At 71.3% G+C, this 57,591-nt stretch carries 27 protein-coding genes and 1 pseudogene; 3 read left to right on the top strand and 25 right to left on the bottom strand.

Going from position 1 to position 57,591, the window contains the following annotated elements; all coding sequences use genetic code 11:
- The 13 genes and pseudogenes from VFV67_RS09055 to VFV67_RS08995 form a co-directional block, all read right to left on the bottom strand.
- Nucleotides 1-14,150: amino acid adenylation domain-containing protein (locus VFV67_RS09055; RefSeq protein WP_414636210.1), on the bottom strand; the 14,150-nt coding region annotated here is incomplete at its 3' end.
- A 98-nt stretch (nucleotides 14,151-14,248) separates the two neighbouring features.
- Nucleotides 14,249-21,730: pseudogene (locus VFV67_RS09050) on the bottom strand (amino acid adenylation domain-containing protein); the annotation flags it as partial.
- Nucleotides 21,731-21,834: 104 nt separating this feature from the next.
- Nucleotides 21,835-23,172, bottom strand: a complete 1,338-nt coding sequence (locus VFV67_RS09045) for a serine hydrolase domain-containing protein (protein WP_326468740.1) — start codon at nucleotides 23,170-23,172, stop codon at nucleotides 21,835-21,837.
- Between the two features lie 368 nt (nucleotides 23,173-23,540).
- Complete coding sequence (locus VFV67_RS09040) at nucleotides 23,541-24,464, bottom strand: hypothetical protein (protein ID WP_326468738.1); 924 nt, start codon at nucleotides 24,462-24,464, stop codon at nucleotides 23,541-23,543.
- 33 nt (nucleotides 24,465-24,497) lie between these two features.
- Nucleotides 24,498-25,286: a PIG-L family deacetylase gene (locus tag VFV67_RS09035; RefSeq protein WP_326468736.1), complete on the bottom strand. Its 789-nt coding sequence runs from the start codon at nucleotides 25,284-25,286 to the stop codon at nucleotides 24,498-24,500.
- 62 nt (nucleotides 25,287-25,348) lie between these two features.
- Nucleotides 25,349-26,182 (bottom strand): patatin-like phospholipase family protein, encoded by an 834-nt coding sequence (locus VFV67_RS09030; protein WP_326468734.1) that lies wholly within the window; start codon nucleotides 26,180-26,182, stop codon nucleotides 25,349-25,351.
- Between the two features lie 8 nt (nucleotides 26,183-26,190).
- The gene (locus tag VFV67_RS09025) at nucleotides 26,191-27,144 is read right to left on the bottom strand and encodes a hypothetical protein (RefSeq protein ID WP_326468732.1); all 954 of its coding nucleotides are present in this window, start codon (nucleotides 27,142-27,144) and stop codon (nucleotides 26,191-26,193) included.
- Nucleotides 27,145-27,154: 10 nt separating this feature from the next.
- A complete protein-coding gene (locus tag VFV67_RS09020) occupies nucleotides 27,155-29,593 on the bottom strand; it encodes an SMC family ATPase (RefSeq protein ID WP_326468731.1) in 2,439 nt (812 codons plus the stop codon).
- Nucleotides 29,593-30,753, bottom strand: coding sequence for an exonuclease SbcCD subunit D (locus VFV67_RS09015; RefSeq protein ID WP_326468729.1), 1,161 nt, complete (start codon nucleotides 30,751-30,753; stop codon nucleotides 29,593-29,595). Before VFV67_RS09015 ends, VFV67_RS09020 begins: the two co-directional genes overlap by 1 nt.
- Nucleotides 30,754-30,762: 9 nt before the next feature.
- Nucleotides 30,763-32,502: an ATP-binding protein gene (locus VFV67_RS09010; RefSeq protein ID WP_326468728.1), complete on the bottom strand. Its 1,740-nt coding sequence runs from the start codon at nucleotides 32,500-32,502 to the stop codon at nucleotides 30,763-30,765.
- A gap of 315 nt (nucleotides 32,503-32,817) precedes the next feature.
- Nucleotides 32,818-34,068 (bottom strand): phenylacetate--CoA ligase, encoded by a 1,251-nt coding sequence (locus VFV67_RS09005; RefSeq protein WP_326468726.1) that lies wholly within the window; start codon nucleotides 34,066-34,068, stop codon nucleotides 32,818-32,820.
- A 48-nt stretch (nucleotides 34,069-34,116) separates the two neighbouring features.
- Nucleotides 34,117-35,151, bottom strand: coding sequence for an alcohol dehydrogenase catalytic domain-containing protein (locus tag VFV67_RS09000; protein ID WP_326468724.1), 1,035 nt, complete (start codon nucleotides 35,149-35,151; stop codon nucleotides 34,117-34,119).
- Between the two features lie 428 nt (nucleotides 35,152-35,579).
- Nucleotides 35,580-36,578 (bottom strand): TauD/TfdA family dioxygenase, encoded by a 999-nt coding sequence (locus VFV67_RS08995; protein ID WP_326468722.1) that lies wholly within the window; start codon nucleotides 36,576-36,578, stop codon nucleotides 35,580-35,582.
- Nucleotides 36,579-36,742: 164 nt separating this feature from the next.
- Between VFV67_RS08995 and VFV67_RS08990 the strand changes: the two genes are divergently transcribed.
- Together VFV67_RS08990 and VFV67_RS08985 are read left to right on the top strand one after the other, a co-directional pair.
- On the top strand, nucleotides 36,743-37,171 hold the full coding sequence (locus tag VFV67_RS08990) for an NUDIX hydrolase (RefSeq protein ID WP_326468720.1): 429 nt from the start codon (nucleotides 36,743-36,745) through the stop codon (nucleotides 37,169-37,171).
- 10 nt (nucleotides 37,172-37,181) lie between these two features.
- Entirely contained in the window at nucleotides 37,182-38,390 is a 1,209-nt protein-coding gene (locus VFV67_RS08985; RefSeq protein WP_326468718.1) for a helix-turn-helix domain-containing protein, read from the top strand.
- Between the two features lie 7 nt (nucleotides 38,391-38,397).
- Here the strand turns inward: VFV67_RS08985 and VFV67_RS08980 are convergent, their stop codons facing one another.
- From VFV67_RS08980 to VFV67_RS08940, 9 genes are all read right to left on the bottom strand, one after another.
- On the bottom strand, nucleotides 38,398-43,275 hold the full coding sequence (locus VFV67_RS08980; protein WP_326468716.1) for a DNA repair ATPase: 4,878 nt from the start codon (nucleotides 43,273-43,275) through the stop codon (nucleotides 38,398-38,400).
- 6 nt (nucleotides 43,276-43,281) lie between these two features.
- Entirely contained in the window at nucleotides 43,282-45,261 is a 1,980-nt protein-coding gene (locus tag VFV67_RS08975; RefSeq protein WP_326468714.1) for an SPFH domain-containing protein, read from the bottom strand.
- On the bottom strand, nucleotides 45,258-45,836 hold the full coding sequence (locus tag VFV67_RS08970) for a hypothetical protein (RefSeq protein WP_326468712.1): 579 nt from the start codon (nucleotides 45,834-45,836) through the stop codon (nucleotides 45,258-45,260). Before VFV67_RS08970 ends, VFV67_RS08975 begins: the two co-directional genes overlap by 4 nt.
- Before the next feature lie 204 nt (nucleotides 45,837-46,040).
- Nucleotides 46,041-47,594 (bottom strand): hypothetical protein, encoded by a 1,554-nt coding sequence (locus VFV67_RS08965; protein ID WP_326468710.1) that lies wholly within the window; start codon nucleotides 47,592-47,594, stop codon nucleotides 46,041-46,043.
- Between the two features lie 125 nt (nucleotides 47,595-47,719).
- A complete protein-coding gene (locus VFV67_RS08960; RefSeq protein WP_326468708.1) occupies nucleotides 47,720-48,844 on the bottom strand; it encodes a glycoside hydrolase family 53 protein in 1,125 nt (374 codons plus the stop codon).
- A 24-nt stretch (nucleotides 48,845-48,868) separates the two neighbouring features.
- Nucleotides 48,869-49,876, bottom strand: coding sequence for a LacI family DNA-binding transcriptional regulator (locus tag VFV67_RS08955; protein WP_326468706.1), 1,008 nt, complete (start codon nucleotides 49,874-49,876; stop codon nucleotides 48,869-48,871).
- Nucleotides 49,873-50,697: a carbohydrate ABC transporter permease gene (locus VFV67_RS08950; RefSeq protein ID WP_326468705.1), complete on the bottom strand. Its 825-nt coding sequence runs from the start codon at nucleotides 50,695-50,697 to the stop codon at nucleotides 49,873-49,875. Before VFV67_RS08950 ends, VFV67_RS08955 begins: the two co-directional genes overlap by 4 nt.
- Nucleotides 50,694-51,587, bottom strand: coding sequence for a sugar ABC transporter permease (locus VFV67_RS08945; protein ID WP_326468704.1), 894 nt, complete (start codon nucleotides 51,585-51,587; stop codon nucleotides 50,694-50,696). The genes VFV67_RS08950 and VFV67_RS08945 overlap by 4 nt, the downstream gene beginning before the upstream one ends.
- On the bottom strand, nucleotides 51,584-52,882 hold the full coding sequence (locus VFV67_RS08940) for a sugar ABC transporter substrate-binding protein (RefSeq protein ID WP_326468702.1): 1,299 nt from the start codon (nucleotides 52,880-52,882) through the stop codon (nucleotides 51,584-51,586). Before VFV67_RS08940 ends, VFV67_RS08945 begins: the two co-directional genes overlap by 4 nt.
- 123 nt (nucleotides 52,883-53,005) lie before the next feature.
- Between VFV67_RS08940 and VFV67_RS08935 the strand changes: the two genes are divergently transcribed.
- Nucleotides 53,006-54,979 carry a beta-galactosidase gene (locus VFV67_RS08935; RefSeq protein ID WP_326468700.1) on the top strand — a complete coding sequence of 658 codons (1,974 nt, stop codon included), beginning with the start codon at nucleotides 53,006-53,008 and terminating at the stop codon, nucleotides 54,977-54,979.
- Here the strand turns inward: VFV67_RS08935 and VFV67_RS08930 are convergent, their stop codons facing one another.
- The 3 genes from VFV67_RS08930 to VFV67_RS08920 form a co-directional block, all read right to left on the bottom strand.
- Nucleotides 54,980-55,462: a hypothetical protein gene (locus VFV67_RS08930; RefSeq protein WP_326468699.1), complete on the bottom strand. Its 483-nt coding sequence runs from the start codon at nucleotides 55,460-55,462 to the stop codon at nucleotides 54,980-54,982.
- Between the two features lie 125 nt (nucleotides 55,463-55,587).
- Entirely contained in the window at nucleotides 55,588-56,895 is a 1,308-nt protein-coding gene (locus VFV67_RS08925; protein WP_326468698.1) for a M28 family peptidase, read from the bottom strand.
- A 108-nt stretch (nucleotides 56,896-57,003) separates the two neighbouring features.
- The coding region (locus VFV67_RS08920) for a dihydroxy-acid dehydratase (protein ID WP_326468696.1) at nucleotides 57,004-57,591 on the bottom strand (588 nt) is incomplete at its 5' end.

Raw genomic sequence — 57,591 nt, 5'->3', positions numbered from 1 at the left:
CCCGGCTCGCCGTAGGGGTTGGCCACGAACCGCTGCGCGGTCAGCCCCGGCCGGTTGAGGTAGCCGCGGGCCAGGCCCAGCCCGGTCACGTACAGCTCACCGGCCACGCCGATCGGCACCGGGCGCAGGTTCGCGTCCAGCACGTGCACCACGGTGTTCCAGATCGGCCGGCCGATCGGCGGCGCCGAGGTGCCCCCGGCCAGCGGCTCGCTCCAGGTGGTGACCACGGTGGACTCGGTCGGGCCGTAGGCGTTGATCATCCGCCGGCCGGCCGACCACCGGCCGACCAGATCCGCCGAGCACGCCTCGCCGCCGACGATCAGCGTGCGGAACGACTCCAGCGGCACCGCCGGCACGGTGGCCATGGCCACCGGCGGGATCAGCGCGTGCGTCACGCCGCGGCTGGTGATCACCTCGGCCAGCTGGTCGCCGAGCAGCGGCCCGGGCGGCGGCACCACGAGCGCGGCACCAGCCGGCAGCGACATGCACAGCTCCAGCACCGAGGCGTCGAAGCTGGGCGAGGAGAACTCCAGCACCCGGTCCCCCGGCCGCACCTGGAAGTGGTGGATCTCCGACGCGGAGAAGCTGGCCAGCCCGAAGTGCGTGACCACGACACCCTTCGGCCGCCCGGTCGAGCCGGACGTGTAGATCACGTAGGCCGGGTTGGTCAACCGCAGCGGGGACAACCGGTCCGCGTCGGTCAGGTCGCCGTCCGGGTACCGGGACACGTCCGGGATCGAGTCGACCACCAGCACGGGTTCGGCGTCGCGCACCATGAACGCGGTCCGGTCGGCCGGGTAGGCCGGGTCCAGCGGCAGGAACGCCCCGCCGGCCTTGGCCACCGCCAGTTCGGTCACGATGATCTCCACCGAGCGGGGCAGCGCGACCGCGACGATCCGCTCCGGGCCGACCCCGCGCTGCACCATCCAGCGGGCGAACCGGTTGGCCCAGGCGTTCAGCTCGGCATAGCTCAGCTCGCCGCCGTCGAAGAACACCGCGGGCGCCTCCGGCGTGCGGATCACCTGCGCCTGCACCAGATCCGCGAACGTCGCGGGCTCGACCGCGGGCCCGGTGCGGTTCCACACGGTGAGCATCCGGTGCAGCTCGGCGCCGGTCAGCACCGGCAGCCGGCCGACCGCGCGGTCCGGATCGGTGGCGATCCCGGCCAGCAGCAGCACCCCGAGATGCCCGGCCATGGCGCGCACGGTGGCCGCGTCGAACTGGTGCGGGTCGTAGGCCAACTCGAGATGCAGCTCGTCGTCGATGTGCGCGCGCAGACACAGCGGGAAGTTGCTGGTGTCCAGGCCGCCGATCTCCTCGACGCCCGGCAGGCCGTCGCCGCCCTCGTCGCCGATCGGATAGTTCTCGAACGCCACCAGGCTGTCGAACAGGTTCGTCCCGGCCGGCAGGTCACTCCAGGCCTGGAGTTGGGCCAGCGACAGGAAGTCGAACCGGCGCGACTCGGTCTGCTCGGCCTGCAGCCGGCGCAGCCACGGCACGACCGGCTCGGCGCCGTCCACCCGGACCCGGGTCGGCACGGTGTTGATGAACATGCCGACCATCGACTCGACCCCGGGCAGCTCGGCCGGCCGGCCGGACACGGTGGTGCCGAACACCACGTCGGACTCGCCGCTGTACCGGGAAAGCAGCAGCGCCCAGGCGCCCTGCACGACGGTGTTGACGGTGAGCCCGTTGTCCCTTGCCACCCGCAGCAGCTCGCCGGCCGGCAGGTCGAGCAGGACCACCTCGCTCGACTCGGCCCGGTGGGCGTCCACCGGCATCCGGTCGTAGGGCAGCGGGGTGGGGGTGTCGAACCCGGCGAGCGTGTCCCGCCAGTGCCGCTCGGCCGCCGCGGTGTCCTGTTCGGACAGCCAGCGCAGGTAGTCCCGGAACGGGCGACGGCTTTCCAGCCGTGGCTTGCGGTTGCGGGTGATCGCGGCGTACTGCTCGCACACCTCGTCGAAGACCTGGGCGGTGCTCCAGCCGTCCAGCAGGATGTGGTGCGAGGTCCAGAGCAGCTCGACGGTGTCGCCGGACACCGGTCCGATGGTGATCCGCATCAGCGGCGCGCCGGTCAGGTCGATGCCGGCTGCCCGGTCCTCGGCCACCAGCTCGGGCGTGATCTCCTGGTACGACAGCGGAAGCGTCACCGCGCGGTGCACCACCTGCACCGGCTCGTCCACGCCGCTCCACACCACGCCGCTGCGCAGGATGGGCGTGCGGTCGACCACGCGCTGCCAGGCCGTGCCGAGCGCGCGCGGATCGGTCACCCCGGTCAGCCGCAGGTGGGTCTGGTTGAAGTAGGCGCCGGACTCGGTGTCCACCAGACCGTGGAACAGCATTCCGGCCTGCAACGGGGTGAGCGGGTAGATGTCCTCGATCTCCGCGCCGGTGCCGGCCAGCAGGTCCACCTGGGACTGGTCGAGCCGGGCCAGCGGGAAGTCGGACGGGGTGCGCCCGCCGGACTCCGGCCGGGCGCAGTGCTCGATGATCTCGCGCAGCGCGGTCAGCACCTGTTCGGCCAGCCGGGCAACGGTTTCCTCGGCGTGCGCCTCGGTGGAGTACTCCCAGTCCATCCGCAGCTCGCCGTCCGCAACGGCGGCGCTGATGTCCAGCAGGTGCGGTCGGACCCGGTCCGGCGCGACGTCCTGCCCGATGCCCTCGAGCCGGTCGCGGAACAGCCCGTCCGCGCCGTCCGATCCGGTCTCCCACTGGCCGAAGTAGTTGAAGCACACCCGGGGCAGCGCGCCGGCCAACCCGGCTTCCGGCCGCAGGTAACGCAGTGCCTCGTAGCTCAGCCCGCGCTGCGGGACGGCCCGCAGTTGCTCCTTGACCGACTTGAGCACGGTGCCCCAGTCGCCGTCCGGGACGGCGAGGGCGACCGGGAACTGGCTGGTGAACCAGCCGACCGTACGGGACAGGTCGACCCCGTCGATGATCTCCTCGCGGCCGTGGCCCTCCAGGGTGATCAGCGCCCGGCCGTCCCGGTCGCCGAGCACCCGGCCGAGCGCCGCAAGCAGCACGTCGTTGATCTGTGTCCGGTACACCTCGGGCACGTCGCGCAGCAGCGCCTCGGTGTCCGCCCGGCTCATCCGGACCGCCACGCTGCGCGCCGAACCGATCGAGGTGCCGGTGGGCTCGTCCATGGCCACCGCGGACCAGTACGGCAGGTCCGGGTCCAGCCCGCCGGACCGGACGTGCTCGTCGAGCCGGTGCGCCCAGGCGGTGAACGGCGTGAGCACCGGCTCCAGGGTCTCGCCCCGGTAGGCCTGCTCCAGGTCCGCCAACACGATCCGCCAGGACACCGCGTCCATCACCAGGTGGTGCGCGGTGACGAACAGTCGCGGCCGGGGCCCGTCGAACAGCACCGCGCGCAGCACCGGACCGCGGGTGATGTCCAGACTGCGTTGCGCGGCAACGGCATGCGACTCGACGGCAGCCTCGGTGGACACGTCGGCGACGACCCGGAAGACCTCGGCGCCCTCCCGGTCGGCCGGCTCCTGCCGCCAGCCGTCCGGGTGCCGGGTGAACCGGGTGCGCAGCGCCGGGTGGTGGTCCACGACGGCGTGCACGGCCGCGCGCAGCCGCTCGACGTCCACATCCGCGTTGAGCTCGAGGAACGTGGACATCAGGAACTGGTCGTTGGGTCCCTCGTGCTCGAAGAACCAGTGCTGGATCGGGGTCAGCGGCGCGGGTCCGGTGACCGGTGCTTCGGCGCCGGTCTCCACCGGCGCGGCCGGGGCGAGGCCGACCGCCAGTTCGCCGACGGTCGGCCGCAGGAAGATGTCCTTGGCGGTCAGCCGAAGTCCGGCGGCCCGGGCCCGGGACACCACCTGCATGCTCATGATGGAATCCCCGCCAAGGGCGAAGAAGTTGTCCGTGGTGCCGACCTGGGACAGGCCGAGTACCTCGGCCCACACCCTGGCCAGCTCGCTCTCCGCGCCGGGGCGCGGGGCCACGAAGTCCTCCTGCTCGGGCAGTTCCGGGGCGGGCAGCGCGCGCCGGTCGGTCTTTCCGCTCGACGTCAGCGGAATCCGGTCCAGCTCGACGAACACGGACGGCACCAGATAGTCCGGCAGGATCTTGCGCAGCCACGGACCCAGATCCCCGGCCGTGGACACGACGTAGGCGACCAGTTGCTTGTGTCCCTGGCCGGTCTCCCTGGCCACCACCGCCGCCTCGGTCACCTCGGGGTGCCGGAGCAGCGCGGCCTCGACCTCGCCCGGCTCCACCCGGTGGCCGCGGATCTTGACCTGGTCGTCGGTGCGGCCGAAGTACTCCAGCCGCCCGTCGGCCAGCCAGCGGACCCGGTCGCCGGTGGCGTACATCCGCGTCCCGGGCGCGCCGAACGGGTTGGCCAGGAACCGTTCCGCGGTCAGCCCGGGCCGGTTGAGGTAACCGCGGGCCACCTGTGCGCCGGCCACGAACAGCTGGCCGGGCACGCCGACCGGGACCGGGCGCAGGTTCGCGTCCAGCACGTAGGCCTGGAGGTTGATCAGCGGCCGGCCGATCACCGCGCGGTCCCCGGTGATCCGGCAGGACACCGCGTCCACCGCGCATTCGGTGGGACCGTAGAAGTCGTAGCTGCGCGTGTGCTCCGCCGCGGCGAGTTGGCTCCACAGCGCGGAGGACAGCGCCTCGCCGCCGATCATCATGACCCGCGGGCGATGCCGCTCGTCGGTGAGCAGTCCGACCGGCAGCAGCTGCGCCAGGTAGGACGGCGACAGGTCCATGAAGTCGATCCGGTTGGCCACCACGTACTCGAGCAGGGTCTCCGGGTCCAGCCGGGTGGTGTCGTCGATCAGGTGCAGCTCGTGCCCGTCGGCCAGCAGCACCAGGCCCTCGAGCGAGGTGTCGAACGAGAACGCCGCGGTCAGCGCCGCGCGCAGGTGCTGCCCGGCGGCGAAGTCGTTGGCGTGGTTGACCAGCAGGTTGACCAGGTGCCGGTGCTCGACCAGCACACCCTTGGGGGTGCCGGTGGAACCCGAGGTGTAGATGACGTAGGCGGCGTTGTCCGGGCCGAGGTCGACGGTCGGGTTGTGCTCCGGGTAGCCGTCCAACCGCGGCAGGTGGTCGAGCACGAGCACCGGGTCGGCGTCGGCCAGCATCAGGTCGATCCGGTCGGTGGGCTGCGCCGGGTCGACCGGCAGGTAGACCGCTCCGGCCTTCCACACCGCGAGCATGGCCACGATCATGTTGGTGGACCGCGGAAGCATCAGAGCGACCAGCCGCTCCGGCCCGGCACCGTGTTCGATCAGGTGGTGCGCCAGCCGGTTGGCCCGGGCGTTCAGCTCGGCGAAGGTCAGCCGGTCCTCGCAGAACACCAGCGCGGTGGCCTCCGGCGTGCGCTCGACCTGTGCCTCGAAGTACCCCGGATAGGTCAGGTCCGGCACCGGGAACGCGGTGTCGTTCCAGTCAAGCAGCATCCGGTCGCGTTCCGCAGCGGTCATCATCGGCAGCTCGGCGATCGGCCCTCGGGCGCCGTGGGCGATCGCCTCGAGCAGCACCAGCAGGTGTCCGGTCAGCCCCTCGATGGTGCCGGCGTCATAGAGGTCGGTGTTGTACTCCATCGCGCCGCGCAGCACGTCGCCGGACTGCTCGAACTCGATGGTCAGGTCGTGGCTCGCGGTCACCACCGGCAGTTGCACCGCGTCGACCTCGATGCCGGCCAGGTCGGGGATCTCGCTCGGCGTGTTCTGCAGCAGCACGATCACGTCGAACAGCGGGTTGCGGCTGGTGTCCCGCTCCGGCTGCAGCGCGTCCACCACCCGTTCGAACGGAATGTCCTGGTGTGCGAAGGCATCCAGCACGGTGGTGCGCACCTGGGTCAGGAACTCGTCGAAGGTCAGCGCATCGTCCACATCGGAGCGAAGAACCAGGGTGTTGACGAAGAACCCGATCAGGCCTTCCAGCTCGGCCCGGTCCCGGCCGGAGGTGATCGTGCCGACCGCGACGTCGCGCTGCCCGCAGAACCTGGCGAGCAACACCTGGCAGGCGGCCACCAGGGTCATGAACAGCGTGCCGTCCCGGCCGCGGCCCAGCTCGATCAGCCGGGCGGTCACCTCGGCCGGCACGGCGAACTCGTGCATGGCGCCGGCGGCGGTGCGCACCGCCGGTCGCGGCCGGTCGGTCGGCAGGTCCAGCGGGGTCAGCCCGTCCAGCCGCCCCGACCAGTAGTCCAGCTGCTCGCCGAGCGGTTGTTCCCGTTGCCACACCGCGAAGTCGACGTAGCACACCGGCAGCTCGGGCAGGTCGGTGGCGCCCGCGTAGAGCGCGCCAAGGTCGTCGGTGAGCACGCTGGTGGACCAGCCGTCGGTGACGATGTGGTGCAGCGTGATCACCAGCACGTGCTCGTCCGGCCCGGACTCGATCAGCACCGTGCGCAGCAGCGGGCCGTGTCGCAGGTCGAACGGCGTGTTGGTCTCGGCAAGCAGGATCTTCTCGACATCGCCCTGCACCACCGGAAGGCGCACCTCGTAGGGCTCGTGCACGATCTGCACGCCGCGCCCGTCAACCTCGTCGAACGTGGTGCGCAGCGACTCGTGCCTGGCCACGAGCGCGGTCAGCGCCCGGTTGAGCGCGTCGACGTCCAACGGGCCACGCAGCCGCAGCGCGGTCGGCGTGATGTAGTCGGTGCCACCGGGCTCGAACTGGTCGAGGAACCACAGCCGCTGCTGGGCGAACGACTGCGGCGCGACCCGGTCGTGCGGGGCCCGGGGAATCGCCGTGGTGCGGGACTCCCCCGCCACCGCCTCGGCCAGGCCGGCCACGGTCGGATGCTGGAACAGCGCGCGCGGGGAGACCTGCACGCCGAACGCGGCCCGCAGCCGGGAGACCACCTTGATGCTGAGGATGGAATCCCCGCCAAGCACGAAGAAGTTGTCGTGCGCGCCGACCCGGTCCACGCCGAGTACGTCGGCCCAGACCCCGGCCACGGTCCGCTCGGTGGCGTCGCGCGGCTCGACGTAGTCCTCGCCGGTGAAGTCCGGCGCCGGCAGTGCCCGCCGGTCCAGCTTGCCGCTCGGCGTGACCGGCAGCCCGTCCATGGTCACGAACGCCGCCGGCACCAGGTAGTCCGGCAGCGTCCGGGACAGCGTCTCGCGCAGGTCCGGAGCCGGATCGCCGACCAGGTAGGCGACCAGCTGCCGGCGGCCCGGCTGATCCTCCCTGGCCACCACCGCGGCCTCCCGGATTCCGGGCTGGGTCAGCAGAATCGCCGCCACCTCGCCGGGCTCGATCCGGAACCCGCGGATCTTGACCTGCTCGTCGGTGCGGCCGAGGTAGTCGAGCAGTCCGTCGGCGGTCCAGCGCACCCGGTCTCCGGTGGCGTACATCCGGGTTCCGGGCTCCCCGAACGGGTCCGGCAGGAACCGTTGCGCGGTCAGGCCGGGACGGTCCAGGTAGCCGCGGGCCAGCTGGACACCGGCCAGGTACAGCTCGCCGGGCACGCCGACCGGAACCGGGCGCAGCTCACGGTCCAGGACATAGCCGCGGACATTGCCGCACAGCCGGCCGATCGCCGGCCGGACCGAGTCGTGCAGCTTGCACCACACCGCGTCGACCGTGACCTCGGTCGGACCGTAGTAGTTGTAACTGGTGATTCCGGGCGCCGCGCTGACCTCGCGCCACAGCGACTCGCCGGTCCCCTCGCCGCCGAGCAGCAGCACCCGGACGCCCGCGGTCAGCAGACCGAGCGGAACCAGTTGCTGCGCATAGGTGGGCGTCAGGTCGAGCACGTCGATGCCGTGCTCGGCCACGTAGTTCAGCAGCGCCGGCGGGTCCAGCCGCAGCTCCTCGTCGATGACGTGCAGCTCGTGCCCGGCGGCCAGGAACAGCGGGCCCTCCCAGGACGTGTCGAACGAGAACGTCGCGGTGAGCGCGAACCGCAGCCGGCCGGTGGCGGCGTGCGGCTCGATCAGGTGGGCGCGGTGCTCGTAGAACAGGTTGGCCAGCGCGCCGTGGCTGATCACGACGCCCTTCGGCCGCCCGGTCGAACCCGAGGTGTAGATCAGGTAGGCGACGTTGTCGTTCGCCACCGGCGCACCCGGGTCGGTGTCCGGATAGTCGGCCAGCTCCGGGATCTCGTCGAGCACGAGTACCGGGTCGGCGTCGGCGCGCATGAACGCGATCCGGTCGGCCGGCAGCGTCGGGTCGATCGGCAGGTAGCCGGCGCCGGCCTTGAGCACGGCCAGCAACGCCACGATCGACTCGGCCGAGCGGGGCAGGGCGACGGCAACCGTCCGCTCCGGGCCGGCTTCGTGCGCGATCAGGTGGTGCGCGAGCCGGTTCGCCATGGCGTTGCACTCGGCGAAGGTCAGCCGCGTGTCCCCGCAGACCAGCGCGGTGGTGGCCGGCGTGCGGGCGGCCTGGCGCTCGAACTCGGTGTGGAACAGCCGACCCGGGGTGGCGAGCTCGGTCCCGTTCCACTCGACCAGGACCCGGTGCGACTCCTCGTCCGTCATCAGCGGCAGCGCGCCGACCGGACCGTCCACACCGGACGCGATGGTACCGAGCAGCAGGATCAGCCGCTCGGCCATGATCTGCGCGGTGGGCGCGTCGAACAGCCGCGGGTCGTAGGCCAGTTCGAGGTGGATCCGGCTGTCCGCGTGCGCGGTCAGGGTGAGCGGCAGGTTGGTGGTGTCCACCGCGCGCACCTGGGCCACCCGGACGCCGGTGGCCGCGGCGTCGTCGAACGGGTAGTTCTCGAACACCACCACGCTGTCGAACAGCGGCGTGCCGGCCGGGACGTCGCTGCCGGTCTGGATCTCCGCCAGGGACACGAAGTCGTGCCGGCGGGACTCACTCTGCGCGGCCTGCAGCGCGCGCAGCCAGTCTCCGGTGGTCCGGTCCGGCTCGACGCGCACCCGGGTCGGCACCGTGTTGATGAACATGCCGACCATGGACTCGACCCCGGCCAGCTCCGGCGGCCGGCCGGAGACCGTGGTGCCGAACACCACGTCGGATTCGCCGCAGTACCGGGACAGCAGCAATCCCCAGGCACCCTGCACCACGGTGCTGATGGTCAGCCCGGTGCGCTGGGCGGCCTGGCGCAGCCGGGCCGAGTCCTCCGCCGGCAGCTCGGTGCGCACCGAGTGGTTCGACTCGGCGCGGTGCGCCTCGAGCGGTTGCCGGTCGTACGGCAGTGGGGTGGGCTCCTCGAAGCCGGCCAGCGTGCTCCGCCAGTACTCCGCGGCCGCCGCACCGTCCTGTTCGGACAGCCAGCGCAGGTAGTCACGGAACGGCCGGCGGCGCTCGGCCGGGCGCGGGCGGTCCTGAGTGATCGCCGCGTACTCCTCGCACACCTCGGTGAACACCTGCCCGGTGCTCCACCCGTCCAGCAGGATGTGGTGCGAGGTCCAGGTCAGTTCGACCCGGTCGGCACTGACCGTGCGGATGTTCATCCGCATCGGCGGCGCGCTGGACAGGTCGATCCACTGCCCGACGACCACGTCCTCGTAGCTCACCGGCAGCGTGGCGTTGCGGTGCACCACCTGAACCGGATCGTCGACGCCCTCCCAGACGATCCGGGTGCGCAGGATCGGGGTGCGCTCGACCACCCGGCGCCAGGCCTCGCCGAGCGCCCGCGGGTCGGACACCCCGTCCAGCACCAGGGTGAGCTGGTCGACGTAGGCACCGGTGCCGGCGTCGACCAAGCTGTGGAACAGCATCCCGGCCTGCAACGGGGTGAGCGGGTAGATGTCCTCGACGTCGGCGCCCGCGCCGGCCAGATCGTCCACTTGGGACTGGGTGAGTCGGGCCAGCGGGAAGTCGGACGGGGTGCGCCCGCCGGCTCCGGGCTGCCGGCAGTGCGCGACGATCTCGCGCAGCGCGGTCATGACCTCCTCGGCCAGCCGGCGCACGGTCGCCTCGTCGTGCACGTTGGCGGAGTACTGCCAGGTCAGCGCCAGCTCGCCGAACTCGACCAGGCCGGAGATGTCCAGCAGGCAGGTGCGCGGCTCGCCGGGCGCGAGGTCGGCACCGATCGGGTCGAGCCGCCGGCGTACCAGGCCGGTGGCCGAGTGGGTGCCGTCCCACTGCCCGTGGTAGTTGAAGCACACCTGGGGCAGCGGTCCGGAAAGCCCGCTGTCCGGGTTCAGGTAGCGCAGCGCCTCGTAGCTCAGCCCGCGACCCGGCACCGCGCGCAGCTGTTCCTTGACCGACTTGAGCACCGCGCCCCAGCCGTCCCTCGGCATGCGCAGCGCCACCGGGTACTGGCTGGTGAACCAGCCGATCGTGCGGGACAGGTCCACCCCGTCGATGATCTCCTCGCGGCCATGGCCCTCCATCGCCACGGTGACCTCGGGGCGGCCGGTCCACCGGGCCAGCACCGAGCCGAGCGCGCTCAGCAGCACGTCGTTGATCTGCGTGCGGTAGGCGTCCGGAACGGCGTGCAGCAGCGCGTCGGTGTCGGCCGGGTCCAGCCGCACGGTGACCGAGCGGGTGGAGTCCGCGGTGTTCGCGCCCTCGTGGTCCACCGGGATGTCGTCGACCGCCGGAAGTGCCTGCCAGTAGGCGAGATCCGCGTCCAGGTGACCGGCCGCGACGTGCCCGCCGAGCCGGTGCGCCCAGGTGGTGAACGGCGTGCCGACCGGGTCGAGGGTCTCGCCACGGTAGGCCTGCTCCAGGTCCTCGAGCAGGATCCGCCAGGACACGCCGTCGATCACCAGGTGGTGCGCGGTCAGGAACAGCCGAGGGGCCTCGCCGGGAAACAGGATCGCGCGCAGCATCGGGCCGTCGCCGATGTCCAGGCAGCGCTGCGCGGCCAGCGCGTGCCGTTCGTAGTCCACATCGGACGCGATGCGGAACACCCCGGCGGTCTCCCGTTCCGCCGGCTCCTGCCACCAGGTCCCGTCCCGCTCGGTGAACCGGGTGCGCAGCGCCGGATGGTGGTCCACCACCGCGTGCACGGCGCGGCGCAGCGCGTCGGCGTCCACGTCCGGGGCCAGTTCCACGAACAGCGACATGCTGAACTGGGGCAGCGCGCCGTGGGTGGCGAAGAACCAGTGCTGGATCGGGGTCAGCGGTGCCGGTCCGGCCGGCACCGGCTCCGTCGCGGTGGCCGGCGCGTCGGCCGTCGTGACCAGTAACGCCAGTTCGGCGATGGTCTGGTGGGTGAAGATGTCCCGGGAGCTGAGCCGCAGCCCGGCCTGCCGGGCCCGGGACACCACCTGCATGCTCAGGATCGAGTCGCCGCCGAGCGCGAAGAAGTTGTCCGTCGAGCCGATCCGCTCGGTGCCGAGGACCTCCGCCCAGATGGTGGCGAGCTCCGTCTCCGGGCCCGGGCGCGGCGCGACGTGGTCGGCGGCGACCTCGGCGGCGGGGACCGGCAGCCTGGACCGGTCCACCTTTCCGGCCGGGGTCAACGGAATCTCGGCCAGGTCGACGAACGCCGAGGGCACCAGGTAGTCCGGCAGGCTCTGCTTGAGCCAGGAACGGAGTTCGGCATGCGGAACGGTGTCGCCGGCCGAGTCGCCGACCAGATAGGCGACCAGCCGCGGGCGACCCTCGTCGGTGCGCGCGATCACGGTCGCCTCGGTGATTCCGGGATGCCGCAGCAGCACCGTCTCGATCTCGCCCGGCTCGATCCGGTAGCCGCGGATCTTGATCTGGTGGTCGGTGCGGCCCAGGTACTCCACCTGGCCGCCCGGCAGCCAGCGGGCCCGGTCGCCGGTGGCGTACATCCGCGATCCAGCCGAAGACCCGCTTGCGGGGTCGAGCGTCGATGTGCCGAACGGGTTGGCCACAAACCTTTGCGCGGTCAGGCCGGGCCGGTTGAGGTAACCGCGGGCCACCTGCACACCGGCCAGGTACAGCTCGCCGGGCACGCCGACCGGCACCGTGCGCAGGTTCGCGTCCAGCACGTAGGCCTGCAGGTTGTGCAGCGGCCGGCCGATCACCGGGCGCTCGCCGGTGACCCGGCAGGACACCGCGTCCACGGTGCACTCGGTGGGACCGTAGAAGTTGTACACGGTGGTGTCCGGCGCCGCGGCCAGCCGTCGCCACAGCGGCTCGGGCAGCGCCTCCCCGCCGAGCATCATCATCCGCGGACGGTGCCGGTCGTTGTCCACCAGCCCGGCGGACAGCAGCGCCGGCAGGTAGGACGGCGGCAGGTCCAGGAAGTCGATCCGGTTGGTGGCCACGTAGTCCACCAGCGCGTCCGGGTCCAGCCGGGTGGCCTCGTCGATCAGGTGCAGCTCGTGCCCGTCGGCCATCAGCACGATGCCCTCGAGCGAGGTGTCGAACGAGAACACCGCGGTCAGCGCCGCGCGCAGCCGGTGCCCGGCGGCAAATCCGTTGCGGTGGCTGCATAACAGGTTCACCAGGTTGCGGTGTTCGACCAGGACGCCCTTCGGCACCCCGGTCGAGCCGGAGGTGTAGATCACGTATGCGGCGCTCTCCGGAAGGATGCTGACCTCCGGTTCGGTGTCCGGCCGGTGGTCGGTGTTGGGCAGCGCGTCGAGCAGCAGCACCGGCGCGGCGTCGCGCAGGAGCAGGCCGACCCGGTCGGCCGGCAGGCCCGGGTCCAGCGGCAGGTAGGCCGCGCCTGCCTTCCACACCGCCATGATCGCGATGACCATGTCGGCGGTGCGCGGCAACATCAGCGCCACCAACCGGTCCGGGCCCGCACCGTTCTCGATCAGGTGGTGCGCCAACCGGTTCGCCCGGGTGTTCAGCTCGGCGAAGGTGTAGCGCTGATCCTGGAAGACCAGCGCGGTGGCATCCGGCCGGCCGGCGGCCCGCGCCGCGAACAGCTCGGGCACGCTGGTCGGGGCGACCTCCAACCCGGTGTCGTTCCACGTCTCGGTGACCAGGCGAAGCTCGTCCTCGGTGACCAGCGGCAGCCGGCTGATCGGCAGCGTGGGAGCGGCGGCGATGCCGTCCAGCAGCACCAGCAGGTGCTCGCCGAGCCGGGCGATGGTGGCCGGGTCGAACAGATCGGTGTCGTACTCCAGCGCGCAGTCGATCTCGTCGTCCCGCTCCCGGAACTCGACGGACAGATCGAATGTGGACTTGGCCCGGGAGATCGACACCTCCTCGGCCGCCAGTCCGGCGAACTCGGGCAGCTCACGCTGGGCGTTCTGCAGCAGCACCATCACGTCGAACAGCGGGTTGCGGCTGGCGTCCCGCTCCACGCCGGCCAGGTCGACCATGGCCTCGAACGGAACCTCGTCCCGGCTGAACGCGTCCAGCACGTCCGCCCGGGCGGCGCCGAGCAACTCGGTGAACGGCAGCTCGGTGTCCACAGTGGATCGAACGACCACGGTGTTGACGAAGAACCCGACCACCCGGTCCAGCTCGGCCCGGCCGCGACCGGTGGTCACCGTGCCGATCGCCACGTCCCGCTGCCCGCTGTACCGGGCGAACAGCACCTGGCAGGCCGCCATCAGGGTGGCGAACAGCGTGGACTCGGTGGCCCTTGCCAGCTCCCGGATGCGGGCGGTCAGCCCGGCCGGGACGATCAGATCGTGGGTGGCGCCGGTCGCGGTGCGCACCGGCGGACGCGGCCGGTCGGTGGGCAGCTCAAGCGGGGTGATCCCGGCGAGCTGGCGCCGCCAGTACTCGGTCTGCTCGGCGACGGCCGGGCTGGCCAGCCGGTCCCGTTGCCACACCGCGTAGTCCGCGTACTGCACGGCCGGGGCCGACGGCTCGCCCCCGGCGTAGAGCGCGGCCAGCTCGTCGGCCAACACGCCGAACGACCATCCGTCGATCACGATGTGGTGCGAGGCGAGCAGCAGCACGTGTTCGTCGGGGCGGACCCGGATCAGCAGCGCCCGGAACAGCGGGCCGGTGCGCAGGTCGAACGCCCGGGAGGTTTCCAGGCGCAGCAACCGGTCCAGCCCGCTGGCCGGGCAGTCGACCACCGGCACCGGCAGCTCCGCAGGCGGGTGCACGATCTGCACCGGCCGGCCGTCCCGCTCGTCGAACGTGGTGCGCAGCGCCTCGTGCCGGCGCGGCAATTCGCGCACCGCGCGCACCAGTGCGGCCTGGTCGAGCGGACCGGACAGGCGCACCGCGATACCGCTGTTGTAGTCGGTCTTCTCCTCGCCGCCGGACTCGAACTGGTTGAGGAACCACAGCCGCCGCTGCGCCGAGGACATCGGCAGCGGGCCGGTGCGCGGCGCGACCGGGATGGTCTCGACCGCCTCCACCGGCTCCGCCCGGCCGGCCAGCCGCTCGGTCAGCTTGGCCCGCAGGTGCTCCGGCAGCGCGGAAATACGGCTCTGCTTCGAGGACATCTGTTTCGTTCCTACCCTTCGTGGTCGGCGCCGCGATCGGCGAGCGCCAACTGCTCCAGCTCGCGAAGGATCAGGTCTTCGACGAGGTCGGCCAGTGACGAGACGGTCCGCGCGGTCAGTACGTCGCGCGGGGACAGCGGAATCCCGAACGAGGAGGTGAGCTTCGAGGTGATGTGCATGCTGACGATCGAGTCGCCGCCGAGCTCGAAGAAGTTGTCCTCGGCGCCCACCCGTTGCACGCCGAGCACGTCGGCCCAGATCCGGGCGACGGCCTGCTCGGTCTCGGTGCGCGGCTCGACGAAGCCGGCGCCCGCGGTGCTGCCCCAGTCCGGGGCCGGCAGCGCCTTGCGGTCGAGCTTTCCGCTGGAGTTCAGCGGAAGCCGGTCCATCGGGATGATCATCGACGGCACCATGTACTCGGGCAGCTCGGCCGCGATGCCGGCGCGCAGGGCGGCGATGTCGACCCCGGCCGGTGCGGCGTAGGCGACCAGATGCCCGTCCCGCTCCACCACGGCCGCCTCCCGGACGCCGGGCTGCCGGCCCAGCACCGCCTCGATCTCGCCCAGCTCCACCCGGAACCCGCGGATCTTGACCTGGTAGTCGGTGCGGCCCAGGTACTCCACCGTGCCGTCATCGGTCCACCGGACCCGGTCTCCGGTGCGGTACATCCGGGCGCCGGGCCGGCCGAACGGGTCGGCGACGAACCGGTCGGCGGTGAGCCCTGGGCGGCGGTGGTAACCGCGAGCCAGTTGCACGCCGGCCAGGTACAGCTCGCCGGGCACCCCGGGCGGGACCGGTTGCAGGTCGGCGTCGAGCACGTACAGCGCGGTGTTCCAGACCGGACGGCCGATCGGGACGCTCGCCGCTCCCGGCGGGCACCACCAGGCGCTGACCTCGACCGAGGCCTCGGTCGGCCCGTAGAGGTTGTGCAGCCCCACGTCCAGCGTGGCGTGCAGCTGCTCGGCCAGGTCCGGCGGCAGCGCCTCGCCACTGCACAGCACCCGGCGCAGCCCGGTGCACCGGCCGGCGTCCGGGTGGGCCAGGAACGCGCGCAGCATCGACGGTACGAAGTGGACCGACGTGATCGCCTCACGCTGGATCAGGTCGGCAAGGTAACCGGGATCGCGGTGCCCGCCGGGCGCGGCCAGCACCAGCGTGGCGCCGGAGATCAGGGTGCCGAAGAACTCCGGGACCGACACGTCGAAGCTCATCGGGGTCTTCTGCAGCAGCCGGTCCCCCGCGCCCAGCCCGTGCTCGCTGCACCCCCACAGCAACCGGTTGACCACGCCGATGTGCGGCACCACGACGCCCTTGGGCCGGCCGGTCGAGCCGGAGGTGTACATCAGGTAGGCCGGGTTGTGCGGGGACAGCGCCACGTCCGGCTCACTGTCCGGGAAGCCGGCCAGGTCCCGCACCGCCGCCGGATCGTCCAGCACCAGCACCGGATCGCTGTCGGCGAGCATGAACTTCACCCGCTCGGCCGGCAGGTCGGGGTCGATCGGCAGGTAGGCGCCGCCGGCCTTGAGCACGGCGATCAGCGCGATCACCAGCTCGGCCGTGCGCGGCAGGGCCACCCCGACGAACCGCTCCGGCCCGACCCCGGCGGCGATCAGCTTGTGCGCCAACCGGTTGGCCCGGGCGTGCAGCTCCGCGTAGGTCAGCGAGGTGCCGTCCGCGCGCAGCGCCACCGCGTCCGGCGTGCGCCGGGCCTGGGCCCAGAGCAACGCCGGGATGGTCGTGACGGCGACCGGTCCGGTGGTGTTGTTCCAGTCGCGCACCACCCGGTTCCGCTCGGCCGGCGTGATCATCGGCAGCCGGCACAGCGGCCGGTCGGGGTCGGCGACCAGCTCGGCCAGCAGCACCCGCAGGTGCTCGCCGAGCCGCCGCGCGGTGGTCGCGTCGAACAGCCCCGGGTCGTAGCCGAGCGCCACGGTCAGCCGCTCGTGCGGGTAAACCGTGGCGCTCAGCGGGAAGTTCGTGGTCTCCACCGCGGACAGGTCGCGCAGCTCGAGGCCGTCCACCGGGTAGTTCTCGAACACCAGGATGCTGTCGAACAGGTTGGCGCCGGCCGGAACCCCGCTCAACGCGCGCAGCCGGGGCAACCCGACGTGCTCGAACCGGCGGGACTCGGCCTGCGCTGCCTGCAGCGCGCGCAGCCAGTCGGCGACCGGCTCGGTGCCGGTCACCCGGACCCGGACCGGCACGGTGTTGATGAAGATGCCGGGTATCCCCTCCACACCGGGCAGCTCGGCCGGCCGGCCGGACACCGTGGCGCCGAAGCACACCTCGCTCGCCCCGCTGTACCGGGACAGCAGCAGCGCCCACGCGCCCTGGACCAGCGCGCTCGGGGTGAGCCGGTTGCGCCGGGCGAACTCGTAGAACCGCTCGGAGTCCACAGTGGACAGCTCGATGCCGTGCCGCTCGGACGACACCGCGTGGTGCGCGTCGGCCGGCGGGCGGTCGAACGGCAGCGGGGTCGGCCCGGACAGGTCGCCGAGCACCGCCCGCCAGTGGTCGTCGGCGAGCCGCTCGTCCTGCTCGCGCAGCCAGTGCACGTAGTCGGCGAACGGGCGCCGGGCCGGCGGTGTCCCGCCGGCGTGGTCGGTGAGCACGTCGGAGAGCACGTGGAAGACGCTCCACCCGTCCAGCAGGACATGGTGGAAGCTCCACACCACCCGCACCTCGGTGGCCGAGAGCCGGACGATGGCCAGCCGCATCAGCGGGGCCGTGCCGAGGTCGAGGCCCACCGCCCGGTCCCGCTCGAGCAGCGCGTCGAGCCGCTCGGCCAGTTCCCCGGCGCCGAGCCCGGTCCAGTCCAGGTGCAGCACCGGCAGCCGGGCATGCCGGTGGACCACCTGCAGCGGCTCGGGAACCCCTTGCCAGACAACGGAACTGCGCAGCACCGGGGTCCGGTCCAGGACCCGTTGCCAGGACGCGGCCAGCGCGGCCGGGTCGGCGACGCCGTCCAGCAGGAAGCTGACCTGCTGGAAGTACACGCCCTGATCGCCCTGGGACAGACCGTGGAAGACCATGCCGGCCTGCATCGGCGTGAGCGGGTAGACGTCCTCGACGTCGGGACCGGTGCTGCCGCCTGCCGCCTGCGCGCAGTGCTCGACGATCTCGCGCAGCGCCACCGCGAGGTCCCCGGCCAGGGTGGTGACCGTGGCCTCGGTGTGCACGTTCGCCGAGTAGTACCAGGTGAGTTCGAGCCGGCCCTCCTCCACCTTGCCGACCACGTCGAGCAGGTGGGCTCGCGGCGCGCCGGGATCGGCGTCCAGGTCGAGGTCGCGGCCGGAGCCGTCGAACTGCCCGAGGTAGTTGAAGCTGACCCGGGGTTGGTGGCAGAGGCCCGGCGCGCCTGCGAGGTAACGCAGCGCGCCGTAGCCGATGCCACGCCGCGGCACGGCACGGAGTTGTTCCTTGACCGACCGCAGGCGTTCACCCCAGTCGCCACCGGAGGTGTCCGGCGCGACGGGGTAGATGGTGGTGAACCAACCGATCGTGCGGGACAGATCCACGCCGTCGAACAACTCCTCGCGGCCATGGCCCTCGAGGTCGATCAGCACGCGGTCCGCACCCGCCCATTTGTGGAGAACCCGACCAAGCGCGGCCAGGAGCACGTCGTTGATCTGCGTCCGGTACACGCCGGGCACGTCGCGCAGCAGCGCCCGGGTGTCCGCCTCGTCCAGCCGCACCCGCACCGCACGCATCGAGGCCACGGTGTTCGCCCCGTCGCGGTCGGTCGGGATGTCGGCTCCGGTCACGGCCGTCCAGTGGTCCAGCTCGTCGGCGAACCCGCCCGACTCCGCGTGCCCGACCAGCCGGTTCGCCCAGTCCTGGAACGAGGTCGTCTTCTGTCCGAGCTGGACGGTCTGCCCGGCGCGGATCTGCCGGTAGGCGGTGTGCAGATCCTCGGCCAGGATCCGCCAGGACACGCCGTCCACCACGAGGTGGTGTGCGACAAGGGACACGGTGCGCGGGTCGACCCGGTGCGCGGTCAGCTGGGTGTGCTCGCCGACCGGCGCGACCTCCTGCCGCCACTGCCCGGAGTCCTCGGAGTAGCGCATCCGCAGCGCGTCGTGGTGCTCGGCCAGCGCGGTCAACGCCGCCCGCAGCGCGTCCGGGTCGATGTCCTCGGCGAACTCGGTGACCAGCGACTGGTGGAACCGCTCGGGGGTGTCCGGGTTGCTGGCGAAGAACCAGCGCTGGATCGGAGTGAGCGGCACCGGCCCGGTGACCGGTCCCTGCTCGGCGGTCACCGCGCTCGCGCTGCCGGCGTGCCGGGCCAGCTCGGCGATGGTCTGGTGGGTGAAGATGTCCCGCGAGGTCAGGGTGATGCCGGCGGTGCGCGCCCGGTTGACCACCTGGATGGCCAGGATCGAGTCGCCGCCAAGTTCGAAGAAGTTGTCCCGCACGCCGACCCGGCCGGCGCCGAGCACGTCGGCGAACACCTCGGCCAGCGCCACCTCGGCCGGGGTGCGCGGCGGCACGTGCCGGGGCCGCCCGGCCGGTGCCGGGCCGGCCGGCGCGGTTTCCCGTTCGGCACCGAGGAAACCGGCCAGGGGCTGGTCCGGGTCGGCGACGACCGCGGCGAGCAGGTGCTCGATCTCCCCGGCGATCAGCTCGATCGTGCCGGCGTCGAACAGGTCGGTGTTGTACTCGAGGGTGAGGTCGAAGGTGTCGTCCTTGGGCCAGAACTCCACCACCAGGTCGAACCGGGCGGCCGGCCGGGGCAGGTCGTGCTCGCCGACCCGCAGCGAACCGATCCGGTCCCGGCGCAGGATCGGCTGGTGCACCGCGACCACCGCCTGCACCAACGGGGTGCGGCTGGGGTCGCGGGCCGGCCGCAGGTCGTCCACCAGCCGGTCGAACGGCACCTCGTTGGCGAACGCCTCGAGCACGGTCTCCCTGACCTCGCCGAGGAAGTCGGCGAACGGCCGGGCACCGTCCACATGGGAGCGTAGGACCAGCGTGTTGACGAAGAACCCGGCCAGGTTCTCCAGCTCGGCGAGGTCCCGGCCGGAGCTGACCGTGCCGAGCGCGATGTCGCGCCGGCCGCTGCGCCCGGCCAGCACCACGGTGACCGCGGCGGCCAGGGTCATGAACAGGGTGGCGCCGTGCGCCTGACCCACCATGCCGAGCCGGCGGATCTGTTCGGCCGGCATCCGGTGGCGCAGCACGGCTCCGGCGGTGCTGCGCACCGGCGGGCGGGGGCGGTCGGTGGGCAGGTCGAGCACCTCGATACCGGCCAGCCGGCGCCGCCAGTACTCCAGCCGGTCCGCCGGAACCTCCTGGTTTCGTTGCCACACCGCGAAGTCGGCGTACTGGATGGGCAGCTCGGGCAGCGTGGCGCCGGTGTAGCACGCGGCCAGCTCGTCGAACAGCAGCGCGACCGAGGCACCGTCGGTGATGATGTGGTGCTGGCAGAGCAGCAGCACGTGGTCGTCGTCGGCCACCCGGGCCAGCAGCAGCCGGGCCAGCGGGCCCTCGGCCAGGTCGAACGGCCGGGTCAGCTCCCGGTGCAGCTCCGCGTCCAGCGTCTCGGGGGTCACCTCGACCACGCGCAGCGGCAGCCCGCCGTCCGGGGCCACCACCTGCACGCCCTGGCCGTCCGCGGTGCCGATCGTGGTGCGCAGCGCCTCGTGCCGGCCGCCGAGGGCGGCCGCGGCTTCGCGCAGCGCGGCCACGTCAAGCGGACCGGACAGGCGCAGCGCCACGCCGGTGTTGTGCGCGATCCCGTCGTCCAGCAGCCACAGCCGGTGCTGGGCGGCGGACAGCGGCAGCGGGCCGGTGCGGGGCGCCCGGGCGATCACCGTTTCGGATCCGACCGCCCGGTCCGGCAGGTGCCCGGCAAGCCCGGCCACGGTCGGCGCGTCGAACAGCGCCCGGATGGACAGCTCGGTGGCGAACGCGGCCCGGATCCGGGCCAGTGCGCGGACCGCCATGATCGAGTCGCCGCCCATGGCGAAGAAGTCGTCGTGCACGCCGACCACCGGCACGCCGAGCACCTCGGCCCAGATCCCGGCCAGCACCCGCTCCCGCTCGTCGCGCGGCGGGGTGTGCCGGTCCGGCTCGGCGACCTCGGCCGCCGGCGCCGGCAGCGCGTCCCGGTCCAGCTTTCCGTTGGGGCTCAACGGGAACCGGTCGAGTACGACGAACGCAGATGGCACCATGAAGTCGGGCAGCGTGCCGGCCACGTGCTCGCGCAGCTCGGCGCCGTCCGGCGCGGTGCCCTCGGCGACCAGGTAGGCCACCAGCCGCTTGTGCCCGGAGGTCTCGGTTCTGGCGATGACGACGGCCTCCCGGACCCCGGCGTGCCGGCACAGCACGGCCTCGATCTCGCCGGGCTCGATCCGGAACCCGCGGATCTTGACCTGGTGGTCGGCGCGGCCGACGAACTCCAGGTCGCCGTCGGGCCGGCGGCGCACCACGTCCCCGGTCCGGTACATCCGGCTGCCCGGCGGGCCGAACGGGTTGGCCGGAAACCGTTCCGCGGTCAGGCCGGGACGGTCCAGGTAACCCCGGGCCAGACCGATCCCACCGACGTAGAGCTCGCCCGCGGTGCCGTCGGGCACCGCCGCCAACTCCTCGTCCAGCACGTGCGCGGTGATGTTCGGCAGCGGGCCGCCGATCGGCGGGGTGCCGCCGGGCAGCAACGGCCGGCTCCAGGTGGACACCACGGTGTTCTCGGTCGGCCCGTAGGCGTTGATCATGCGGCGGCCGGGTGCCCAGCGCCGCACCAGCTCGGCCGAACTGGCCTCGCCGCCGACGATCAGGCAGCCGAAGTCCGGCAGCTCCACCGGCGGCACGGTGCCGAGCGCGACTGGCGGGATCAGGGCGTGCGTGATCCGGCGGGTGGCCAGCACCGTGGCCAGCGCCTCCCCGACCAGCGGGCCTGGCGGCGGGACGACCAGCCCGGCGCCGGCCGGCAGGGACATGCACAGCTCGAGCACCGAGGCGTCGAAACTGGGCGAGGAGAACTGCAGGATCCGGTCCCCGGGCGTCACGGCGAACCGCTCGATCTCGGCGGCCGAGAAGTTGGCCAATCCACGATGTGGGACGACGACCCCCTTCGGGCGGCCGGTCGAGCCCGAGGTGTAGATCACGTAGGCCGCGTTGTCCGGCGCGATCGCCACATCCGGCGCGGTGGACGGGTATTCCCGCAGGTCCGGGCAGTCGTCCGCGGTGATCAGCAGCAGCGGGGCGGCATCGGAGATCATGAAGGCGATCCGGTCGGCCGGGTAGGCCGGGTCGATCGGCAGGTAGGCCGCGCCGGCCTTCATGGCGGCCAGCTGGGCCACCACGATGCGCACCGACCTGGGCAGAACCAGCGCGACGATCCGCTCGGGCGCGGCGCCCCGCTCGATCAGCCAGTGCGCCAGCCGGTTCGCCTCGGCGTCCAGTTCGCGGAACGTCAGGGTGCGCTCGTCGGACAGCACCGCCGGTTCGTCCGGAAAGCGCCGGGCCGCCTGGGCGAACAGCTCCGGAAACGTCATCACCGGCACGTCGGGGCCGGCCTCGGGCAGCCGAAGGCCGTCGTGAATCATGAGCTGAATACCTTTCGGAACATCCGTCAGCGGGCTCGCCGAGACGGGCATCAGGCCACTTCGCGGGCTCGATCGCTACGCCGGGCAAGTCGCCCGCCGACCTGAATCCAACCGATTTCACCACGACGAGAATCACGAATAAAGCGACCCGTCTGGTCAATTGCTCCGGTGTCCAAATCCCGTACCGCGAAAATTAGGTTCTCGTACAGGACCAGTTCACCGTACGACTCGCCGTCAACGGTGAGGTGCAGTTTCTCGCCTGCCCGGTGGACCGAATAGTCCATCTCACCATTGCGGTAGCCGCCGGCACAGCCGGCGTACTCCGCGAGTGGCACCGTAGGGCTTTCCACGCGCCGCGCGCCGTCGTAGTCGCCGATTCGCAGACCCATGCCGCGCAGCACGGTGACCAGCTCGTGCCACATCGGGATGCCGGTGCTGCCGTTGGTGGTCAGCGCCACGACGGTGCCGCTGACCGGCTCGAACCGCAGGTGGCACGAGGTTCCCTCGGCGGTGCCGTCGTGCCCGTACCAGACCTGGTCCCCGTCGCGGAACATGGCCAGACCCAGGCCCCAGCCGTCGGCCACCCCGAACGGCTCGGCGCCCAGAATCGGGGTGCGCATCTCGGCGAGCACGGCCGGGTCGATCAGGTCGGTGTCGGCGCAGCCGGCCAGCAGCCGGCCGAGCGTTACCAGGTCGGCGGCACTGGCCGCGATCGCGCCGGCCGGCGCCTCCACCAGGGCCAACGACTGCCGGACCGGGCGCACCCGGCCGAGCACGGGGTTGACCGAGTGGCCGGCGGCCGAGTGCCGCCGCGGGGTGGGGCCGACGACGAACGCCGGGTTGAGGCCGAGCGGCTTGAGCAGCACCACCTCCATGGCCTCCCACCAGCTCATGCCGGTGACGGCCTCGACCAGGTAGCCGGCCAGCACGTAGCCGATGTTGGAGTAGGAGAACGCGCGGCCGGGGCGGTCCAGCGGGTCCAGCTCGCGCAGGCAGTCCAGCACGTGCCGGCGCAGCGAGGTGGCCCGGGGCTGCTCGTGGTCCGATGGCAGGCCGGAGGTGTGGCTGAGCAGGTGGCGCAGGGTCAGCCGGCCGGCCCGATCGCCCGCGGCCCGGTACAGGTCCGGCAGGTACTCGGTGACCGGGGCGTCCAGCTCCAGATCTCCCTCCGACACCAGCACCATGGCCAGCGCCGCGGTGAACGTCTTGCTGATCGAGCCGATCGGGATCGTGGACTCCCGGGTGACCAGTCGTCCCTCCCCCCGCTCCTCGATACCGAGTTGCACGGTCCAGGTCTCCCCGGACTCGTGAACGGCCAACTGTGCTCCTGGAACGGCGGCATCGTGCGCCAGCCGCGCCAATTCACCTGAAATACAGGCAGTGTCCATCGGTCCTCACGTCTGTGGAGAGCGACAAGAAGTAGGTCTACCCACCGGTAATGGGTCACTCTCCGTTTAACGACGAGAGCCCCGGTGCGTTACGCCTGAACTTGCCACTTTGAGTGGCAGCGAAACCTTGTTTCACCACAACGATCTTCGAGGCCAAATGTAGACGCGGTTTTGGAGCCTGCGCTTCCGCCGAATGGGCCATCCACAGTAGTGACAAACATACGTAGTCACGATCTGTCAAAAAAGAATTTTGGGATTCATTCAGATACGAGGTTTAGACCTGCGGGCGAGTGGGTACACAAGCGCGCTTTCTCCATCTGGTAACCCCGGTTGTTCCACATCGCGGGAAGCCAATGGTAGCGGGCTTCTCACATCCCGGGAAGACGTCGCGGCCCAACGAACGCCGCGACCGCCACGAGTGCGTAGCCCAGCGCCGGGCCATAGGCGCCCAGACTCAGCTCTCCCGATGTCTGTTTCGCCAAATCGGCCACCGCCGCTACATGGATCCCGGCGAAGGTGAGCAGGATGAGCCCGGCGACCCGCCGGAACATGGACACCGCCAGCTTCAATGCGAAGATCACCACGACCAGGGCGGCCGCGGCGATCACCGCCGTGCTGATCTCCTGCCGGGTGAAGTTCAACGACTCGTCGCCGGCCACCGTCTCGGCGAACGGCCCGAAACCGAACCGCAGCACCAGCGCACCCAGCCCGACCACGGTCAGGCCGGCCCAGATCACCTTCAGCGCCACCGAGTTCAGGACCGTGGCCAGGCCGAGCAGGATGCTCAGCACGGCGAGCGGATAGCCGAGCAGCAGGACGTACCAGGCGGCGAAGCCGTGCGCGCCGGATTCGGTGACGGCCTTGAACAGGTCCGGCAGCGAGGCCGAGCCGGTGCCCTCGACCCGCACCCAGGGCAGGACGGTGAGGCAGAGCAGCTGGATGGCCAGGCCGGCGACGGTGAACAGCAGACCGAGGCCGGGCAGCCGCAGCCCCATCCCGCCCCCGGTCTCCGGTGGGGGCGGCGGCGCGGCCGGGCGCCGCGCGACCGGGCGCTCCTGGGCCGGGGCCGGCCGCCGCGGCACCCCCGGCTGCTGCCCGTAACCCGGTCGCGGTTCCGGCTGCCCGTACCGCGGCTGCTGCCCGTAACCCGGCTGCCCGTACTGCGGCTCGCCGTACTGCGGCTCGCCGTACCGGGGCCGCTGCCCGTAGCCCGGCTGCGATCCGTGCGGCTGCGAGTACCCGCCGTAGGGCTGCTGCTGGTGGGGCCGGCGCGGGTCACGTGGCTGAGACATGCGCGGCACGCTACAAGGCCACGCGCCCGGTTTCTACAGTCCGGCGAACAGGTCGGTCTCGGTGATCCCGGGTCCCTGCCCGGCCCGGATGAACCACTCGATGCCGAACGCCGACCGGAACGACTCGTCGTCCATGGTCAGGAAGAAGGACTGCTCGCTGATCTGGCTGGCGTGGGCCCGCATCGCCGCCCGCTTGACGTCCACGTACTTGGTCACGTCCACCGCGGCCGTGATCTCCGACTCGGGCTTGCCGAAGCTGTCCACGTCGATGTCCGGCGACGCGGCGGCCTCGCCCTCGGCCGCCGCCAGCTCGGCCATGCCGCGCCGGATGTGGTCCCGGTTGACCGTGCTCTGGTACACCCGCGGCGTGCCCGCCAGTTCCGCGGCCCGCATGCCCACCCGGTGCACCATGATGTGGTCCGGATGCCCGTACTGTCCGTTGTCGTCGTAGCAGGTCAGCACGTCGGCCCGCTCCTCGCGCAGGATCGCCGCCAGCTTCTCCGCCGCGTCCTCGACCTCGGCGGTCCAGAACGACCCCGGCGCGTCGTTGGTCGGCGTGCCCATCATCCCGGAATCGACATACCCCAGGAACTCCACCCGGTGCGCGCCGAGGATCGCCGCCGCCGACTCGGTCTCGACCACCCGCCGCTCCCACAGCTGCTCCCCCTCGGCGAGGAACCCGTCCTCGACCTCACCCACCTCACCGCGCGTCGCCACCACCAGCACCACCCGGTGCCCCTCGTCCGACGCCTTCCGCATCACCCCTCCGCACGCGATGCTCTCGTCATCTGGATGCGCATGAAACGAAACCAACGTGGCCATGCCGCCGACGCTACTCGATCACCCCGACACTCCCCGGCCCGGAGAATCACGGCGCCGGTCGGCTAGGTCCACAAGGTGGCGATGGTCGCGGCGGCGCGGCGGCCCTGGGCGTGGCCGGCCTTGGCGGCGGGGGTGCGGGTGGCCGGGTCGAGCGGGTCGGTACCGAAGGCGGCGAGGGACTCCTCGTCGGGGGTGAGAACGGTGACCCGGGAACCCGTTGCGGACAGCTCGGCGACCTGGTCGTCCAACGCCGGGTCCGGGATGGCGGCCAGCACGAGCACGACCTCGGACCCACTGGCCAGGTCGGCGTTGGCCAGCGAGCGCAGACCGCCGTCGATGTAGCGGGTTTCGCCGATGGTGACCGGGGGCCAGACGCCGGGCACGGCACAGCTGGCGGCGACCGCGTCGATCAGCGGCACGCCGGAGTCGCGATCGAACACCCGGGGATCGCCGGTGTGCACATCAACGGCGACGATCGACAGCGGGCGGCCGGGCCAGTCGTGCACCGGGAGGCGGGCGGCGATGACCGCGCGCCGGTCGGGTTCGGCGACGGTCTCGGTGGCCAGGGCCATGGTGCCCACCCGGCGGCGCAGCTCGGCGGGGTCGTCGATCTCCTCGGCCCACCGGGCGGTCATCTCGAACAGCTCGGGCAGGGGAATGCCGTTGGGCGGCAGCTCGGGGGTCCACCGGGCCGGGTCGGCCTGCCGGTCGAACAGCGTCGCCAGCGGGACCGCGGTGGCGACCTGGGACGCCACGACCGAGCCGGCCGACGTGCCGATCAACACCTCCGCGCCGGTCACGTCGTGGCCCTCCGCGGCCATGCCGGCGAGCATTCCGGTCTCCCACGCGATGCCCGCCAGTCCGCCGCCGCCCAACACCAGTGCTCGTCCGGCCATGGCCGGAGTCAAGCCGAGCGCAGCGCGGCGCGCAAGGACCGGTACAGCAGCGCCGCGTCGCCGAGCCGGTGCCGCAGCTCCCGTTCGAGGCCGCCGATCGGGACCAGGTTCTGCGGGGCGCGCGGGTCCTTGTACGGCGTGCTGGCCAGTGGCGGCAGCATCCGCCCGGTCGCATCGGCCAGCGCGATCACCTGGTCCACCGGCAGGTCCGGCGCGCACTCCAGCCGCACGGTCGCCGACCACGGCGCGCGCGAGCCGCCGGACAGCCGCAGGTACCAGGACCGCCGCTCCCACGAGGTGCCCATGCCGAACACCGGGCTGCGCTGCCCCGGCGCCAGCGCCGCGACCACCTCGGCCTGCGGCGCCGGCAGGTAGGTCTTGTGGTGGGTCTTGACGTAGCCGACCGTGCGCGCGAGGTGGGTGCGGCCGCGCAACGGCCCGTCCACCACCAGCAGGTCGTCCCCGCCGCTCCCGGCCCGCCACGCCGTCGCCAGCTCCACCTCCAGCTCGGCCAGCCGGTTCTGCACGGCCAGCGACAGCGCGTCCAGACCCGGCCGGGCCGGGCGGTAGCGGTAGACGGCGTGCGGCGTGTCGACGTCGGCGCCGGCCGCGGCGGTGTAGAGGCCGCGGTCCACCCGGACGCCGGCGATGGTGGCCGCGCCGTCGCAGCACACCAGCCCGACGGCCAGCGACGCGGCGACGGCCGGGATGGGTTGCGGCTCCGCGGTGTGCACCCACACCCGGGCGTCGATCCGGCGCACCCCGTCGAGGAACAGCACGGCCGCCGGCAGGGGGACCGCACCGGACGGGTTCAGCGGGCGCCAGCGCGCGGCGGGCAGCTCCAGGTCCAGCTCCAGCCGCGCGGTGGAGTCCCGGCCGTCCAGCTCGTCGCCGACCGCCACCCCGTAGCCGGGGTCCCACGGGTCGACCGTGTACGAGGTCGGGGTCAGCAGCGCCGTCATTGGGTCACCATCACATCCCGAGCCGGGTCAGCCGCGACGACGCGCCGTCCCGGGTGACCGCGAATCGCACCGGCACCCGCTCGGCCAGCGCCGGCACGTGCGTGACGATGCCGACCATCCGGTCGGTCTCCGCCGCCAGCCGCTCGAGCGTGCTCGCCACGATGTCCAAAGTGGACTCGTCGAGGGTGCCGAAACCCTCGTCCAGGAACATGGAGTTCAGATCGCGCCTGCCGCCGGACAGCCCGGCGACCTGATGGGACAGCGCAAGCGCGAGGGCGAGCGAGGCCTGGAACGTCTCCCCGCCGGACAGCGTGTTCACCGGTCGCTGGGTGCCGGCGTCGTTGTGATCGACCACGACCAGCTCGTTGCGGGTGCCGCGGAGCAGCTCGTACTGCCCGCCGGAGAGCTGCATCAGGGTCTGCGAAGCCTCCAGCACCAGCGACTCCAGCGCCTCGGCGCACAGCCACCGCTCGAACCCGTCGGAACGCAGCAGCTGCCCGAGCAGCTCGGCCACCTGGTGCTCGGCCCGGTGCCGGTCGACCTCGGCGGCCAGCCCGGCGGCCCGTTCGGCCCGCTCGCGCGCCTGCGCCAGATCCCGCGCGGCCCGCTCCCGGTGCCGGGCAAGGGCGACCGGCGCCGCCGCGGCGTCGGTGACGTCCACCCCGTTGCGTTCGAGCAGCCCGATCAGCCCGGTGGCCGCCGCGCTGCCGCGGGCCCGCAGCTCCCGTTCGGCCGACTCCAGCTCGGCCACGCCGCCGGACAGTTCGGCGCGCGCCTCGCCGGCCCAGGCCAGCAGGTCACGCCAGGCGCCGGCCGGGTCGGAACCGTCCAGCGCCGGCACGCCGAGCGCGACGAACGTGTCCCGCCGGTCCCGCAGCGCCGACCAGGCCCGCCGTTCCTCCTCGCGCAGCGCCTCCCGGTCCGTCCTGGCCTGATCCACGGCCTTCCGGGCGCCGGCGGCCGCGGTCCGGGCGCGGTCCATCGCGGCCTCGGCGGTCTGCCGGTGCTCCAGCGCGGTGATCACCTCGGCGGCGGGTGGCGCGTCGCGCAGCTCGCCGGCCAGCTCCGCGGCCTGGCGCTGCGCCGAGCCGACCTCGGTCCGGGCGGCCTCGGCGGTCCGGCTGGCCGCGGTGTGCCGGCGGCGGCCATCGGTCACCGCGGCCTTCGCGGCCTTGACCGCGGCCCTGGCCGCGTCGAGATCGGCCGGAACCTCGTGGTGCGGCACGGAATCCACCGTGCGCAGGCACACCGGGCAGGGCGCGCCGGGCGCCAGATCGGTGGCCAGCGCCACCGCCCGGTGCGCGCGATCCGTTGCCGCCTGGGCGGTTTCGGCCTCGGTGAGCGCCCGCTCGGCCGTGGCCAGTTCCTCCGCCGCGGCCGACTCGGCGCCCTCGGCCGCGTCCCGCTCGGCGCACAGCCGGTCCAACCGGTCGCGCACCGCCGCTTCCCTGCGGTGCGCCTCCCGCCAGCCGTGCAGCACGGCGAGGTCGGCGAGCCCGGCCAGCTCCGCCTGGGCCCGTTCCTCGGCCCGCTCCGCCGCCACCGCCTCGGCGACCCGGCGGTCGATCAGCTCGTCGGCCACGGCCAGCCGGGCGGACAGATCGGCGACGTCGCCGGGCACCCGCAGCGCGGCCAGCTCGGCCAGTGCGGTTCGGGCCGACTCGGCCGCGACATTGGCGTCCTTCCACCGGTCCCGCAGGTCCGCGATCTCCGCGACCACCGAGTCCACTTCGGACACCAGGCCGGCCAGCTCGGTCACCCGCCGCTCGCCCGCGGCGATGTCCGCCTCGGTCACCGTGCCCAGTTCGGCCAGCCGCCGCTCGGCCATGGCCAGCCGGTCCCCGGCGAGCTGTGCCCGCTCCCGCGCCCGCCGGCCGATCTCCTCGTAGATCCCGTAGGCCAGCAGCCGGCTCAGCAGATCCTGCCGTTCGCTCGGCTTGGCGTGCAGGAACTCGGCGAACCGGCCCTGCGGCAGCAGGACGCACTGGGTGAAGTGCTCGTAGCTGATCCCGAGCAGGGCGCTGACCCGGGCCGTGACCTGGTCCGGCCCCTCCACGATCGGCTCCACGCACGCCTCGAGGATCTTGGCCAGGTCGCCGTCCGCCGGCACGGCGGGATCAAGCCGATCGAGCCGGGCCTCCTTGGTGTGCACCTGACCCCGCGCGTCCCGCTTGAGCGCCCGGGCGGCGGCATACCGGGCACCGGCCACCTCGAACACCAGGCACACCCGGCACTCCACGGTGGATGGCGCAAGCGCGTTGCGAATCACGTTTCCCTTGCCCCATCGGGGAACCGTGCCGTACAGGGCGAAGCACAGCGCGTCGATCACGGTGCTCTTGCCGGAGCCGGTCGGCCCGGTCAGCACGAAGAACTCCACATCGGACAGATCGATCTCGGTGCGCTCGCGATAGCTGCCGAAACCGTCGAGCATGAGCCGCAGCGGGCGCATCAGGCACCACCGCCGGCCGCGTCCTCGTAGAGCTCGGCGAACATCCCGGCCACCCGCGCGTCCTCGATGTTCTGCTCGGCGAGGAAAGCGCCGAACAACTCGGCCGGCGAACGGCCGAGCCGGCCGGCCACCGAGCCGGTTGCCGGCCGGGCCCGGTACTCCGGATCGATCTGCACCTCGAGCACGTTCGGCAGCTTCTCCCGGACCGCGTCGGCGAGACCGGCCCTGGCCTTCTCGGTGAGCACCACCCGGAGGAAGGCGTCGCCGGCCTGCTCCCCGCCGGCGACCACCTCGTCCAGCGTGCCCCGCAGTGTCCGAAGTGGACGGCCGCCGCGCACCGGAACCGGGCGCACGGTGGCCCGGCTCTGCGGTGTCGCGTGCACGATCAGCGCCACCGATTCGTTGGCCTCCTCGCCGAAGTCCAGCGCCAGCGGCGATCCGGAGTAGGCGATCGGGCACGGACCGTCGATCTCCTGGTAGCGGTGCAGGTGGCCGAGTGCCACATAGTGTGCGCTGGACGGGAACACCGTGGCCGGCAGCTCGTAGCCGAGCAGCGTCTGCACCTCCCGCTCGCCGCCGCCGCGCCGGCCGCCGAGCAGGGTGGCGTGCGTGGTGACGATGTTGACCGTGTCACCGGCGAAGCCCGCGGACAGCGCGCCGACGATCGCCTTGACCTGCCGGGCGTAGTCCATGGTGTGCTCATGGGTGTCGTGCAGCACCACCTCGGCCGCGCGCACCGCGTACCGCACGGAAAGGAAGGGCAGCACGGCGATCCGGGCCACCTCGCCGGACCGCGCGGTGACCGTGACCGTGCCGCCGGAGTCCGGGCGTTTGGGCGAGCCGACCACGTGCATGCCCAGTTCGCCGAGCACCGGCCGGTACACGTCGTCGACCAGTTTCTGGTTGTCGTGGTTACCGGCCAGCGCCACCACCTGCCGGCCGGATCCGCGCAGCGCGAGCAGGGTTCGCATGACCAGTGCCTGCGCGGCCGGACCGGGCGTGCCGGTCTCGAACAGGTCCCCGGCCACGATCACCACGTCGACGTCCTCGGCGTCGGCGATCCGGACCAGGTCGGCGAGCACGGCCCGGTGCTCGTCCAGCCGGGGCTGGTTCTTCAGCACCTTGCCCACGTGCCAGTCGGCGGTATGCAGGATCTTCATGCGCGGCTCTCAGAACGGGGGCGGATCATCGGCTCCTGGGATGGTGGCGAACGGGTCTGCCGGCATGGCCGGACCGGTGTCCACCCCGGTCCACTCCCCCGTCTCGGCGGGCCGGGTCGCCCAGGCCGGGAACGGGAACTCGATGGCAAGCGGGACCGGGATGTCCGGCTGCGCGACGAACATCGTGCCGGGCTTGGCCAGGGTCGCGCGCTGCCGTTGCATCGGCGGCAGGTAGCCGTACTCCGGCCGGGACGCCTCGGCGGGGTCGAGCCGGCCGGCCACCCGGATCGAGCAGTTGGCCACGATCCGCCGCTCCACCTCGCTCGCTGTCTGCTGAGCGCCGATCAGGATCACGCCGAGCGAGCGCCCGCGCTCGGCCACGTCCAGCAGGATCTGCTTGATCGGGCTGTCGCCCTCGCGCGGCGCGTACTTGTTCAGCTCGTCGAGCACGATGAACATCAGCGGCCGCGCGGTGCCCTGCGACTCCTTGCGGCGAAACTCCTGGCGCAGGCTCACGCCGACCACGAACCGCTGCGCCCGGTCCGGCAGATTGTGCAGGTCCACCACGGTCACCTGAGCCCGCGCGGTGGTCAGCGAGCGATCCCCGCGGTCCCGCAGGTCGGCCCGGATGATCGTGGACAGCGGCCGGACCGCCGAGCGCAGCCGGCGCAGGAACGCGTTCACGCTGCCGGTCGAGGTGCTGCCGGCCACCCAGTCCCGGCGGGTGTCGTCCTCGCCGAGCTCGTCCTCGATCAGCCCGACCAGCTGCGCGAAGGTGTGCAGCGGGCCGCCGTTCCTGGCTTCGACGCCGGACACGGTGATCGCGCCGTCGTCGCCCACCCGCTTGGCGTCGCGGCGCAGCCGGGCGGCGACCTGACCGATCAGCATCGTGTACTGGCTGCGCTCGTCCTCGCCGTCGGCGAACACGAACGGCATCAGCTCCTGCTCGCAGAACTCGGCCAGGGTCCAGTAGAACGGGCTGACCGCGCGGTCCCGGGCGCGCACGTCCGGGGTGCCGCTCGGGTCGCCGGGCCGGGGCGGGGCGAACACGGCCACGTTGGCGAACGGGGCCGCCGGCAGGCCGAGCTTCGCGTACCGCTCGCGCTGCCCGGCGCGCAGGCGTGAGTTGGTGTAGTCCAGGAACAGCAGGTCCTCGCCCTTGACGCTGAAGATCAGCGCCTTGGTGTTGTGCGCCTCCCGGTCCAGCACGCCACAGTTGAAGATCGAGTGCAGCAGGAAGGTGGCGAACGAGGTCTTGGTGGCGATCCCGGACACTCCGGAGATCGACACGTGCCCGCCGCGGGTGCCGTCCACGAACTCGAAGTTGAGGAACACCGGCTGCCCGTCGCGCCCGAGGCCGATCGGCACCTTCGCCTCGCCCATCGTGTCGAAGTACAGCGCGCCGTCCCGCTGCTCGCCGCTGGCCCGGTGCACCGGCGTGCCCGGCCGTGGCGGAACGTAGACCTCCGGCTCCACCCGGGTCACCGTGACCTCGGCGACCTCGCTCACCTCGGCCGGCAGCACACCCTGCTCGATGAGGAACACGTCGGAGGCGAACCGCGCCCCCTCGTGCCCCGCCTCCACGTTGGTGACCACGCCTGCGACCCGCACCATGGTGCCGTCCGGCAGCGCCCGCTCGGTCACCACCACGTCGTCCAGCTGCAGAAACTGAGCCGGCGCGATGCCGACGGAGAACCGCAGCGGGCTCGCCGCCTCAGTTCCCACCACCAACCCCACCGGCTCGGTCACGAGCCAGGAGTCTAGGTGCCCGCGCGGCCGCCCCCGGCCACCGCCGCCCCGGCGCGTCATCCGATGCAAGGCACCCGGGGCGGGTGGGTGCCCTGCATCGGGACCAAGCCCCGGCTCAGCCGTCGACGCTGCGTTGATCATGTTGCCGGCCACGATGTTCGTCCCGCCGCCACCGGGTACGGATCGTAGATCAGCGGTGCTCCGGCCAGCCCGTTGCTGTTGTACCGCTCGCCAAGGAATGTCCCGTTGCGGTACGCCTTGCCCCACACCGTAGCCGTCGGCACAGTAGTTGTGCGGGTCCGGTTGTGCGGGACGTCAGAGTTCGCGGTGGTCGAACACGCGCTGGGTCTTGCGCTCGCTGCGCGGCAGGGAGCCCGGGGCGACCAGCTCCACGTCGACCCGCAGGCCGATCTTGTGGTGCAGCCGTCGGGTGAGGTCCTCGGTCAGGCCGGGGCGTTCGTCGGCCTCGATCTTGATGGTGAGCGTGTCCCGGCCGGCGTCGTCCCGGCTGACGTGTGCCTGGAACTCGGGGCCGGCGTCGTCGATCTCGCCGAGCACGGTGTCCACCTGCATCGGCAGGAAGATCACGCCGCGCACCTTGATCTGGTCGTCGGACCGGCCCTGGATCCGGCCGATCCGAGGGTACGGGCTGCCGCACGGGCACGGGTCCGGGTACAGGTAGGTCAGATCCCTTGTGCGGTACCGGATCAGCGGGGTGGCCTCCTTGTTCACGGTGGTCACCACCAGCTCGCCCACCTCGCCCGGCGCGACCGGCCCGAGGGTGTCCGGGTTGACGATCTCCGAGTGGAAGTGGTCGCTCCAGACGTGGATTCCGTCGCGCCGCTCGCACTCCACCCCGGTGCCCGGGCCCCACAGCTCGGTCAGGCCGTACAGGTCATAGCTGCGCACGCCGAGCAGCGACTCGATCCGCCGCCTGGTCGCCTCGCCCCACCGCTCCGAGCCGGTGATCGCCACCCGCAGCGCCAGCTCGGAGCGCAGGTTGCGGGCGTCCACCAGTTCGGCCACCAGCAGCGCGAACGACGAGGTCGCGCACAGCACGGTGGTGCCGAGCTCGCGCATCATCTCCAGCTGCATCTCGGTGTTGCCCGGCCCGGCGGGGATGGTCATCGCCCCGATCCGCTCGACGGCGGCCTGGAACCCGACGCCCGCGGTCCACAACCCGTAGCCCACCGCGAGCTGGACCCGGTCCTCGTCGGTCAGGCCGGCGTAGGTCAGGCAGCGGGCGAACATCTCGGTCCAGTCGGCCACGTCCTTGGCGGTGTAGCCGCAGATCGTGCGGCGGCCGGTGGTTCCGGACGAGGAGTGGATGCGCACGATGTCCCTTGCCGGCACCGCGGCGTAGTCCAGCAACGGTGTCTCGCGCAGCTCCTGCTTGGTGGTGAACGGAAGCCGGGTCAGGTCCTCGGGGCTGGAGATCTGCTCCGGCCGCACTCCGGCCGCGGCGAGCTTGTCGCGCAGGTAGCCGGATCCGGCCGTGACCCGCTCCAGCATGGCGCGCAGTGCTGCGGCGTCCAGCGCGTTCGGGGTTGACTGCAGGGTTGTCATCCACTCACCACCAGTGACGGTTTCCGGACGGCGCCCTTTATACCGCAGCTACGCCGGGTCGACCAGGATCTTCAACGCATCCCGGTCGGTGCGCAGCCGCTCGAAGCCGTGCCCGACGACGTCCCGCAGCGGCACCACGGCCGACCGCAACGGGCCGACGTCCACCCCGTCGCCGGCCAGCAGCGCCACGGCGGCGGCCATGTCGGTGGCCAGGTGCCCGGCGCTGCCGACCAGCCGCCGCTCCTCGAGCACCAGTGGCAGCAACGGAACCATCTCCGCCCCGCCGTGCACCCCGACCAGCACGATCGTCGAGCCGGACCGGGACAGCTCGATCGCCGAGCCCACCCCGCCCGGCACCCCCGCGCACTCGACCACCAGGTCCGCGCCGCGCCCGCCGGTCAGCGCGGCCACCCGCTCGACCGCGTCCTCGGGAGCACACGTGATGGCCCCGAACCGGGCCGCCAGCTCGCGCCGCCTGCGCACCGGATCCACGGCGAGCACCGCCGCACCGGAGCTGCGCGCGAGCTGCACCATGAGCTGGCCGATCACCCCGGCCCCGATCACCGCCGCGACCCCGAACTCACCGGTCACCTTCGCCATCGCCCGCACCGCAACGGCCAACGGCTCGGCGAACACCGCCACGTCGGGATCGATGTGCGCCGGCACCGGCACACACCCGTGCGCCTCGGACACCACGTACTCGGCGAACCCGCCGTCATGCGTCAGCCCGCGCACGCCGACCTTCGGGCACAACACCTTCTCGCTGCGCAGGCAGGCCCAGCACTGCCCGCACCCGACCAGAATGTTGGGCACCACCCGCCCGCCAAGCCCGCTCACCCCCGGCCCGCACTCCACCACGGTGCCCACCATCTCGTGCCCCATGGTCAGCGGCGCCTGCCGCCCCGAGGTCGGATGCGGCCACCCAACCGGAATGTTCACCGGTCCCCGCGTGTACTCCTCGATGTCGGTGCCACAGATACCCGCCCGATCCACCCGGATCAACACCTCACCGGGTCCCGGTCTCGGCCGTGGCACGTCCTCAACCCGCACGTCCAACGCCCCGTGCCACCGCGCCGCCCGCATGATCATCACCTCCTGCCCCCATGATGCCTGGCCGGCACCCCCACCCCCACCCCCCACCAGTAGCCAGTTTCAGCAGGTGAGTCCCCGGTTCAGGCCGGCGAGTCACCGGCCGGAAGACAGCGAATCGACAGGTCCGCTGATTCTGTCGGGCCGGTCGGCGCCACGGATGACGCCGGCTCCACACCGGGATCCGGCCGACGAGCAGCTCGACCGCGCGTCCCCGGTGCCCGACTCGCCACTTGGCAGACGTCCCCGGCGGCGGCGGAACGCCGGGTCGGTCACCCTGGCAGAGCTGGGCCCGGCGTTCCGCGGCACGGTTGTGGACAGGTGCTCAGTGCACACATCCGGGCCGCGGCCCGCCCACAACCGTGCACCGAACACGTCCGGCACCTCACGTCGGGGCCTTCGGACGATCGGGACAGGGCGACTCACCTGCTCCACCGGTTCATCTCACCCTGCGGTCCGGCAAGTTCGTCACCATGCAGGAGCAGGCAGGCGAGGCACTTTCGCCCACCCTCATCGTCGGAGAGTCTGTGGGCTGTGGCGCTGTGCTCGCACAGCGCTTCGGCGACAACGTCGCCGATCTTCTCGTCCGGGAAGGCATGGACGAGGTGGTCCCAGGGTGACAACAGCCAGGTGATGTGGCTGCGCTGGTCACCCGCGGGTTGCAGCTCCAGGGTTGGTGCTGGCGTCGGCTCGAATCCGGGTGTAATTCCCAGATGCGGCAAGGGGTTGCCGGTGACGCGGTACATCACACGCTGGCCGGTAAATGCACGACGCCCGTGCAGCCAACGGTAATTGTCGAGGATATATCCTTGGCCGGCATCGAGGCTGAACGTTTGGGCGTGTCGATCTATCGCCGCACGAAGAGCAGGCAACTGCCGGGTGACGTCCGGCGAAAATTGGACAAGCTCATCGAGCCGTAGGCGAATGGTGAACCGATTCGTCATTCTTGTGAAGATCGAGCCAAGGTGCCCGGCCGCGCCGCCGAACAGGACTGATCGGGGAGCACTCAGTGCGGTGAGCGATTCAGGATTGGACCCCGCCAAGTCTTCATAGACCGCTTTGCCGTCGATAACGACGCATTCGCCACCGCTGCTTGCGGTTTGTCCACAGACCATCATCAACAGAATCGGCGGATCGACCGTACCTGATCGGTCCGTGTGTGGATTGAGCGCACATGCGCTGAATCCGGCGAAGCCGCTCCGGACACGCCCGCCAACATCTGCAATCGTGGTGAGCCCGGACGAGTCGCTGTCGCGGTGCGGCACAACTGTGGCGATCGAGCTCGCGAGCCGGAGTAGGTCATCTGGACCTCTCACTCTATCGAGCAGGACAAGCCCGTGCTTGGCCAACGCAGGGACAAGCCCTGACCACGGATCCTCGGCTTCACTGCTGACGCGGTACCAGGTCCACAAACCGGACATCCCTCTGACCTCCACAACGGTCCAGCACAGGCACGACAAGGAAAAGGCCAGGTCAAGCCCCGTGTCCAGTGACGAACTGTCAACCCGCTGGCCCACCGGTTCGCTAACGGATTGCGCTACGTTGCTGGTAGAGCACCTACGACCTCTTGGCAGGAGGACTCCGCGTGGAACAGGGCAGCCACCGGCCGCAAGCGTTCGCGATCTCGATCAAGGGAGTCGCGATACAAAGCGGCAAAGTGCTCCTGCTTCGCAATGAACGGGAGGAGTGGGAGCTGCCCGGCGGCCGAATCGAGATTGGCGAGACGCCAGAGGAATGTGTCACCAGAGAGATCTACGAAGAAACGCGATGGAAAGTCAAGGCCGGACATATTCTCGACACTTGGATGTACTACATTAATGCCGCCAAGAAGTACGTGTTCATCGTGACGTACGGGTGCTATCCCATCAGCCAAACTCAACCAGTACTTTCCGATGAACACAAGGAAATCGGCCTTTTCCACGAGCACGAAGTGTCCACCCTGGTTATGCCAGACGGCTACAAACGGTCGATCGCCACCTGGTACGCCAAGCTACGTGAGAACACTCAGGACTGACGGATAAGCGATGCACGGCGAACATTACCCCGACCCTTCCGCACCGGTTGTGCCCACTCGCAGTCTCATTCCGGCGGCGTGGATGTGGTCCGCCCGGGAAGCCTCCGCTGCACTGGCCAGCCGTGACCTGGGCACGATCCTACGCACCTACCGCCGTCTCAACGGTTTCAGTCAGCAGCACCTTGCGGATCTCCTGGGCTATGACAAGACGTACGTGTCCATGATGGAAACCGGACGCCGATCGATCAACGACATCGGCACCCGCCGGCACATCGCGCGCACACTTTGCCTGCCCGTGCACATATTCGGCGTGACCGACGTGGGGGACGCGGATTTCGCCGCCATGGTTCAGTTCGGAGACTCCACGATCCGCCTGGCCGAGATCGCCCGGCAGGCCGGCCGGGCGGTGGAAGCTGTGAACGAGCTGTGGCCACTGACCGCTCGGCTGGAAGCACGCGCAGCGAACGGAGACATCGAGCGGCACACCCTGGTCCTACTCGGACGGGCACGGCTGGCGCTTGGCGTGTCGCTGGGTGCCGTTCTGCCAGAGGAACGCTTGGCCGCCGCGGCCCGATGGACCGGAAAAGCGCTGATCATCGCCGAACGCATCGATGATCCGCCGCTTCTGGCCCACACGCTTCGGATGCACGGCAACGAACTCCGCAAAGCGAACCGAATCCCAGCAGCTATCGCACGTCTGCGCCGGGCGGTTGGCTTGTCCGCCGACCGAGTGGGACACGCAACCGCATTGGCGTTCCTCGCTCGCGCCGCCGGAGAGTTCGGCCACCGAGACCTGTTCGACAGCGCGATGGCGCGTTACCGGCACGTGCACGACGGCTGGGACGGGGGCGGCATTCTGGCTCACCCTTTCACCGTTCGCGAGATCCACATGCGTGGACTTGTGTCCACCGGTCGCGCCGCTGCGCCGGCCCAGATCATGCAAACCGCCCCCGCGGACGCCATGCCGAGCGCCCCGGCTTGGCACGTCATCGAGCGGGTCACGGCCGGAGAGGTCCACCTTGCGGCCGGCGATCACGACGCCGCCGATGAGGCCCTGCGAACGGCACTGACCGCCGCCGAGGCGCACCGGTTACCGCATCAGATTCAGCGCGCGATTCGCGTGGCAGCACGGGGTGGTCTCACCGGGATCAGCACCGACGGCCAGGGCGCGCTGGTGCGGGTGAACAGACTCCTCGCTCCACGCGGGTCGGAGTCGTGACGACACCTCAGGTGAGCTGGTCGGCGGCGCGTGTGATGGCGGTCTCGACGTCGGCGACGCGGTCGGCGAGTAGGCCGACGGCGCCGACGGCTCGGGTGATCGGGTCGTCGGTGGCGCTGCCGAGCGCGCGTTCGCGCAGGTAGGCGTCCTTGACCTGGGTCCAGCGGGCGGCCTGGGCGGGGGTGAGGGTGCCGCGCAGTTCGGCGAGCTTGAGCAGGTTCGCCTCGGCGCCGGAGGTGAGGGTTTGGGCCTCGCCGAGGTAGTGGTCGCTGATCACGGCGTCGAGCTCGGTGTCGTTCATGACCGGGACGATCCGCTCGGCGAGCTTGTTCATGTTCCGGTAGGAGCCCTGGAGCAGGAACGGGGGCTCGGTGCGGGAGGCGTCGGACTGGGCGGCGGAGGCGATGTAGGCCTTGTTGTTGGCCAGCACCACTTGCTGCACCCGCAGCAGCTTGCGTAGCACGGAGAGGATGGCGTCCAGCTCGACCGGGCTGTACGGGTGGGCCAGCTTGTCGGTGCGCACCGAGTCGTCACCCTTGGCCAGACGCACCAGCAGTTCGAGGTCCGATCGGTCCCGTGTGGACAGTGGGGCGAGGATCTGGTTGGAGGTCAACGAGTTCTCGATGTAGCTCAGGGCGAACAGCTCGTCCCGGCCGGACAGCACGTCGCCGAGGTTCCACACGTCGGCCCGGTTGGCCAGCATGTCCGGGATCCGGAACCGTTTGCCGGACTCGGTGTAGGGGTTGCCGGCCATGCACACCGCGAACCGCTTGCCGCGCAGGTCGTAGGTCCGGGTGACCTCGTTCCACACGCCCTCCATCCGGCGCTGTGCATCGCACAGCGAGATGAACTTCTGCAGCAGCTCCGGCGAGGTGTGCTGGATGTCGTCCAGGTACAGCAGCGCGTTGTTGCCGAGCTCGAGCGCGAAGGAGATCTTCTCGACCTCCCGCCGGGCGGTGGCGTTGGGCGCCTCGGCCGGGTCGAGCGAGGTCACCGCGTGCCCGAGGGCCGGCCCGTTGACCTTCACGAACACCAGGCCGAGCCGGTTGGCCACGTACTCCATCAGCGTGGTCTTGCCGTAGCCGGGCGGGGAGATGAGCAGCAACAGGCCCATCTGGTCGGTGCGCTTGCCCTCCCCGACGGTGCCAAGCTGTTTGGCCAGGTTGTCGCCGATCAGCGGCAGGTACACCTCGTCCAGCAACCGGTTGCGCACGAACGCGCTCATCACCTTGGGCGCGAACTCGTCCAGCCGCAGCCGGTTCCGCTCGGCCGCGATCAGCTCGTTGCGCAGCCGCTGGTAGGCCCGGTAGCCGGGGACGGCCTCGGCCCGGAACCGCCGGATCCGGGTGAGCAGCTCGTCCAGTCGCAGCTCGAGCCGCCGCCCGGTGATCCGCGGATGGGCGCCGAGCAGACCGTCCACAGTGGACGTCAAGGTCGCCGACGAGTCGTACCGGGGCAGCTCCGGGCACAGCTCGACGGCCACCGCCTCGGCCAGCTCGGCCGCGGACTCCCCGGTGCTGCCGAGGAACGCCTCGAACCAGCCCTCGACCAGCCGCCTGCGGGCCGGCAGGTCACCCGCCAGCGCGCGCAGGTCCTCGTCGAACTCGGCCCGGCTGCCCACCGCCCGGGAAAACCGGTCGACGAGCGCCCGCGCGCCTGCGCTGGTCACGAACCCGGGCGGGGCGCTGCACAGCTCCTCGAACAGGTACTCGCCGGCCAGCGGGTCGCCGGCCGCCTCGGACAACTCGGCGCACAGTTCGTCGATCGCCCGGCTGGGTCCGAACACCCTGCGCGCCCGGCCAAGCGAGACCGCCCGCCGCCGCCAGCCCTCCCGGCGCGCCTCGTCCGCGCCGAACGCCCACAGGAGCTGCGCCGCGGCCCTGGTTTCCGGCGAGTAGCGCAGCACCCCGGCGCCGGCGTGCAGGCGCAGCAGGGCATCCAGGATCCGGGCCGCGTCGTGGTCGTGCACGCCACGCTCGTAGCCCTCGTCGTAGCGTGACTCGGCCGCGCGGCGCACCACATCGAGCAGCCCGCCCTCGGTCACCGCCGCTTCGTGCAGGGCCTCGATCGACGGCGCGTCCAGCAGGATCGACGCGGCCAGGAACTCGGCCCGGTACACCTCGGGCGTCTCGGACACCAGCAGCTGGTCCCAGAACCGTTCGGTGCGCTGGAACTTCTGGTCGCCGACCGGTGAGCGGTAGTCGGATCCGGTGATGGCGAAGGACATCCGGCCGTCCTGCGGCACCATGGTCAGCTCGACCGGGGCCGTGTTCACCGCGAACGCGTGCCGGCCGAGCCGGATCGTCTCGCCGCCGTCGGTGTAGAGGTCGAGCCGGTCGCGCAGCGCCCGCCCGGCCTCCGCCCGTGCCGCCTTGATCCGGCCGAGCAGTTCCTCGGCCCGCACCGCGTCACCGAGGCCGCGCAGCTCCTCGGCGACGCCGCGCACCTTGGCCACCATGGGATCGGAGGCGAAGTAGGTGTTCACCTCGTCCAGCGAGCCGATGCCGGCGATCCGCCGGTGCACGCCGGCCAGGATCCGATCGGCCGACTCGACCAGCCGATCGGCGCGCCGCGCCCGCTCGTCGAGCAGCGCCTGCTTGCGCGCGGAGAACGCCTCGTAGACGTCGGTGCGCGCGTCCGCGAGCCGGGCGAGGAAGTCGTCGAAGTCGCCGAACCTGGACTCCAGGTTCTCCAGGCGCAGCAACAGGTTGGCCAGCTGCTCGTCACAGCGCTGCGGGTTGTCCGCGACCGCGAGCGCGCCGGTGACCGACTGGCCGAACAGCGCGAACTCGGCGGCGAACTCCGCCCTTCCTTCCACGGCAAGCAGTTCCCGGCGCCGGGTGTCCAGGGTGGCCCGGGCCCGGTTGAGGCCGCCGAGCACCTCGCCGATCCGCTCCAGGATCGTGGTGCGCACGGTCGCGTCCCCGATGTCCAGCGACCCGACCACCTCGGTGACCACCTGCAGGCCGTCGGCCTGCTCGGTGAGCGCGTCGGCGACCGGCTTGGCCTCGGCCACGGTCGCGATCTGCTCGGCCGTCGCGATCAGCCGGCCGAGCCGCTCGTGGTAGCCGGCGAACGCGTCCGTGCCCTGCAGGAACCGCACCGCCCGGCCGCCGGCCTCGGTCAGCTCGGCGACCAGTTCCGTTGCCAGCCCGTCGATCCGGTTCAGGTCGGCGTAGCGCTGCTCGCGCAGGCCGACCAGCCTGCCCTGAGCCCGGCGCAGCTCGGCGAGCTGGGAGACCCACGCGTCGGCGGTCTTCGGCGCCTCGCCGCGCACCCGGCGGACCAGAGCGGCGTTGTGCTCGGCGGCCTCCGCCACCGCGGCCGCCGCCTGCGCCGTGAGCGCCTCGACGTTCTCGAACTCGTCGAGCACCTGCTCGGCGGTGGCCCGTACCGCGGACAGCGGCGTGCGCAGGTCGCCGAGCTCGGCGTCGCCCAGCCAGTGGTAGCTGTCGAACACCCGCTCGCAGGCGGCGATCAGGCCCTCGAACACGGCGGTGGACGGCGCCATCTCGTCGATCATCCTGGCCACCGACAGGCAGTCGGAGATGCCGCGGACCAGGTCGGCGTTACCCACCCGGTCCAGCGGACCGGTGCCGACCGGGGCCGCGGCGGCGTGGCTGTCCGAGGCGAACGGGGTCTGCCACACCTGCATCGGGTGCACCCTGGTCGGCTCGTCCGAGGTGGCCCGGAACACCACCATCGTGCCGTCGTCGAACAGCGAGTAGCCGTGGCACGGGATCGGGGTGCCGACCTCCTTGCGGATCACGTTGTACGGCAACAGCAGCGACCGGCCCTCGCCCCTGGCGTGGAACACGTACAACACGTCTTCGCCGTTGGCCGAGCGCACCACCCGCTCGAACTCCAGGTCCGTGACGTCGGTGTCGAACGTCTTGCTCACCCCGGTGGCGAGGTAGTAGCCGCCCGGGAAGATCAGGCCCTGATCCTCGGGCAGCCGCTGGCAGGCCTGGCCGATCCCGTCCAGCCGGACCACCGACCGGGTCCGGGTGTTGAACACCAGGTGCCGCCACGCGGTCTCCTTGTACGGCCGGATCCGCAGCAGGATCAGCGGACCGACCTTGGCGAACTGCACGTCGGCGTCGGCCAGGCTCTGCAGCGGCTCGTCCACCGGCTCGCTGTAGATCCCCTCGCCGGTCTCGGTGTTGTTCTCCACCTTGATGGTGAGCGTGCCGCCGATCGACTCGACGAACACCTCGTCCAGGATCGAGATGTGCGGGTGCCGGCCGAGCACATGCTGCTCCCGCGCGGTCGGCGTCCACTCGAAGTCGTGCGAGGGCGGGAACACGTGGTCCCGCTCGCCAATGTTGTCCACATAGGACACGTTGCCGTCGGTGCCGATCCGCCAGCGCAGCACCTTGATGTCGGCGATGGTCGGGCCGGTCTGGAACACGGCCAGCAGCAGGCCGTCCACCCGGCGCAGGTGGTGCAGCCGGGCCTGCCGGTAGTACCGGTACAGCTCGGCGAAGTCGCGCCGGAACTGCGCGTCGCCGAGCAGCCCGGGCAGGTCGCCTGCGGCCGACACGTCGAACCGGAACGCCTCGCCGTCCCGGCCGAACCGGTGCAGCGAGAACACGTCGGCGACCGTCGTCTCCGGCTTCAACCCGATGAACACGTTGTAGCCGAACAGCATCAGCCCGCCGACCGAAACGATGTCGCGCGGAACGCAGTTGTGCTCGGTGCGGATCCGCTCGTGCCCGACCAGCCGCAGCTCGGCCCGGCCGAACACCTCGAGGCGCCGGGCGTTGAGCGTCTCGGCCCGCGCGGCGAGCTCGGCGGCCTGCTCGGCCAGCCGCGACCGCAGCACCTCGTAGGTTCCGGCGTCGAGCCGGGCCGGCTCGGCCGGGGCCGTCACGACCTCGGTCATCGCCGGCTACTGCTTGCCGAGGTCGACGACCGGCGCCGGTTCCCGGTTTCCTTCAAGTACTTGACGCAGCTCGGTCATCTCCGGACCGCCGGACTGGATCAACTTGAGCAGCGCGGCCGACATGGTCAGGTTCTTCACGTCGTCCGAGCCGAGCGAGGACAGGATCGCCTTGACGTCCTCGGGCAGACTGGCCGACCCGTTGAGGTACGGCTCGGCGATCCTCCTGGTCACCTCCGAGTTGTTCACGAACCCGTCCACCGACTTGCCAAGGCTGATCGAGCCGACCAGCTTGTCGAAGAACATGTTGTCCCCGCCGACGATGTCGATGTCCGCGTGCTCAAGGCCGGCGGCGAGCACCTTCGCCTGCGCCTGCGCGACGTCCCGGTGCACGTCGATGCCGGCCAGCCGGACCTCCTTCTCGACCTCCAGCCGCAGCCGGTATTCCTCGTGCTCGCGGGCCACCCCGTCCAGCGCGGACATCGCGGACAGCTTCTCGGTCAGCCCCTCGGCCTCGCCCTTCAGCTTCTCGCGGGTGGCGTCCGCGGCGGCCAGGCCCTTCTCCCGCTCGACGACCGCCTCGGCCCGGCCGACCTTCTCGATCGCCTCGGCGTCCCGCTCACGGACCTGCACCTGGGCCAGGCCGGCCGCGGCGGCCTCCGCCTGAAGTCCCTCGGCCAGGCGGATCTTCGCCCGGGCGTCGAGATCCGCGGCCTGCTGGCGCGCCTCGGCCAGGGTCAGCTCCTCGCGGGCCCGGTGTTTGGCCGCGGCTTCCGCCGCCTCGGCCGCCTTGATGTCCTTGACCAGGTTCTCCTGCGCCTGCGCCTCGGCCTGGATCACGATGGCCTGACGGGTCCGCTCGGCCTCCTCGACCGCGCGCAGTCGCTTGATGCTCTCCTCCTGCTCGGCCACGGTCTTGTCCACCGCGATCCGCTCCCGGACCACCTCGGCGACCGACCGCTTCTCGGCCTCCACCAGCTTGTCCTTGGCGATCCGGGCCAGCTCGATCTCCCGTTCCCGGGCGACCACCTCGAGCAGCCGGTCCTTCTCGATCCGCTCGGACTCGATGGCGATCACCCGTTCGCGGTTCTTCTCCGCGACGGCGACCTCACGCGTCTTGTTCTGGTCCTGAACGCCCAACTGCTCCTCGGTGCGCAGGTGCGCGGTGTGCGCCTTGAACCGTTCCTCGGCCTGCACCTTGGCGATCTCGGCGTCCTCGCGCGCCTTCATGGTCTCCACCTCGCGGCGCTGCTTGTTCTCCGCGTCGGCCTGCCGGCGCTCGAGTTCCAGGATGGCCTCCCGGGCGTCCACGTTCTGCCGGGTGATCTCCTTCTCCTCGTTGCGCCGGAACTCGTTGGTCCGCACGTGCTCGATCGCGGTCAGCTCGGTGATCTTGCGGATGCCCTGCGCGTCCAGGATGTTGGTGCTGTCCAGTTCGGACATCGAGGTCTGCTCGAGGAAGTCGATCGCGGCGTCCTCGAGGCTGTAGCCGTTGAGGTCGGTGCCGATGATCCGCACGATCTGGTCGCGGAACTCGTTGCGCTTGGTGTAGAGGTCGACGAAGTCGAGCTGCTTGCCGGCGGTCTTCAGCGCCTCGGAGAACTTGGCGGCGAACAACTCCTGCAGCGTCGACTGGTCGCTGGCCCGCGCCGTGCCGATCGCCTGGGCCACCTTGACCACGTCCTCGGCGGTCTTGTTCACCCGCACGAAGAACGTGATCCGGATGTCCGCCCGGATGTTGTCCCGGCAGATGAGCCCTTCCTGCCCGGTTCGCTGGATCTCGATCGTCTTCACCGAGATGTCCATGATCTCCGCCTTGTGCAGCACCGGAAGCACGACCGCGCCGGTGAAGGTCACGTGCACCTGCCGCACCTTCGACACGATCAGCGCCTTGCCCTGCTCGACCTTGCGGAACAGCCGGCTGACGGCGATGAGCACGATGAACAGGACGACCAGCACCACGCCGGCCGCGATCAGGACAGGATTCATTCGGTCGACCTTCTCTCCATGGCGGACACCCAGAAGAACTCGCCATCGGCGTCATAGTCATAGATCATCGCTTCGGCCCCGGACGTGAGGGCCTCGCCGCCGGACTGCCGCACCTGCACCACGGCCGACGACCCGTCCGCCGCCGTCACCTCGGCCTGCCCGAAGTCCGTCCCCACCGAGCCCGTCCTGATCACGCAGGTCCGTCCTACGAAATCCATCCGGGACTCCTGTTTCCCCTCCGCGAACCACCCGCGCAGCGGCAGCACCAGCAGCCGGGTGCCGACCAGGCCCACCACCAGCGCCACCGGCAACACCACCACCGTCCGCAGCAGCACCCCGTCCAGCAGCACCACTCCGGCCACACTCACGAACCAGGCCAGCGTGACCAGCACCGACAGCGCCACCGTGGCCGGCACGCCCCCCAACCCCAGCCCGCCGAAGCCCCCGTCCCCGTCCAGCACGTCGGTATCCGCGCCCCCGACCAGCACCAGCACCCAGTACCCGACCACGACCACGAGCAGGAACGTGAAGATCACGGCCGGAAAAGCCAATGCGGCACCCACGAACTCACTCATGGACACCCCCCGCCGGCCGGCAACGGCAGACGGACTATACCCAGGTGAGACCCCCCGCCGAAGACCCATTGGTCAACTCGCGGCGCAACCCGTGCGGCGATGGCGCAGCGTCACCGGACCGCTACCGCCCACATGCGACGATCGATAGGGAATTCCCACCGCTCAACAAGGCCAGCCGAATTCTTGCGCCGCGCACCGCGGACTTCAGCGGTCCAGGGCGGTGAGGTCGATGGCGGCGGTGGAGAGGTTGAAGCCGTCCGGGGGGACGCCCTTGGGCGAGTTGAGCCAGTCGCCGCGATTGCGCACGCGGCGGTCGCCTTCCAGAAGGAGAGCGACATAGCAGCCGTAGTCGATGGCGAAGCCGTCGTAGAGCCGGCCGGGGTGCTGCCGGTCGGCGATGCCCCGGCGAAGCAGGTGCAGCAGTCTGGCGTCGTAGAGTTCCTCGATGGTCTGCAGATGGGCGCCGGTCTGCTGGTCGAGGACGAAGGTGCGGGAATGGCGGCGGCCGACGACCTCGTCGACGAGATAACGCAGGGTGCGGCGGGCCGGGGCGTTGGCGCTGATCGCCGTCTGCTTGTCGCGGAGGAACCAGTCCTTGGCGGCGCGGCGCACGTCGGCCAGCCCGATGGACTCGCCGAACGCGTGTTGCGCGGCCAGCGCGGCGATGTTGATCGCGTCCCGGGGCACGCCCTCCGCCGCCCTGACGAGTTCGGTGAAGGCGGCGCGGCGGAAGACTTCCGCGATGAAGCTGTCCGGATCCGGCGGCGGGTCCTGGATCATCATGGCCAGCCGCATGCTCGCGTGGTTGTAGAACAGCTGCGCGAAGAATTCCTGAGCCCGGTTGCGGGCGTGGTCGAAGATCATGAAGTCGTCCAGGCTGACCGCCGACGCGGCGTCCGATCCCACCTCGATGCCGAGGTAGTCGCCGCCGGTGGCCGGCCGGGAAAACTGCGAGCGCCGTTCGATCGCGGCGATCTTGACGGTGACGCCGGGCACCGGGAGGACGCTGCGCCGCAACAGGTCGGCCAGCAACGGCTGCAGATCAAGGGGAATGCTGCTCCACTCGTCGAGCAGCAGCCACAGCCGAGCCGGCGCAAGGGAAGCGGCGATGCGGCGCAGGGCCCTGCTGAGCGGACCGAACACCACGTGCCGGTGCTCGACGCCGGTTCGCCGCAACCGGCTCTCCGCCGCCACCGTCCGGCGCCGCGCGGACGAGATCTTGGCCGCCGGCGAGGTGGACAGCGTCGCCTCGGTAGAACGCGAGGACTCGCTGGAACCCGCGAGTTTGATCTCGCTCTCGACCTGACCGACCACCTCCACCTCGGTCGCCGCCTCCGCCAACGCATCCAGCGCGTTGAGCAGCCCGTCTTGATCGGCCACGTCGCCTTCGATCGCGACCGCGAGCAGTTTCTCGTGTATCGCCTCAAGTGCGTCGACGAGCAGGTGGGTGCCCCGCATCGCCGAACTCACCGAACTGTCGCCGTACAGTCCCCCCGCCGATCCGATGGTGCGCAGGTCGACGTAGACCACCACGTCGCCGGTTTCCTCGATGAGGTTGCAGAGATAGAGCAGCGCATGGGTTTTCCCGGTGCCTCGGCGACCGTAGAGGATCTGATGGTCGGCAGAGTTGAGCATGGCGGCGAACGAGCCCGCCGCGACGTAGGTCGTCGCCAGGGTGTGGCGGTCGGTGCTCTCCGCGCGCCGCGGGATGCGCATCAGCGCCTGGTTGAGATGTTTCTGCCGAGCGAGTGCCATCATGATCTGGGTTCCTCTACCCAGAGTGCTCTCTGACGCACTCTTCGTCATCGGCCACTCGGGTGCATCCGAGGTGGCTGCGAACCGATGACCGCCGGGGCCGCGCGGAGCGCGGCCCCGGCGACCCGTCAGGATCCGGCGCGGAAGGAGCGCAGGCAGGGAAGGGCGTTGCCGGACCAGTCGAACATGGTGAGGTTGTCGTTGGGGTTGCCTTCGCCGGGGGTCCAGCCGACGCCGGGCAGCCACTCCGGGGACCAGTCGACGAAACCGGCGCCGCGGCCGCCGGGGACGGCGGCGAGGATGTTGCGGAGTTCCTCGAAGTAGGCGGCCTGGCCGGAGCGGGTGGCGGGGAAGGCGGCACCGTCGGGAAGTTGGCTGGGTGAGGTGATGAAGTTGCCCAAGGTGTCGCCGTTGTTGAGGGTCCAGGGATAGGAGGTCTCGACGATGACCAGGTCCTTGCGATAGCGGTTGGACAGGTCGGCGAGGTTGGCGCGCAGGGTCGCGAGGGAGCCGTGCCAGAAGGGGTAGTAGGAAAGGCCGATGGTGTCGAAGCGGACGCCTTCGGCGAGGACGTGGTCGTAGAAGTAACGGGCGCCGCCGTTGTCGCCGCCGCGGTCGATGTGGACCATGATCTCGAGGCGGTTGCCGGACGGGTTGCCTTCACGGGCGCCGGTGATGCCGGCCTTCAGGAGAGTGGTGAACTCGGGCCAGTGTTCGCCGTCCGGGCGGTAGATCTGGCCGAGCGGGAACAACATGCCACTGGTGATCTCATTGCCGACCTGGATCATGGCGACCGGGGTGCCCTGCCGGGCGAAGGCGGCGACGGCGTCCCGGGTGTAGCGGCGGACGGTCTCGGCCAGTGTCGGCAGGTTCTGGCCGGTCCACGCGGCGGGGGTCGGCTGCTTGCCGGGGTCGGCCCAGAAGTCGGAGTAGTGCAGGTTGAGCAGGATGCGCATGCCGGCGGCGCGGCAGCGGCGGGCAAGGGTCAGGGCCGAGGCGAGGTCGCTGTAGCCGGCCGGGGGCGCGATCCAGACCCGGAGCCGAGCGAGGTTCGCGCCGCGGTTGGCGAGGATCTGCTCGACCGGCCGGGGGGCGCCGCCGTCCCGGTAGACCGTGCCGATCGCCTCCTCCTGCAGGGCGAACGAGATGTCGACGCCGCGGACCCGTGGACCGGGTGCGGCGGCGGCCGGGACCGACGCGACGAGCGGAAGGCCGAGAACGAGCGGGGCCGCCAGCAGGGTTCGTCTGCGCATGATCACTCCTCTGTGGACAGACGGTCAGGCTGATTCCCTGAGCACGATCTCGGTCGGCAGGATGACGGCGGCGTTGGCCTCGCCGTCGATCAGCCGTAGCAGCAGCCGCACCATCTCCGTGCTGATCCGGGACAGCGGCTGGCGAATGGTGGTCAGTGGCGGATGGCAGGCGGCCGCGATCCTGGAGTCGTCGAAGCCGGCGACCGCCACGTCGTCCGGAACCCGGCGCCCGGCCCGGCGCAGCGCGGCCAGTGCGCCCGCGGCCATCAGGTCCGACGCGACGAACACCGCGTCCACGTCGGGCGCCCGGTCCAGCAGCAGCTCCATCGCGGCGGCACCGCCGGCCTGGGTGTAGTCGCCGGTGGCCACCAGGTTCGGGTCGGACTCGCCGAGCACGTCGTGGTAGCCGGCCAGCCGGTCCACCCCACCGGAGGTGTCCAGCGGACCGGTGATCGTGCCGATCCGCCGGTACCCGCGGGAAACCAGGTAGCCGACCATCTGCCGGGCGCCGTCCCGGTCGTCGGCGGCCACGTAGGCCACGTCCCGCTCGTGGCCGAGCGGCCGGCCGCACGCCACCACCGGGACGTCCTGCGCGCGCAACTCGTCGATCAGCGGGCTGCCGGTGTGCGTGGAAACCAGCAGCGCGCCGTCCACGTGCCCGGCGGTGACGTAGCGGCTGACCCGGGCCCGGTCCTCCGGCGTGCCGGCCAGCGTGAGCAGCACGGTGATGTCGTTGTCCGCGAGGGCCTGCGTGCAACCGTGCAGCAGGAGGTTGAAGTTCGGGTCCTCGAACAGCCGGTCCTGCGGCTCGGACAGGATGAACGCCACCGACTTCGACCGTTGCGTGGCAAGGCTCCTGGCATGCGGGTTGATCACGTAGCCGGTCTTGCGGATGGCCCGGTCGATGGCGCTCTGCGCGGACCCGCTCACGTTGCGCCCGCCGTTGAGCGCGCGGGACACCGTGCCGCGGGACACCCCGGCAACAGTGGCGACGTCGTCCATGGTGGGACGCCTGCGTCTGGTCCTGGTCAACCCTTCACCGCTCCCGCCATCAGATCGATCCGCCAGTACCGTTGCAGGGAAAGGAAAAGCGCGATCAGCGGGAGCACCGACAGCAGCGCGCCGGTGATCACCAGGTTGTACAGGGCCGGCTGGGCGTTGCCCTGCTTGAGCATGGTCACCAGGCCGACGGTGAGCGGGAACTTCCGGTCGTCGCCGAGCATGATGTAGGGCAGCAGGAAGTTGTTCCAGATGGCCACGAACTGGAACAGGAACACGGTCACCAGACCCGGCACCATCATCGGCAGCGCCACCGCGGCGAAGATCCGCCACTCCCCCGCGCCGTCGGTGCGAGCCACCTCGAGCACCGGATCGGGTACCGCGGCGGCCGCGTAGATGCGTGCGAGGTAGACGCCGAACGGGCTGACGACGCTCGGCAGCAGCACCGCGGCGTAGCTGTCGGCCAGGCCGATCCGGGCCAGCAGCAGGTACTGCGGCACGGCCAGCACCACGCCCGGCACCAGCACGCCGGCCAGCAGCACGTAGAAGATCGCCGTCCGGCCGGGGAACCGGAACTTGGCGAGGGCGTAACCGGTCAGCCCGGACAGCGCCGCGGACGCCGCCGCGCCGGCCCCGGCGTAGATCGCGGTGTTCCCGGCCCACCGCCAGAACAGCCCGTCCCGGTAGCCGGCCAGCTCCACGATGTTGCTCAGCAGCGCGGTACCCGGGACGAACGTGGACGTGCCGAACAGCTCCGAGCTGCTCTTGGTCGCCGCGATGACCACCCAGGCCACCGGAAGCAGGCAGTATGCCGCCCCGATGAACAGCACGAGCACCGGCAGCCGGGTGGTCACAGATCCTCCCCGGCGAACGCCCGCCCGGCGACCAGCCGGAGGAACAGCACGGACAACGCCAGGGTGACCACGGCGATCACGATCGAGGCGGCCGCGGCCGAGTGGATGTCGCCGCGCACGAAGGCATCCGTGTAGACCTTCATCAGCGGCGTCCAGGTCGACGGCAGCGAGTTGGTCAGCGGCGCCAGCGTGGTCGGCTCGGTGTAGACCTGCAACGTGGCGATCACCGTGAACACGCCGGCCATCACCAGCGCCGGCGTGATCAGCGGGGTCTTGATCCGCAGCGCGATCTGCCGCTCGCTGCACCCGTCCAGCCGGGCCGACTCGTAGACCTCGGCGGGAATCGCCCGCAAAGCGGTGAGGATCACCACCATGTTGAAGCCGACCCCGCCCCACAGCCCGATGTTGAGCACCGCGAACAGCAGCAGGCCCGGGCCGAGCATGTCGGCCGGCACCGGCAACGGGGTCAGCGCCGGCAGGTACAGGAAGCCCCACAGCACGCTGGCCACCACGCCCGGCACCGCGTAGGGCAGGAAGATCGCGATCCGGTTGAACCGCGCGAACCGCGACTTCGGAAGGTCCAGCAGCAACGCGAACAGCAGCGCGAGGCCCAGCATCGTGGGTACCAGGATCGCGCCGTAGCCGAGCACCCGCAGCGCACCTCGCCAGAACTCGGGGCTGGCCAGCGCATCCCGGTAGGTGGCGAGCCCGGCGAACACCTCGGTCCGCGCGCCCCGGCCCAGCCCGAGCCCGGTGACCCGGGTGCGGTGCAGGCTCAGATAGACGGTGTAGCCGATCGGCAGCAGAACGACGAGGGTGAACAGGATGATCGCCGGCGCGAGGAAGGCGTACGGCACGGCGCGCTGGCGCGGACCCCGGGACACCCTCACCCCTCAACCTTGAACCCGTTCTTCCGCATGTCCTCCAGGGTGGTCCGGTGCATGACCGCGACCGCGTCCGAGAACGGTGCCCGGTCGGTGATCGCCTTGCCGAACGTGTCCTTGTAGGCCTGGTAGGCGACGTTGACGTTGGGTCCCCAGGTCCAGCCGACCGCGGTGTCGGCGATCTGCTTGGCCTGCGGGTAGAAGTCGGTCTGCTCGGCCATGAACGCCGGCGGCTTGGCCAGCGCCGGGCCGGACTGCGCGTCCCGCGCGGCCGGGTACAGGGCACCGGCGGTGACCAGCGCCTCGGTGGCCACCGGGTCGGTGTTCAGCCAGATCGCGAACTCGGCGGCCGCCTTGGCGTTGCGGGAGTTGGCCGACACCGCGGTGGACGAGCCGCCCCAGTTGCCGGTGCGGTTCTCCCCGGCCGACCACTGCGGCATCGGGACCATCGCCCACTTGCCCTTGGTCTGCGCGGCAACGCTTTCCAGCACGCCCGGCGCCCAGATCGCGCTCGGCCAGGCGAGCAGCGTGCCGTCGCCGAGCGACTTGTTCCACTCCGGGGTGTACATCGGCTGGTCGTCGACCACGCCCTCGGCGACCAGGCCGCCCCAGAAGTCGGCCACCCGCCTGGTCGCGGCGTCGTTGATGCCGACCGTCCAGGTCTCGCCGGCCACGCCCCACCACCGGCCCCCGGCCTGCTGGGCCAGGCCGGCGAACCAGCCGGGATCGTTGCTGGAGAAGGTGGTCAGGAAGTTGCTCGTGGTCTTGGCGCGCAACGCCCGTGCGGTGGCGGCGAACTCGTCCCAGGTCTTCGGCACGGTAAGGCCGAACTGCTGGAACAGGTCCGTGCGGTAGTAGAGCATCATCGGCCCGCTGTCCTGCGGGATCGCGTAGACCGCGTCGGTGCCGAGCGTGACCTGCGCCCAGACGCCGTCGGCGAACTTCTCCTTCGCCCCGCCGGCGAAGTCGGACAGGTCGGCGACCGCGTCGTTGCTGACGAACGTCGGCAGCGCCTGGTACTCCGCCTGGAACAGATCCGGCGCGTTGCCGCCCTTGGCGGCGGTGAGCACCTTGGTGACCAGTTCGTCGCCCTGCGACTGCCGGCTGACCGTGACCCGCACGTCGGGATGGCTGCTGTTCCACTTGTCGACGACCTGCTCGATGTTGGTCGCCCAGGTCCAGAAGGAAAGTTCGACCGGGCCGGCGGATCCGCCCTCGTCGCCGCCGGAGTCGGTGGTGCAGCCGGCCAGCAGGCTCGCGCCCGCCGCCAGCGCCAGGATCGGACGAAGCGCGCCTCGCATCACGTGACCTCGTTTCGCTCCGTTGCGGCTGAATGAGGAACTGTGAGCGCTCCCAGTTTTGAGCCTGTCATGCGACGCTGTCAACCACGTCGTTCATACTGTGAGCGCTCACAGGGAGTCCGCATGATCATTCCCAGGCTCGACCGGATCGCCTACGGCGGTGACTACAACCCCGAACAGTGGCCGCCGGAGGTCTGGCCGCAGGACGTGCGCCTGATGCGGGCGGCCGGGGTCAACCTGGTCACGGTCGGCGTGTTCAGCTGGGCCGAGCTGGAGCCGCGACCGGACGAGTACGAGTTCGGCTGGCTGGACGAGGTGCTCGAGCTGTTGCACGGCAACGGGATCGCGGTCGACCTGGCCACTCCGACGGCGGCGCCGCCGGCCTGGCTGGCCCACCGGCACCCGGGCAGCCGGCTGGTCGACCGGGACGGCCGGGTACTCGGATTCGGTGCCCGTCAGGGGTTCTGTCCCAGCTCACCGGACTACCGGGCCCGGGCCGCGGCGATCGCCGAGCGGCTCGCCACCCGCTACGCCGGGCACCCCGGCCTGGTGCTCTGGCACGTGCACAACGAGTACGGCGGCGCCAACCCGGCCTGCTACTGCCCCGTCTCCGCGGCGGCGTTCCGGGTCTGGCTGGACCGGCGCTACGGCGACCTGGCCGAGCTCAACGCCGCCTGGGGCACCACGTTCTGGGGCCAGCGCTACAGCGACTGGGCCGAGATCGAACCGCCCCGGCGCACCCCGACCGCCGGCAACCCGGCCCAGCAGCTGGACTTCCTGCGGTTCAGCGCCGACGAGCACCTGACCAACTTCCGGGCCGAGCGGGACATCCTGCGCCGGTACTCCCCCGGCGTGCCGGTCACCACGAACCTGATGATCCCGGCGTGCAAGACGATGGACTACTGGCGGTGGGCCGGCGAGGTCGACGTGGTGTCCAACGACCACTATTTGCGGGCCGAGTCTGCGGACAACCACATCGAGCTGGCCATGGCCGCGGACCTGACCCGCGGGGTGGCCGGGCAGTCGCCGTGGCTGCTCATGGAGCACTCGACCAGCGCGGTCAACTGGCAGCCGCGCAACATCGCCAAGCGGGCGGGCGAGCTGCGCCGCAACAGCCTGACGCACCTGGCCCGGGGCGCCGACGGTCTGCTGTTCTTCCAGTGGCGGGCGGCCCGGTTCGGCCAGGAGAAGTTCCACTCCGCGATGCTTCCGCACGGCGGCACCGACACCGGCATCTGGCGCGAGGTGACCGCGCTCGGGTCCGCGCTCGGCGCGCTGGCGCAGGTCCGCGGGACGCCGGTCGCCGCCGACGTCAGCATGGTGTGGGACTGGGAGTCCTGGTGGGCGGTGGAGCTGGACTGGCGCCCGTCGGTGGATCTGGACTACCTGGAGCGGGTCACGGCCTGCTACGCCTGGCTGTGGCGGGCGCACCTCACCGTGGACTTCACTCCGCCCGGCGGGGATCTTTCCGGTTACCCGCTGGTGATCGTCCCCAGCCTCTACCTGCTGCACGCCGACGCCGCCGCCAACCTGGCCGACTACGTGCGGGGCGGCGGAACCCTCGTGGTGTCGTACTTCTCCGGCATCGTCGACGCCAACGACGCGGTGCATCCCGGCGGGCATCCCGGGCCGCTGCGCGAGTTGCTCGGCCTCGTCGTGGAGGAGTTCCGGCCGCTGCGCGCCGGCGAGACCGTCCGGCTGGACGGCGGGACGACCGGCGACGTGTGGACCGAACTGGTGCGGCCGCGCGGCGCCACGCCGGTGCTGCGCTACCTCGACGGGCCGGCCGCGGGCGAGCCGGCGGTGACCCGGCACCCGTTCGGCGCCGGTGTCGCCTGGTACGTGTCCACCCGGCTGCGCGGCGAGGATCTCGATGCCGTGCTGCGCCCCGCGTGCGGCGATGCCGCGATCGCGCCGCGCGACGATCTGCCGGCCGGTCTCGAGGTCGTGCGCCGCGGCCCGTTCCTGTTCGCCATCAACCACACCGACCAGGACGCCAAGCTGCCCGCGGCGGGCACCGAGTTGCTCACCGGCGGGCACTGCGCCGGCCTGCTTCGGGTCCCGGCCGGCGAGGTGCGGGTGATCAGAACGGAGTGATCAGCTCGCCTTGCGGTCCAGCCACTCCGGCTGGGCGTCCGCCTCGCACCACTCCAGTGCGTTCACCGTCCACTTCAGGGCGAGCACGATCACCTGCACGTTCGCCTTGGCACCGCCGGAAAGCGCCAGCACGACCTGGTCGTCGGCGTCCTGCGGACAGCCGTTGACCTGTGCCAGCAACGCCCGGACCGTGGCCCGCACCGGCGGGTCGAGGTGATCGATGTCCACCGCCGACTCATCCGGCCCGCGCAGGTCCGCGCCGAACGCCCCGCTCATCCCCATCGCCCCGGCCCGCCAGATCAGCATCGTGGCCAACGCCTCGATCAGCGCGCCGAGGATCAACCGCAGCCGCTCGGCCTGCCGCCGTCCGGCGAAGCTGAGCAGGGTGAGCGCGCCGGTCACCGCGTCCAGTTGCCCGGACCGGGCCAGGGTCACCAACCGGCCGGCCGTCGACCGAGCCTCCTGCCGCGGGTCTGCCGCCATGATCCACCGTCCCCGACTCGACCACTCGTTCCGCAGCGGGGAATACCCAGCTCAAGTGAACCGAACCGCGCTCGATCCGCGACGATGCGCGTGGTCGAGCCGGGGACGGCGTGGCGGTCAGGCGGTCAGAACTGCAGGCTCCACGTGTTGATCGTGCCGATGTCCTGCGGGCCGGCGTCCCGGACCCGCAGCCGCCAGGTTCCGTTGGCCACTTCGCTGGCGGCGTTGATGGTGAACGTTCCGGTCAGGTTGTCCGCGCTGCCGCCGATGCGGTTGTGGATGTTGTACGCGGTGCCGTCCGGCGCGAGCACGTCGACCACCAGGTCGCCGCGGAAGGTGTGCCGGATGTCCACGCCGACGGCCAGTGCCGCCGGGGCGTTGCCGGCCACCCCGCTGACCGTGATCGGGCTCTCCACCGTGGACAGGTCGGGGATCGGCACGTCGGTCGGGTTCTCGAAGCGCGGACCCGGCGGTGTGGTCGAACCGGCGGCCAGCGACCAGATCGCGTTGGCGATCGCGTCGGCGTTGCGGTCCAGCGCGGTGGTGTTGATGTTGGCCATCGTGTCGCACGAGCGGTGGTAGCACCGGTCGAACGCGACGCCGCTGGACCCGCCCCACTTCTGCGCCTGGGCCGCGGTCTTGGTCACCTCGGCGCCGGTGAACAACCCGCCGGTCGGGATCCCGGCCCGGGCGAACGCCGCGTGGTCGGACCGCCCGCCGACGTTGGTCAGCTCGGTGGGCACGCCGATCGTGGCGAAGTGCGCCTCGAGCGCGCGCTGCAGGTTGATCGACCCGGTCGGCTGACCGCTGCTGCTGTAGACGAAGTAGCCGGGGTTCGGCGAGCCGATCATGTCGAAGTTCAGGTATCCCCTGATCCTGGACCGCTCCGCGGCCGGCAGGTTGTTGACGTAGAAGGTGGAGCCGACCAGACCCAGCTCCTCCGCCCCCCACCAGCCGAAGCGCAGATGGCGCTGCGGCTGGAAGTTCGTGCGCGCCACGGTGAGCGCGACCTCGAGCAGGCCCGAGGAACCCGAGCCGTTGTCGTTGATGCCCGGGCCGGCCGAGACGCTGTCCAGGTGGCCGCCGGACATGAGGATGTTGCTGGTGTCGCCGCCCGGCCAGTCGGCGATCAGGTTGAACCCGGTGGCGCCGTTGGAGGTGAAGCTCTGCACCGAGGTGGTGTAGCCGGCGTCGTTGAGCCGGCTCCGGATGAAGTCGATCGACGCCTGGTAGCCGGGCCGGCCGTGCGCCCGGTTGCCGCCGTTGTTGGTGGCGATGGACTGCAGCTGGTTGAGGTGTGCTTGTACGTTGGCGAGCGAGATGTCGGGCGCCGCAAGGGTTTCCGGTGGCGCGGCGGTGGCCGGCGCACTCCAGAGCAGGCCGGCGAGCACGATGCCGGCGCTCAGGGTCGGGATGGTGACTCTGTTACCCATGATTTGCTGCCTCCAGCAGGGTTTGGGGGCCAACGAGCAGAGCGTTGCGGGCGCCCGCCGATGCAGGTAGCGGCCGATCGTGCTGTTTCCTTCCCAGTTAACGGGCGTTCAGTGCGACTCCCGGTGGACCTGGTGGCCGCTGGCGCCGACCAGGAAGTCGAGGTCCGCTCCGGTTTCCGCGCCCATGACCGTGTCGACGTAGAGCCGCTGCCAGCCGCGGGTGGGGCGGGCGAGCGCGTCGAGCATGGCCGGTGCCGGCGGCCGGCGGTCCAACTCGTCCTGCGGCACCTCGACGTCGATCCGGCGCCGCTCGACGTCCAGCACGATCCAGTCGCCGGTGCGGATCCGGTCCAGTGGTCCCCCGGCGGCGGCCTCCGGCGCCACGTGCAGCACGACGGTGCCGTAGGCGGTGCCGCTCATCCGGCCGTCGCAGATGCGCAGCATGTCGCGGACGCCCTGGCGCAGCAGCTTCTCCGGCAGCGGCATGTTGGACACCTCCGGCATGCCGGGGTACCCCCGGGGGCCGCAGCCGCGCAGAACGAGGACCGTGTCGGCGTCGACGTCCAGCGCCGGGTCGTCGATGCGGGCGTGGAAGTCCTCGATCGAGTCGAACACGACCGCCGGGCCGCGGTGCCGCATCAGGTGCGGCGAGGCCGCGGCCGGCTTGATGACAGCGCCGTCGGGGGCGAGGTTGCC

The sequence above is a fragment of the Actinophytocola sp. genome (genome assembly GCF_035762905.1).
Classification (GTDB): domain Bacteria; phylum Actinomycetota; class Actinomycetes; order Mycobacteriales; family Pseudonocardiaceae; genus DASYTH01.
This window is presented reverse-complemented; position numbering and strand designations above follow the sequence as displayed.

What these genes read in the sequence shown, in the direction of transcription:
- VFV67_RS08965 (WP_326468710.1), bottom strand. Translation starts at nt 47,594, where the DNA reads ATGATGGCACTCGCTCGGCAGAAACATCTCAACCAGGCGCTGATGCGC.
- VFV67_RS09030 (WP_326468734.1), bottom strand. Translation starts at nt 26,182, where the DNA reads ATGGCCGGACGAGCACTGGTGTTGGGCGGCGGCGGACTGGCGGGCATC.
- VFV67_RS08925 (WP_326468698.1), bottom strand. Translation starts at nt 56,895, where the DNA reads ATGGGTAACAGAGTCACCATCCCGACCCTGAGCGCCGGCATCGTGCTC.
- VFV67_RS09025 (WP_326468732.1), bottom strand. Translation starts at nt 27,144, where the DNA reads ATGACGGCGCTGCTGACCCCGACCTCGTACACGGTCGACCCGTGGGAC.
- VFV67_RS08980 (WP_326468716.1), bottom strand. Translation starts at nt 43,275, where the DNA reads ATGACCGAGGTCGTGACGGCCCCGGCCGAGCCGGCCCGGCTCGACGCC.
- VFV67_RS08975 (WP_326468714.1), bottom strand. Translation starts at nt 45,261, where the DNA reads ATGAATCCTGTCCTGATCGCGGCCGGCGTGGTGCTGGTCGTCCTGTTC.
- VFV67_RS09035 (WP_326468736.1), bottom strand. Translation starts at nt 25,286, where the DNA reads ATGGCCACGTTGGTTTCGTTTCATGCGCATCCAGATGACGAGAGCATC.
- VFV67_RS08970 (WP_326468712.1), bottom strand. Translation starts at nt 45,836, where the DNA reads ATGAGTGAGTTCGTGGGTGCCGCATTGGCTTTTCCGGCCGTGATCTTC.
- VFV67_RS08940 (WP_326468702.1), bottom strand. Translation starts at nt 52,882, where the DNA reads ATGCGAGGCGCGCTTCGTCCGATCCTGGCGCTGGCGGCGGGCGCGAGC.
- VFV67_RS09005 (WP_326468726.1), bottom strand. Translation starts at nt 34,068, where the DNA reads ATGACAACCCTGCAGTCAACCCCGAACGCGCTGGACGCCGCAGCACTG.
- VFV67_RS09045 (WP_326468740.1), bottom strand. Translation starts at nt 23,172, where the DNA reads ATGGACACTGCCTGTATTTCAGGTGAATTGGCGCGGCTGGCGCACGAT.
- VFV67_RS08995 (WP_326468722.1), bottom strand. Translation starts at nt 36,578, where the DNA reads ATGTCCGGTTTGTGGACCTGGTACCGCGTCAGCAGTGAAGCCGAGGAT.
- VFV67_RS08985 (WP_326468718.1), top strand. Translation starts at nt 37,182, where the DNA reads ATGCACGGCGAACATTACCCCGACCCTTCCGCACCGGTTGTGCCCACT.
- VFV67_RS09000 (WP_326468724.1), bottom strand. Translation starts at nt 35,151, where the DNA reads ATGCGGGCGGCGCGGTGGCACGGGGCGTTGGACGTGCGGGTTGAGGAC.
- VFV67_RS08960 (WP_326468708.1), bottom strand. Translation starts at nt 48,844, where the DNA reads ATGCGCAGACGAACCCTGCTGGCGGCCCCGCTCGTTCTCGGCCTTCCG.
- VFV67_RS09040 (WP_326468738.1), bottom strand. Translation starts at nt 24,464, where the DNA reads ATGTCTCAGCCACGTGACCCGCGCCGGCCCCACCAGCAGCAGCCCTAC.
- VFV67_RS08930 (WP_326468699.1), bottom strand. Translation starts at nt 55,462, where the DNA reads ATGGCGGCAGACCCGCGGCAGGAGGCTCGGTCGACGGCCGGCCGGTTG.
- VFV67_RS09020 (WP_326468731.1), bottom strand. Translation starts at nt 29,593, where the DNA reads ATGCGCCCGCTGCGGCTCATGCTCGACGGTTTCGGCAGCTATCGCGAG.
- VFV67_RS09015 (WP_326468729.1), bottom strand. Translation starts at nt 30,753, where the DNA reads ATGAAGATCCTGCATACCGCCGACTGGCACGTGGGCAAGGTGCTGAAG.
- VFV67_RS08935 (WP_326468700.1), top strand. Translation starts at nt 53,006, where the DNA reads ATGATCATTCCCAGGCTCGACCGGATCGCCTACGGCGGTGACTACAAC.